We start from the raw sequence: 57,229 nt of genomic DNA, 5'->3' as shown, positions 1-57,229 counted from the left end.
GTGGATGAGGAACCGAAGCAGGCGGTCGTTCTGGTCTCAGCCCGTGGCAACCTGTCAGCCGCCGAGGCCCGCGACATCGTCATGGGTGTCGAGCGGGAAGTGCTGCAGACTGCAGGCGTGATGAACGTTATCACATCAGCCTTCCCACCTGGTGGCAGCGGCGGCGGTCCCAAGATGGACGGTGTGCAGGACAAGCCCGCCGACGTGATCGGCGAATTGCAGCTGGAGTTCGAGGACTATTGCTGCCGCCGCAAGGCCGTTGAGATCTTCCAGGAAATCCGCGAGCGCACGGCCCCTCTGCCCGGCATCAAGGTGGAAACCCGCAAGATCGAGGGCGGCCCGCCAACGGGCAAGGATATCCAGCTTGAAGTGAAATCCACCGACTACAAGACGCTGGTGGAAACGGTTGCCCGCGTCCGCGCGCATGTGGACACCATGCCCGACCTGATCGATCAGGAGGATGACCGGCCTCTGCCCGGCATCGAGTGGCAGATCTCAATCGACCGGGAACAGGCCGGCCGCTATCAGGCGGCAATTGTCCCGGTGGGCAGTATGGTGCAGCTTGTCACCAACGGTGTGCTGATCGGCAAGTACCGTCCGGGCGACAGCGAGGACGAGGTAGACATCCGCGTGCGCCTGCCGCGCGATGAGCGCACGCTCGACCGGTTTGACGAGTTGCGCCTGCAGACACCGCTTGGTCTTGTGCCGCTGGCCAACTTCATTGAGCGGGAGGCAGCACCAAAGGTTTCCTCCATCACCCGCCGGGACGGCCTTTATTCGATGATGGTGAAGGCAACGGTAGATCCTGCTTCCGGTTTCACGCCGGACGACAAGGTGAAGGAGTTGAATACCTGGCTGTCCACCCAAACCTGGCCTTCCAATGTGATCCTGAAGTTCCGCGGTGCGGACGAGGACCAGAAGGAGTCCGGCGAATTCCTGATGAAGGCAATGATCGCATCACTCTTCCTGATGTTCCTGATCCTGCTGACCCAGTACAACTCCTTCTATCAAACCTTCCTGACCCTCACGACCGTGGTTCTGTCAGTGTTCGGCGTGCTGCTGGGCATGTGGGTGACGGGGCAGAAATTCTCGATCATCATGACAGGTACCGGCATTGTCGCGCTGGCAGGCATCGTGGTGAACAACGCCATCATCCTGCTGGACACGTTCAACCGCTTCCGCGAAGACGGTATGCCGGCCCTGGATGCCATCCTGAAAACCTCGGCCCAGCGCCTCAGGCCGATCATGCTGACCACCATCACCACGATTGCAGGCCTCATCCCGATGGCCACGCAGATCAATCTGGATTTCCTGAACCGGGAAATCGCTCTTGGCGGTGTCACATCCGGCTGGTGGGTGCAGCTGTCCACCTCCGTCATCTTTGGCCTCGGCTTCTCAACCCTGCTCACGCTGGTGCTGATCCCGGTGATGATTGCGATGCCCGGCGTCTGGGCGCGCTTTGCGGTGAAGCTCTGGCAGCGGATGACAGGCAGCAGACCGGGCTCCGGACAGGATTCAGATAAGGATATGGGTCAGCAGGCCGCCAACAGCCCTGGCGTCCCGATGACCAGCGCCGCCGAATAGGCCCAAGGCCCTGAAAAACAAAGCCCCCGTCCAACGAACGGGGGCTTTGTGCATTTCCTGACCTGCAAGATGCCTTCAGGGCGTATCGTCGCTTCCCTTTTCGCCCAGATGATCGAGATCCGTCTCGCTATCGTCTCCGTCACCGTCCTCCTTGGGCATGGTCTTGTCCGAGCGCACGTAGGACCGGTAGCTGCGCAGGGCAAAGGGAATCGACGCGAGATAGGCAAGTGTCCCCACTGTCAGCATCTCGAACGGATAACTGACGGTCAGCGCCACCACCAGCACCGCCAGAACAAACATCGGCAGCACCAGATCACGCCGGACGCGCAGGCCCACCTTCTTGCCGGAGAAGGTCGGCAAGCGGCTGATCATCAGGAACCCGATGCAGACCGTATAAAGCGCGACAAGCGGGGCAAACTCGGGCCAGTGCGGCAGCACGCCCAGAAATTCCAGATAGATGGGCAGCAGCACAGTCAGCGCACCAGCAGGAGCCGGGACGCCGGTGAAGAAATTCACCGACCAGACAGGCTTGTCCGGATCATCCAGCGCCGCATTGAACCGAGCCAGACGAAGGGCCGCACAGATGGCAAAGGCGAGCGCGGCAATCCAGCCAAGCGACTTCACCTCGTTGAGCAGCCAGATGTAGAGCATCAGCGCCGGGGTGACGCCGAAATTGACGAAATCAGCCAGCGAGTCGAGTTCCGCCCCGAAGCGTGATGTTCCCTTCAGCAGCCGCGCCACGCGCCCATCCACCGCATCCAGCACTGCTGCAATCAGCACAGCGCCGACCGCATAGTCCCAGCGGCCCTCGAAGGCCATGCGGATACCGGTCAGACCAGAGCAAAGTGCAAGAAGCGTGACAAGATTGGGCAGGATGAGCCGCATGGGCACCTGCCGGAAACGCCCCGGCCGGCGCCGCTTACCGTCGTCGTGGCCTGGTTCATAACTGGCGAAGGGCGTCTCCAAAGGCGTTCTCCTCAGCTGACCCGGGTGATGTGCTGCACGGTTTCCGGCCCGGCACGCAGGTCGGCCAGCACGGTTTCGCCTGCAATCATCGTCTGACCCATGGCGACTTTCGGCACGGTGCCGATCGGCATGTAGATGTCGAGGCGCGAGCCGAAGCGGATCAGGCCGAAGCGCTCGCCCGCACCAATCGTCTCGCCCTCGCGCACGAAGCAGACGATGCGGCGGGCCACAAGTCCGGCGATCTGAACGACACCGATTTTCGTGCCTCCGTTCTCGATCACGAGGCCGTTGCGCTCGTTGAATTCGCTTGCCTTGTCCAGCTCGGCGTTGAGAAACTTGCCCGGCTTGTAGGCCACCCGCGCGATGCGGCCGCCAACAGGGGCGCGGTTCACGTGGCAATTGAACACATTCATGAACACGGAGATGCGCATCATCGGTTCAGTACCAAGCTCTGCCGCCAGTTCCGCAGGAGGCACACAGGGGCCGAGCTGGTTGACAACGCCGTCTGCCGGCGAAATCACCAGACCGTCACCCACCGGCGTGACGCGCACCGGATCACGGAAGAAGTAGCAGACCCAGCCTGTGAGAAAGAGCCCGATGTAGAACAGCGGAGCAAGGAACCAGCCAAGGATCAGCGTTGCCACAAGGGCGATGGCGACGAAGGGCCAGCCCTCCCGGTGGATGGGAACAAAGGCCTTGGTGATGGTATCGGCAAGCGACATGGGTTTTCCCGCTGATATTGGGTCCGGAGCCGGAGATTGAAACGAACTGCCTCTCTCTTAGTGCCTTTGCCGCCGCAACTGAACCCCGAAAGTTTCTCAGCCCTCCATTGCTCCAGCCTGCCGGTAGTCAGTTTCCCAATAGGCAGGATTGCCATATTTTCCGGTCAGGAAGTCAGCCAGCACGCGGGCCTTTGGCATCATCGCGCGCCCCGGCGGCGCGACGGCCCAGATGGCACCGGTTCTTGTCACCGGAAAATCTGTCATGACCGCCACCAGCCGGCCATCGCGCAGATCCTCCCACACATGGGCAAGCGACTTCACCGCCAGTCCCAGCCCCAGCAGAGCCGCGTCATAGGCAAAGTCACCATTGTCGCCGCTGATCGCGGCGTCGACGGGACAGGCGATCTCCCCCTGAGGACCCTCGAAATACCAGACCGGCATGGAGCGGAAACTCAGGCAGTCATGCCGGGCAAGGTCTGCGGGCGTCTCCGGCATGCCTTTGCGGGCGAGATAAGCAGGCGAAGCACAGAGGACGCGGGGGTTTCCGGCAAGCCGTCGTGCCCGAAGAGTGGAATCGGCAAGCGGGGCTCCCCGGATGGCAAGATCATAGCCCTCCGCCAGCAGGTCAACGATGCGGTCCGAGAAGTCCAGCTGGAGCCGGAGCTCCGGATAGAGGTCACGGAACTCGGCCAGATAGGGCAGCACATGCTTGCGGCCAAAGAACATATTGAGAGAGACACGCAGCGTGCCGCGCGGTCTGGCCGCCTCATCCTCCAGTTCGCGCAAGGTGCCGTCGAGCAGATCCAGCGCCTCGCCAGCCCGGCGCAGGAGCAGTTCCCCCGCGTCGGTCAGCTGAAGACGGCGTGTTGTTCGGCTGACCAGCTGCACACCGGCGTCACGCTCCAGCGACGCCAGACGGGAACTGGCGGCGGATGGTGACAGTCCGGTCTCGCGCCCCGCGGCGGAGAGGTTTCCGAGAGCTGCAGCCCGGACAAAAAAACGGAGGTCCTCTAGCCGCATTATCCGGATCCTTGGGAAGGTTTATTCGATATTGGCCAGATTATCAGAAATCAACGGAGATGCGAAGGTGGCTGCAAATCCACTCCAGCGGAGATACAGTCATGATGCACACAGGCGGCTACTACGAACACCGGGCCAGACAGGAACGCGCTTTGGCCTTGCGGCAAGCCTGGCACGGTTTGCGGCACTTGGTGAGCAGGCTCGTCCATCACCCGCGCCCGGCAAATCACCGGCGTGCCGAAACCGGGCGCCAGTTCAGCGCTGGATGCGCGTGGACAGGATGATGGATGAAAGCGTGCGCTCAACGCCGTCAAGTTCGCCAATCCGGTCGATCAGATGGTCCAGCTCCGCGACGGAAGCAGCCTCGACGATGGCGATGAGATCATGGCTGCCGCTGACCGAATGCAGCTGGCGCACTTCGCGGATGCCAGCCAGCTCCGCACTCACGAGCGCCAGCGCCTTGGGCACCAGCGTGATCAGCACATGCGCCTTCACCTGCGCCGCCTCATAAGCCTGCGACAGGCGCAGGCCATAGCCGGTGATCACCCCCGCCTGCTCCAGCCGCTCGATGCGCGCCTGCACCGTGGTGCGCGACAGGCCAAGGCGGCGCGCCAGTTCGGCCACCGGCATGCGGGCGTTTTCGGACAGAAGGCCGATCAGGGCCCGGTCAGCCTCAGTGATAGTCAAAGTGTTCATCAGCTTCGTCATTCTGATCAAATTGCAGCTTCATAATGCCATATCCGCAGCTGTGAATCGACACGTCTTTCGCTCATGCTGAACTACATAACGCCCGGAAAGGGCCAGAGGGGTTCGACACATGAAGACCATTGCCATCATTGGCGCCGGCAAGATCGGCGCAACCATTGCCCGGATGCTCACCGGCTCCGGCGACTACCGGGTCACTGTCATTGACCGTTCGCCCGCCGAGCTGGCAGCTCTTTCCGGTGAACCTGCCATCGAAACGCTGCCACTGGACATCAGCGACGGCGCAGCACTGACGGCAGCACTCACCGGCAAGTTTGCCGTCTTGAGCGCTGCCCCCTTCCACCTGACGATCGCCATCGCGGAAGCCGCTGCCAAGGCTGGCGTGCATTATCTAGACCTGACGGAAGATGTGGCCGCCACCCGGCGGGTGAAGGAGATCGCCGCCACAGCGGGCACTGCCTTCATCCCTCAATGCGGCCTGGCCCCGGGCTTCATCTCCATCGTGGCCAATGATCTGGCGCGCCGTTTCGACAGCCTCGACACTTTGCGCATGCGCGTCGGCGCGCTGCCGCAGTACCCGTCCAACGCGCTCAACTACAATCTGACCTGGAGCACGGACGGGGTGATCAACGAATATATCGAGCCCTGCGAGGCCATTGTGGACGGCCATATGGCCGAAGTGCCGGCCTTGGAAGAGCGCGAGGAATTCGCCCTTGATGGCGTCACTTACGAGGCCTTCAACACCTCCGGCGGGCTCGGCACCCTGTGCGAAACGCTGAAGGGCAAGGTGCGGACGCTCAACTACAAGACCATCCGCTATCCCGGCCACGCAGCCATCATGAAGGCGCTGCTGAACGACCTTGGACTACGCCACCGGCGCGAGGTGCTGAAGGACATTCTGGAAAACGCCCTGCCCGCCACCCTGCAGGACGTGGTGATCATCTTCGTCACCGCCAGCGGACGCCAGAACGGCCGCCTTCTGCAGGAGACCTATGCCAGCAAGGTCTACAGCGGCGTCATCGGCGGGCGGCTCTACAGTGCCATCCAGATCACCACAGCCAGCGGCATCGCCGCCGTGCTGGACATGCTCGCCACCGGCCAGCTGCCGCAGCAGGGCTTCCTCCGCCAGGAAGACATCCCCCTCCCCGCCTTCCTCGCCAACCGCTTCGGCCACGCCTATGCCCAGGACGCAGGGCACCGCATGGCGGGGTGAGACGCGCTTTTTTTTTCACGCAAGCTCACCGCAGACACCGGCCCGCGCTTATGCAAAGCTGCGGGCCGTTTCATATGCTGCTGCTCGCGAAGCGTGCTTGTATCGCCACCTTGAATTCCCAAGCGGTTGGGTTTATCTTTCGGGGAAGTTCGGTTGCCGACAGTGCTCAGTTTTGACGGCCTGCGAGTGGTGATCTATCCGAACGATCACAGGCCCGCCCATGTGCATGTGATCGGCAGGGGCAAGGAAGCGGTGCTCCTGTTGAACTGTCCAGATGGCCCGGCTGATGTTCGGGAGAATTTTGGTTTCTCCGGCCGGGAGCTGCAGCATATCGTGACAGGGCTTGCCGCCAGCATTACCGCCCTCTGTCAGAAGTGGAGTGAAGTCCATGGATCTTACTGAAAAGGCGCTTGCAGATGCCAAGAGCCGGGGCGGAGAGGCACGCAGCGGCGGGTATGCCGTGAGTGCCAGCTATGATGCGGCACAAAGCCGTCTTGTGGTTGAACTCGACAGCGGCGTGATCTTACTGGTCCCGGTACACTTGGTGGAAGGGATCGCAGGGGCAAATCCGGAAACTCTGCAGGATATTGAGCTCAGCCCCTCCGGGCTTGGCCTGCACTGGCCAAAGCTGGACGCCGATGTCTATGTGCCCGCACTTCTGCAAGGCATCTTCGGCACAAGGCGCTGGATGGCCGCACAGCTTGGCGCCTCGGGAGGCAAGGCTTCCAGCCCTGCTAAAGCCTCCGCCGCCCGCAGCAACGGCGCCAAAGGCGGCCGGCCTCGCAAGCAGGCGTGAGCGGGACATTGGATGACGCAGATACGTCCCTGAAGGGTTACGGCGTAGTGGGGATGCTTTGCCGGCATGGAGCGAAGGCATATCCTCCAGCCGTCATGCTGCCCCTGCCTCACCACTGCCACGGCGGTCACCCCGGATCTCCGCTTCGCTGCGTCCGGGGTGACTCTGAAGCAAGGTGACAGGTCTTCCGAGCCTTCACATCCCTTCCAGTTCCCCCGCCTTATGTCCACGCACAACGACGCCGAGTTCGTCCGCTTCCCTTGCAGCACGCAGGCGCTCTTCGGCTTCGTCGGCCTCGCGTTGGCGGCTCCACATGGAGGCATAGAGGCCACCCTTGGCGAGCAGCTCCGCATGGGTGCCGCGCTCGGCGATGACACCGGCCTGCAGCACGAGGATCTGGTCCGCATTGACCACGGTGGACAGGCGGTGGGCGATGACCACAGTCGTCCGGTTGCGGGAAACCTGATCCAGCGCCGACTGAATCTCACGCTCCGTATGGGTATCTAGGGCCGAAGTCGCCTCGTCCAGAATGAGGATGGGCGGAGCCTTCAGGATGGTACGGGCGATGGCAACGCGCTGCTTCTCGCCGCCGGAGAGCTTCAGTCCGCGCTCGCCCACCTCGCTGGCATAGCCCTTGGGCAATGTCTCGATGAAGCTGTCGATCTGTGCCATCCGGGCAGCGGCGCGCACATCTTCATCCGCGGCATCCGGACGGCCATAGCGGATGTTGTAGGCGATGGTATCGTTGAACAGCACCGTATCCTGCGGCACCATGCCGATGGCCTGACGCAGGCTTTCCTGCGTCACATCACGCACATCCTGCCCGTCAATGGTCACCCGTCCGCCGGTGACATCATAAAAGCGGAACAGCAGCCGGGAGATGGTGGACTTGCCCGCCCCCGAGGGCCCGACGATGGCGACCGTGTTTCCGGCTGGAACCTCGAAGCTGATGCCCTTGAGGATCGGACGGTCCGGATCATAGTGGAACACCACATCTTCAAAGCGGATAGCGCCGGAGCCGATGGCGAGCGCCGGGGCGCCCGGCTTGTCCTCGATTTCGGCAGGGACGGCGAGGACGGCGAACATCGCCTCGATATCGGCAAGCCCCTGCCGGATCTCGCGGTAGATAAAGCCCACGAAATTGAGCGGAATGGCGATCTGCAGCAGCAGCGCATTGATCAGCACGAAATCGCCGATGGTCTGTTCTCCCGCCATCACCGAGCGGGCGGAGAGGATCATGCAGGCCGCCGTGCCGATGCCCAGAATGAAGGACTGGCCGAAGTTGAGCCAGGCAAGCGAGGTCCAGGTGCGGGTTGCTGCGCGCTCGTAAACCGCCATGGAGGCATCAAAGCGGGCGGCCTCCATCTTCTCGTTGCCGAAATATTTCACCGTTTCGAAGTTGAGCAGGCTGTCGATGGCCTTGGAATTGGCTTCCGTATCGCTCTCGTTCATCTCGCGGCGGATGGAAATGCGCCAGTTGGACGTTTGCACCGTGAACCAGACATAAGCGGCGATCATCAGCGCCACGATGATCACATAGGCAAAGCCGAACTGGTACCAGATGATGCCCGCCATGATGGCGAATTCCAGGAGGGTCGGGATGCCGTTGAGGATGGTGAAGCGGACAATCGCCTCGATGCCCTTCACGCCGCGCTCGATCACCCGGCTGAGCCCGCCCGTGCGGCGGGACAGGTGAAAGCGCAGCGACAGGCGGTGCAGATGCGAGAAGGTGATGAAGGCGAGCTGGCGCACCGCGTGCTGGCCGACACGGGCAAACAGCGCATCGCGGAACTGGTTGAAGGCCACGGCCAGAACGCGGGCGGCATTATACGCCACCACGAGCATCATCGGCGCCACCAGAAAGCCCGGCAGGCCCATGGTTTCACCGGTCAGCGCATCAGAGGCCCAAGCGAAGAAATAGGGTGAAGCGACCGTGACGAGCTTGGCCACCACCAGCGCCAGCACCGCCCAGATCACGCGCAGCTTCAGATCTGCCCGCCCTTCCGGCCAGATATAGGGCCACAGGTTGGCGAGCGTGGTCATGGTCGAGCCATCGTCCGCACTTACCTTTGCCGGGCCAGAGCCAAAGCTAGAGCCATGGGGATTTGCACGTCTTGTCATTCTTGTCTCTCCCGCGCCTGTAAGCTGGTCCGTGCGGCGGTCATGATTTGCGAAAAAAAGCTTTCAGCTTCAGCCAGAAGGCGCGAGCCGGCAGCGTCATCGCCTGCCAGAAAGGCCTCGTTGATCCGGTAGGAGCAGGTGCGCCCGCGAATTTCGCAGGTCAGAAGCCCCGATTCCTTCAGCACCTGCAGATGCTGGGACACGGTGGACTGGGCAAGCGGCAGGCAGCCGACAATCTCGCCGCAGCAGGCCTCCTGACGGGCGATGATTTCCTTCAGGATGCCGATACGTACCGGATGGCCAAGGGCCCGGAACAGATCGGCCAATGCCACAGACTCTGCGTTCCGGCAGAGATTTTCTTTCGGGGCACAGCAACCGCTCACGCCGGTGCCGAGATCCGGCCGCTCAGCGTCATGACTGGACATGATCTCTCCCTCTGCCTGCCAGCGCCACCAAGGCCCGCAGGTCCATTCATCGTCTAGATACGATGAATACTCTGCCCCGCCAAGCCGGAAAGGAATTTTATGCGGGAGAAGCCTCCGTTACCGGCGCCCGCCTGCCCGGCATCCCGGATGAGGACAGCATCAAGCCGGCCTCAGGGTTTTCGCTTGATTGCCTTTTCCCCCGCGTTTGTTAGAACTCCTTGCGGATTTCCGGTTGCGGCAGGCGCCCGGAAATTGCGCACAACTGTATACGTGTCTATGGTGGCGCTCTCCGGAGTTGCCCCGGCACCTCCGCCTGACCGTTTCAAACTGTGGGAATGATTGAACATGGCCGATACCGGACGTCCCGACATCATCTACACCAAGGTCGACGAAGCGCCTGAACTGGCGAGCGCGTCCTTCCTGCCGATCATCAAGGCTTTTGCCAAGCCGGCCGGGATCTCCATCGGCACCAAGGACATTTCGCTGGCAGGCCGCATCCTCGCAGCCTTCCCGCAGTATCTGACGGATGCGCAGAAGCAGTCCGACGATCTGGCCGAGCTTGGCCGTCTGGTGATCGAGCCGGATGCAAACGTCATCAAGCTGCCGAACATCTCCGCCTCGCAGCCGCAGCTCAATGCTGCGATCAAGGAACTGCAGGCACAGGGCTATGCCATCCCCTCCTATCCGGACAATCCGGCAACGGACGAGGACAAGGCCGTGAAGACCGCCTATGACGCGATCAAGGGGTCGGCCGTGAACCCGGTTCTGCGCGAAGGCAATTCTGACCGCCGTGCCCCGAATGCGGTGAAGGAATACGCCAAGAAGAACCCGCATTCGATGGGCGCCTGGCTGCCCACCTCCAAGACCCATGTCGCCACCATGGGCAAGGACGACTTTGCCGCCAACGAAAAGTCCGTGACGGTTGCCGCCGCTTCAGCAGGCACCGCACGCATCGAGTTCGTGGCCAAGGAAGGCGCGGTCACCGTGCTGAAGAATAACCTGAAGCTCACCGAAGGCGATGTGCTGGACGCCACCTTCATGAGCGCCAAGGCCCTGACCGCTTTCCTCGAGAAGGAAATTCAGGATGCCAAGGACAAGGGCGTGCTCTTCTCCGTGCACCTCAAGGCCACGATGATGAAGGTCTCCGACCCGATCATCTTCGGCCATGTGGTCAAGACCTTCCTGAAGGACCTCTTCGCCAAGCACGCCGCCACCTTCGCTGAAATCGGCGTCAACCCGGACCTCGGCATCGGCGATCTGGAAGCCAAGATTGCCACCCTGCCTGCTGACAAGGCGGCTGAGATCAAGGCCGACCTCAAGGCTGCGCTCGACAATGGCCCGGCCATGTACATGGTGAACTCCGACAAGGGCATCACCAACCTGCATGTCTCGTCCGACGTCATTATCGACGCCTCCATGCCTGCCCTCATCCGCGCTGGCGGCAAGGGCTGGGGCCCGGATGGCAAGGAACATGACGCCAAGTGCGTGATCCCGGACTCGTCCTATGCCGGCGTCTATGACGCGGTGATCGAATTCTGCAAGAAGAACGGCGCGCTTGACCCGTCCAAGATGGGCACCGTGCCGAACGTCGGCCTGATGGCCCAGAAGGCCGAGGAATACGGCTCGCACCCGCAGACCTTCAAGGCCCAGGCCGATGGCTCCATCCGCATCGTTGATGCGGCCGGCACCACGCTGCTGGAGCATGCGGTTGAAGGCGGCGACATCTGGCGCGCCTGCCTCACCAAGGACGCCCCGATCCGTGACTGGGTGAAGCTCGGCGTCAGCCGCGCCCGCCTCTCCGGCATGCCGGGCGTATTCTGGCTGGACAAGAACCGCGCCCATGATGCCGAGCTGATCAAGAAGGTGGAAGCCTATCTGCCGGAGCATGACACCAGCGGGCTGGACCTGCAGATCATGTCCCCGAGCGATGCAGCCCGCTACTCCACGGAGCGGATTGCCAAGGGCCTCGACACCATCTCCATCACCGGCAACGTGCTGCGCGACTACCTGACGGACCTCTATCCGATCCTGGAAGTCGGCACCTCGGCCAAGATGCTGTCCATCGTGCCGCTGATGAACGGTGGCGGTCTGTTTGAAACGGGCGCCGGCGGCTCTGCCCCCAAGCACGTGCAGCAGCTGGTGGAAGAGAACTACCTGCGCTGGGACTCCCTCGGCGAATTCTGCGCCCTCGGCGCCTCGCTGGAGCATCTGGCCCAGGTCAAGTCCAACGCCAAGGCCCAGGTTCTGGCCGACGCACTGGACAAGGCCATCGAGAAGCTGCTGGACAACGACAAGTCCCCGCAGCGCAAGGTCGGCCAGCTCGACAACCGCGGCAGCCACTTCTATATCGCGCTCTATTGGGCACAGGGCCTTGCCGCACAGGACAAGGATGCCGAACTGAAGGCGTATTTCGCCCCGGTCGCAGAGGCCCTGACGGCCAATGAAGCGAAGATCGTGGCGGAACTGAACGGTGTGCAGGGCAAGGCTGCCGACCTCGGCGGCTATTACCACGCCCCGGCGGACAAGGTCGCTGCCGTCATGCGCCCGAGCGCCACGCTGAACGCCATCATCGGCTGAGGCTGGTCAGCACTTTGAATGCAGAAGGGGCGGTCCACCGGGCCGCCCTTTTTTAAGTATCAAAGCCGCTTTTCGAAGAAGAAATCCGGATAGGGATCATCGTTGAAGCGGCCGATTTCGGTCCAGCCTTCCTTGCGATAGAAATTGACCGCCTCGGGCAAAGCCTTGTTCGTATCTAGGCGCAGCAGGCTGATGCCCAACTCCCTTGCGGCCTCTTCGGTCTTCGCCATCAGCTTGCGGGCAAGGCCAAGGCCACGGGCGGCAGGCGAGACCCACAGGCGCTTGATCTCCGCATAGCCTTTGTTGGTGCCCTTGAGCCCGGCGCAGCCCAAAGGCATGCCGTCCGAGAGAGTGACAAAGAACGCGCCCTTGGGCCGCATCATACTTTGCGCGTCCGGATCTGCAGACAGCGACACCTGAAAGCCGCCCTCGAACCGCCGGTCCAGCTCGGCATAGTATTGCTCAAGGCAGTAGCGTGCGGTTTCAGAGCGCGGGTCCACTTCCTCGAAGCTCCAGCGCTCACGCCCCAGCGCCGAGGCAATCAGATCCATGGCCTCCAGCAGGGCCTGAGGATGGGCATGGCTTTGCAGCAGCCGTTCGGCACGCTCGTCGGACAGGTTCTCGTAGATCTCGAACTCTGCCTGCCCGGCGGCAGTCAGCTGCGCCCGGCGTTTGCGGGCATCATCCGGGTCCGGCAAGACCTCGATCATCCCCTCCTCCTCCAGGGAGCGGAGAAGACGGCTCATCAGCCCGGAGTCGAGCCCGAGATAGGACCGCACGTCCGCCACATCCGTGCGGCCATGCCCGATGGCGTTGAGAACACGGGCCGCACCCAGCGGGCGGCCACGGCCAAGAAATGACGTGTCCAGCGCGCCCACCTCGGAAGTGACGGCACGGCTGAAACGGCGGAAACGGGAGATATCGTTCAACATGATTTACCTGACTTAAGTCAGATAAAAAGAGTTGTCAAAGGAATCTACCTGAATAAATGTCATCTCATTCGGCATCACTCCCGAACCGGCACCTGCTCGCGTACCCACTCCATATAGGCCGGGCTGCCTTTCACCACCTCGAAGGCATAGACCGCAGGCAGGTCGTAGGAATGGAGGCGCTGAATGAGGGCTTCGAGAGCGGGATAGGCCTCCGCTGCCGTCTTCATCGTCAGGCGCACCTCCCCGCCCTCATTGACCTTGCCGTCCCACATATAGAGGCTGGTGATCTCCTCCATGTGCACACAGGCCGCCAGCCCGGCCTCCACGGCGGCACGGGCGATCGTCCGCGCTTCCTCTTTCGCCTCCGTTGTCGTGCAAACAGCAAGAAGCATGGCTATGGTTCCTTCAGATATGTGCCGGCAAGTGGCAGGATCAGCGGGAAATCGCCGCTTGCCTGACCGGCATCAAAATCGTATACACGCGAACACAATCCAGTTTCCGCAACCCAGACGAGGCCCAGAACCCATGGCAAAGATCAAGGTAGCGAACCCGGTCGTCGATATCGATGGCGACGAGATGACCCGCATCATCTGGCAGTTCATCAAGGACAAGCTCATCTTCCCCTATCTGGATATCGATCTCGACTATTACGACCTGTCGATCCAGAAGCGCGACGAAACCGGTGACCAGATCACCATCGATGCGGCCAATGCCATCAAGAAGCACGGCGTTGGCGTCAAATGTGCGACGATCACCCCCGATGAAGCCCGCGTCGAGGAATTCAGCCTGAAGAAGATGTGGAAGTCGCCGAACGGCACCATCCGCAACATTCTGGGCGGCGTCATCTTCCGCGAGCCGATCATCATCCGCAATGTGCCGCGTCTGGTGCCCGGCTGGACCCAGCCGATCATCGTTGGCCGCCATGCCTTCGGCGACCAGTACCGCGCCACAGACTTCCGCTTCCCCGGCAAGGGCAAGCTGACGATCACCTTCAAGGGCGAGGACGGCAGCGTCATCGAGCACGAGGTCTATGATGCCCCGTCCGCCGGCGTCGCCATGGCCATGTACAATCTCGATGACAGCATCATCGATTTTGCCCGCGCCTCCTTCAACTACGCCCTGCAGCGCGGCGTGCCCTGCTATCTCTCCACCAAGAACACGATCCTGAAGGCCTATGACGGCCGCTTCAAGGACCTGTTCCAGGAGGTCTTCGACAAGGAGTTCAAGGACGCCTATGCAGAAAAGAAGATCTGGTACGAACACCGCCTGATCGACGACATGGTCGCGTCGGCCCTGAAGTGGTCGGGCGGCTATGTCTGGGCCTGCAAGAACTATGACGGCGACGTGCAGTCGGACATCGTAGCGCAGGGCTTCGGCTCGCTGGGCCTGATGACATCCGTGCTGATGACGCCGGATGGCAAGACGGTGGAAGCGGAAGCCGCCCACGGCACCGTCACCCGCCACTTCCGCCAGCACCAGCGCGGCGAGCAGACCTCCACCAACCCGATCGCCTCGATCTTCGCCTGGACTCGCGGCCTTGCCCACCGGGCCAAGCTGGACGGCAATGCGGAACTGGCAAACTTCGCCCAGACGCTGGAAAAGGTCTGCATCGAAACGGTGGAAGCCGGCTTCATGACCAAGGACCTCGCCCTGCTCGTCGGTCCGGACCAGAACTGGCTGACCACCACCGGCTTCCTCGACAAGATCGAGAGCAACCTGCAGAAGGCCATGGCGGCCTGAGCCTTTCCGGTAGCAAGACAAGATATTGAACGGCCCGGGCCTCCCCCGGGCCGTTTGTGTTCCCCCCCTGCGGTCAGGTGCGAACGCAGTATGCTGCCCCCAGGAACACTGGAAATTTCCATGCCGATCGGGCACGGATAATGCGGGCTCTGCCAGAGTGACAGGGTCATGTACTCCGTTTGCAGAGAGTTCTTTTTCGATGCGATCCTTTCAGAGCCCCGGCGCGAAGCTGCGGCACCTTCTGGCAGCCACCCTGTTTCAGGCTGTCCTGCCCCTTTCCCTCGCCACCGGCACCATTCTTCCCACAATGATGACGGCTCCCGCGATGGCCGAAAAGGCCTATGAGCCCGAACGCGGCAGCGATGAGCGCAAGGCCATTCTCGATTCTGCCCGCCCGATCATGGAAGTGCGCGTTGGCGCACCGGTCGAGTTCTCCGTCCGTCATATGCGTGTTGCCGATGGCTGGGCTTTCGCCATCCTCGACCCTCAGCGCCCCGGCGGGAAGGAGATCGACCTCAGCAAGACACTGATTGCCGGGGAAATGGAATACGCCGACGGCCCCGGGCTTTTCGTCCTGCAGCGGGAAGTGGACGGCGACTGGTACGTGGTCGACTTCGCCATCGGGCCGACGGATGTCTACTGGCTGGGACAGCCGCTCTACGACCAGCTGCCGAACGGACTCCTGCCCGTCATCAACTGAGGGGCGGCGCAAAACGCCGGAACCTCTTCCTGCCGGAGCACATGAGGCTCCGGCAGGAAGAGTAAAATCCGGTGCGAGCTGGCCCTTACAGAATATTCCAGCTCCATGTAACTTCTATCAGTTGCAGCTCTGGCCAGTCTTAATACGCGGCCTCCAAAGAGAGCCATAAATCACCGGATACAGACTGGCAGACACCGGCCCAGAACAAGCCGGCAAACAGACACATCGATATGGCTTTACTCGGCCTGGCTTCAGGCAATCAAAGTAAGTAGCTCATTTTTCTGACCTTTCATGAAATAGCAATTCATCCGTTTAACGAAACGTTTTCAAAGCGCACGCATGCTGATCCCGGCACCTCACAAAGGCGGCACGAGAGCAAGACATGCAGGTGATGGATCCCGGTACAGCAGATATAGACCTCTGCCAGCTTCTTGAAGGCTTGCCGTACGGCGCGTGGATCCTGAATGCCAAGGGGGCATATGTCTTCCAGAACAGCGTAGATATTGCCACTTATGGCGATCTGACCGGCAAGCAGGCCGTGGAAACCTGGGTACCTGAAGATCAGGCAGACGATTGGCGCCAGTATCATGAGCGCGCCCTCAAGGGAGAGCGCATCCGCTACAGCCGCTACGTAACGACGCGGGATGGAAAGCAGTATATCGAGACCGTTCTCGTTCCACTGCTGAAAGAGGGAAAGGTGACCGGGGCAGTCGGGCTTGCGGTCAACAACACCCCCTGGATGACAGCCCAGAACGAAGCCGACCAGGCCCGGGCGCTGCTTGATGACGTGCTGGAAGCTATTCCTGATGCGCTTGCCGCCTATAACAGCGAAGACCGCCTCATCCTCTTCAACGCAGCCTACAAGGACCTTTACAGCCATTCGGCACCAGCTATCAGGCTTGGAGAGAAATTCGAGGCCATCCTGCGCTACGGGCTGGAGGCCGGACAATATCTGGATGCCGGGACGACGCCTGAAGAGAAGGAAAAGTGGCTGCGCACACGCCTTGCCAATCACCGCAACCCGCCCGGCAAGGCCCTGATCCAGAAGCTGCCGAACGGGCGCTGGCTGCACGTGCGCGAACGCAAGTCTGCCTCCGGCAACATTGTCGGCGTCAGGACCGATGTCACCGCCCTGAAGGCCGCAGAAGTGGCTGTACGCCAGACTGCCGAGACGGATTCCCTCACAGGCATTGCCAATCGCAGCGTCCTCATCGCCGCCCTTCAGCGGACGCTCAAGGGCTTCCGGTCGTCAGACCGGATGGGCGCTCTGATTCTGATTGACGTTGACCACTTCAAGTCCATCAACGACACGCTTGGCCATGATGCCGGAGATCAGGTGCTCAAGACGGTTGCCAAGCGCCTGCGCCAGACCCTTCGCACTGAGGATACCGTTGCCCGGCTTGGCGGAGACGAATTCGCGGTACTCGTCACCGGCTTCGAGCGCGAAGAGGCTTGCGAGGTGGTCGCCAACGCGCTGCACAAGGCTCTGACAAAGGAGATGCCAGCCGGAAACCGGATACTCCGGCCCGGTATCTCGATGGGCATTGCGCTTTTCCCGCGTGATGGCACCACCGTTGACGAGCTGTTCAAGAACGCCGACAGCGCCCTCTACAAGACAAAGGAGAACGGACGCAACGGCTGGACCTTGTTCGATGAGCAACTCGGGCGCAGGCTGCACCGTGTCGCCGAGGTCAAGACTGCCCTTGCCGAGGCTCTTCTGGCCGGGAACATCTCCGTCGCCCTGCAGCCCATCGTCAACATTTCCACCGGCCGGCACCACGGCTTTGAAAGCCTTGCCCGCTGGAACTGGCAAGGGGAAGACATGCCGCCCTTCGAGTTTGTCGCCATTGCGGAAGACGCCGGAATGGGGCTGGCACTCGGGCAGGAGCTTTTTGAGAAGAGCTGCCAGAGCTTTGCTGCCCTCGAACACGGCGGTCTTTGCGCCGGCACGCTGTCAGTCAACCTGGGTCTCGCCCAACTGAAATGCGACAACCTGCCCGCCATGCTGCACGAGAGCCTTGTCCGCCACGGCCTGACCCCGGACAGGCTTGTGCTCGAGATCACTGAAACCGTGCTGATCGACCGCTCCGCATACCAGATCGGCAAAACCCTTGAGAGCCTGCATGACCTGGGATTTCAGCTGTCGCTCGATGACTTCGGCACCGGCTTTGCCTCACTGACACATCTGCGCCAGTTTCCGGTCACCGGCGTAAAGATCGACCGGTCTTTCATCACACGCGTCACGACCTCTCATCAGGATGCCGTGATTGTGGAAACCATGATCAATCTGGCAAAAGGCCTCGGGATCAGCATTGTCGCGGAAGGTGTCGAGGATGAGCGGCAGCTGGCCTTCCTGAAAGGCGCGGGCTGCACTTATGCGCAGGGCTATTTCCTGGCTCCGCCCCTGCGGGACGCCGCCAGCCAGCGCGCCTGGCTCGGAGGCTGGCCGGCAAAAGTGAAAGCTGCTCAGGATTGACCAGCGCCCCCGCCTAAACAGGACGCCTTGAGTTCAGGCGAGATGGCGTTCTCCGGTGCCATTCTCTGCGCTTTCCCCCGCACTGGTTTCATGCACCAGACGGATCTGAGGGAGACGGCGGAAGCAATTCCGGCCCGACCGTTTGGCAAGATAAAGCGCCCGGTCAGCCTCGGCAAACAGCTGTTCATAAGAAGCATTGGAGCCAGAGGTATCGGCCACACCGGTGCTGATCGTCACCGGAATGACCTTTCCGGCATGTTCCATCTGCAACACGGCAGCGGCACGGCAAAGCTGGGCTGCCAGCAGATCCAGATGCGGCCCTGTCAGACCGGGCAGGAAAACACCGAATTCTTCTCCACCGATGCGGGCAGCGAACAGCCGCTCTCCGGCAAGCTGCTCCAGCATGGCCGCGAAACTCTTCAGCACAGCATCGCCGCACTGGTGGCCATGGCGGTCATTGATCTGCTTGAAATGATCGATGTCAGCAATGAGCAGCGTGCCGCCTGCCCCCGTTGCCAGCGATTGCTCGACCTGCCGCAGGAAGGCTCGCCGGTTTGGCAGTCCCGTCAGCTCATCCGTATCCGCGAGATGACGCATGGCCTTGGCCATGCGCTCGTTCGACAGGACGATACCCAAGAACACAGCTGCGACAGTGTGCATCAACGACAGAAAAACAAGCACGAACAGCCAGTCGGATCTGGGAATGAAGCCATCGAACCGGACAGGGAAGAGAAAAGGCAGCGGCAAGGCCCCAAGATGAACGATGGAGAGGCTGGTATAGACCGCGGCAGCCGCGCGCGCCGAAGGCAGACCCTCTTCACGAATACTCCGCCGCAGTTCTGACGCCGTCAGGAGATAAAAGAGACCGGCGATTGCCAGAGCGTAGACCATGCGCCAGAGCGCGGCCAGATCCTGACTTTCATCAAGGAAATGGCTGAGCGGAACAACACCGAGGGCAGCCATGACAGGCAGCAGATAAGGCACGTGCCGGCCGAAAAAGGCCCGCATGCCGAGCCAGACAAAACCCAGTGCAACGACGATGAGGCCAAAGCCAACGTTATCGCTTACGCCCAAAGGCACTGCCCCCCGCAAGGCGATGCAGGTACTGCCAGCCGATGCCAGCAGGAAAACAGCAAACCAGAGGCGCAGATATGTGGTGCCAGGATAGCGCACGACAGCTGCAGCCAGCGTCAGCATGAACACCGCATAGACGCCGGAAAGACCAAGCAGTATCGCAGGCACTGAAAAAAGCAGCTCCAAGGGCACCTCCAGAAACGCGACCCGGCACTTCCAACTCGCAATGAACTGATCTCATAAGGCGTTGGCCAAGCCCGGGCGGCGCCTGAACAAACTCAAGGCGTGATGCGTCAGCATCTGGAGCCTTATAAAAGCCCAGCCACGCTACAGGTAAAAAATCAATTATTTCAAAACAAATGGCACCGACAGTCCGGCATCGGCCTCTCAGGAGGCACTTTGCCGCACTGCCGGATTCCAAATCACCCCGGCACTGTAACTGGCCGGACGTCAGCCTGCGATGGCAGCCTCGATTGCCGCCAGAGCGTCGGCAGCCTTGCTTCCGTCCGGGCCACCCGCCTGCGCCATGTCCGGACGGCCGCCACCGCCCTTGCCGCCAAGGGCTTCGGAGGCGATGCGCACCAGATCCACCGCACTGAACCGCGAGGTCAGGTCTTCGCTGACACCAACCACTGCGCTGCCCTTGCCGTCTTCGGAAACCGAGATCAGCGCAACGATGCCGGAGCCGAGTGCGGTGCGGCTTTCGTCGACCATGCCTTTCAGGTCCTTGGCCGGAATGCCATCCAGCGCACGGCCGAGGAACTTGACGCCGTTGATCTCGCGCGGCTGGTCTGCACCACCGGAGGCGCCCCCGCCCATGGCGAGCTTCTTGCGCGCTTCGGAGAGTTCCTTTTCCATGCGCTTGCGCTCGTCCAGCAGCTGGGCAACGCGGGCCGTGATCTCGCCCGCGCCCACCTTCAGGATGGACGCGATCTCGCGGACGCGGGTGTCCTGCTCGTCGAGATAGGCACGGGCAGCTTCGCCGGTCAGCGCTTCCAGACGGCGCACGCCGGCGGCAACTGCACCTTCCGAGACGAGGCGCACGAGGCCGATGTCGCCGGTGCGCTTCACATGCGTGCCGCCGCAAAGCTCAACCGAATAGGTCTTGCCAGCCTTCTGCCCATGCAGCGCCGTGCCCATGGAAACCACACGCACTTCTTCGCCATATTTTTCGCCAAAGAGCGCCGTTGCACCGCTTTCGATCGCCTCGTCCACCGCCATCAGGCGCGTGTCGACCGGCGCATTCTGCAGGATGATCTCATTGGCGATTGCCTCGACCTGCTTCAGCTCCGCATCGTCAATCGGCTTGGGATGGGAGAAGTCGAAGCGCAGGCGGTCTGGCGTGACCAGAGAGCCCTTCTGCGCCACATGCGAGCCCAGCACTTCACGCAGGGCTTCATGCAGGAGGTGAGTGGCCGAGTGGTTGGAGCGGATATTGCTGCGGCGGGCATGATCCACCATCAGCTCAACACCAAGACCAACAGTCACCGTGCCCTCTTCCACCGTCACCGCATGAATGAAGAGCCCATCGGCCTTCTTCTGGGTCTCGGTAACCTTCAGACGCACGCCAGCAGCCTTCATGACGCCCGTGTCGCCCACCTGACCGCCGGACTCGCCATAGAACGGTGTCTGGTTGAGGATGACGAAACCCGTCTGGCCGGCCGTCAGCTTGTCCGTTTCCTTGCCATCGGCAACCAGCGCCAGAACGGCGCCTTCCGCCTGCTCGGTCTCGTAGCCGAGGAATTCAGTGGCGCCGCACTTTTCCTTGAGCGCGAACCAGACCGTATCCGTGGCGCTTTCGCCGGAGCCGGCCCATGCCGCGCGGGCCTCAGCCTTCTGGCGCTCCATGGCGGCGGAGAAACCGTCCGTATCCACGGTGATGCCACGGGCGCGCAGGGCGTCCTGCGTCAGGTCCAGCGGGAAGCCATAGGTGTCGTAGAGCTTGAAGGCAGTCTCGCCGTCCAGCTCGCCGCCCTTGCTGAGGTCAGCGGTTGCCGTGTCGAGAAGGCCAAGGCCGCGCTCCAACGTCTTGCGGAAACGGGTTTCCTCAAGACGGAGTGTTTCGGTGATGAGAGCCTCGGCACGCACCAGCTCCGGATAGGCGCGGCCCATCTCGCGGATCAGCGCAGGCACCAGCTTCCACATCAGCGGCTCGCGCGCGCCAAGCAGATGCGCATGGCGCATGCCGCGGCGCATGATGCGGCGCAGGACATAGCCACGCCCTTCGTTCGACGGCAGAACGCCATCGGCAATCAGGAAGCAGGAGGAACGCAGGTGGTCGGCGATGACGCGATGGCTCGAACGGGCTGCCCCATCCGCCTCAACGCCCGTCGCATTGACGGAAGCCGAAATCAGGGCTCGGAACAGGTCGATGTCATAGTTGTCATGCACGCCCTGCAGCACGGCAGCCACACGCTCCAGCCCCATGCCGGTGTCGATCGACGGACGCGGCAGGTTGAAGCGGCCTTCCGGAGTCTGCTCGTATTGCATGAACACGAGATTCCAGATCTCGATGAAGCGGTCGCCGTCTTCTTCGGCAGAACCCGGAGGGCCGCCCCAGATATGGTCGCCGTGATCGTAGAAGATTTCCGAGCAGGGACCGCAAGGACCGGTGTCGCCCATGGTCCAGAAGTTGTCGGAGGTCGGGATGCGGATGATCTTGCTGTCGGAAAGACCGGCAACCTTCTTCCAAAGCCCGTGAGCCTCGTCATCTTCCGAATAAACGGTGACGATGAGGCGCTCCTTCGGCAGGCCGTATTCCTTGGTGATCAGGTTCCAGGCCAGCTCGATGGCCCGCTCCTTGAAATAGTCACCGAAGGAGAAGTTGCCCAGCATCTCGAAAAAGGTGTGATGGCGGGCGGTATAGCCCACATTGTCGAGATCATTATGCTTGCCGCCAGCACGCACCACCTTCTGAGCCGTTACGGCGCGGTCGTAATCGCGCTTCTCCAGGCCGGTGAACACGTTCTTGAACTGGTTCATGCCCGCGTTGGTGAACATGAGCGTCGGGTCGTTGCGCGGCACCAGGGGGCTCGATTCCACGACCTGGTGGCCATTCTTGGCAAAATATTCCAGAAACGCTGATCTGATCTCGTTTACGCCGCTCATCTAGGTCTCGCTCTCGATCCATCGGCAGCGCGGGATATCTCCGGCGGGGACACTCTCCTGCACCCTTGACCCGGCCTTTTCCGCGCAAGCAATTCAATGCCTTTTATCTTTCACCCTTCGGCCTGTCCAGAAGCGAGGCTGCTGCTGCGTCTGCATTTGGCACTTGCCGGCAGAAGCAGAAAGCCGGCACGGGCGGACAGCATCCCTCCAGACAGCAGAAGACCCGCGAAATGCGGGTCTTCAAAGCCTTCCGGCACAAGGTATATTTTATCCGCCGCCTGTGGCGGCAAAAGAATATCAGTCCTCGGCGTCTTCGTCGCCGCTTTCACCGGTTGTGATGGCTTCAGCCAGCAGACCGGCGTTCTGGCGGATGGCCAGTTCGATCTCGTCGGCAATGGCCGGATTGTCGCGCAGGAACTGCTTGGCGTTCTCACGCCCCTGGCCGAGGCGCTGGCTGTTGTAGGAGAACCAGGCACCGGACTTCTCGACGATGTTCGCCTTGACACCCAGGTCCACCAGCTCACCAGACTTGGACACGCCTTCACCGTAGATGATGTCGAATTCGACCTGACGGAACGGAGGCGCCAGCTTGTTCTTCACCACCTTGACGCGGGTCTGGTTGCCGACAACCTCTTCCCTGTCCTTGATGGAGCCGATGCGGCGGATGTCGAGGCGGATGGAGGCATAGAACTTCAGCGCGTTGCCGCCCGTCGTGGTTTCAGGCGAGCCGAACATGACGCCGATCTTCATGCGGATCTGGTTGATGAAGATCACCATGCAGTTCGACTTGGAGATGGAGGCCGTGAGCTTGCGCAGCGCCTGGCTCATCAGGCGCGCCTGCATGCCCGGCAGGCTGTCGCCCATCTCGCCTTCCAGTTCCGCCTTCGGCGTCAGGGCAGCAACGGAGTCCACCACCAGAATGTCGATGGCACCGGAGCGCACCAGCGTGTCGGCAATCTCCAGCGCCTGTTCACCGGCATCGGGCTGCGAGATCAGCAGGTCGTCCAGATTGACGCCCAGCTTGCGGGCATAGATCGGATCCAGCGCATGTTCCGCATCCACGAAGGCGCAGATGCCGCCGGACTTCTGAGCCTCGGCAATGGTATGCAGCGCGAGCGTCGTCTTGCCCGAGGATTCCGGGCCGTAGATCTCAACGATACGGCCCTTCGGCAATCCGCCGATGCCCAGCGCAATATCAAGGCCGAGGGAGCCGGTAGAGACCGTCTGGACCTCAACCACCTGCCCTTGCCCCATGCGCATGATGGAGCCCTTACCGAAGGCCCGTTCGATCTGTGAGAGCGCTGCATCCAGCGCTTTGGTCTTGTCCATCTGGCTGCTCTCTACAAGGCGAAGTGAACTCTGAGACATCTGCGAGGCTCCTTATTCCACGATGGACCCGCCGTTTCAAACTGAGCTTTTGTACCCTCTTTGTTCCAATTTGCCAAGATCTTTTACAATATTGTTTTTTATCGTTTTTCGTCAATGAGTTCCGTGTATGTTCACGCCTTTCTCAGCCTTCCGCAAGCCGTTCTTTTCACGTAGCTTCGCAAGCAGGCTGGCAGGTTTGCAGAATCGCTGGCATATGGTTTCCGCCCTGCACAGCAGCAGCGGCAGCCCTGTGGAACGGCCGGGCGGACGCCGGCACCGCCTCATTCCACCGGAGCGGGCCTTACAAGGAGATACGGCAATGAACGGAACAGTCCAGAAAGCGGCCCCGGCGGCCTGCTTCGGCGCCATTCATCTTGACCTGATCGCCCATGCGAAAGAGCCCATCCAGCGCGAAACCTCCACCCCGTCCACCATGCGGGGCATGCCCGGCGGCGTTGCCACCAACGTGGCGCGCGGCCTTGCGAAGCTCGGCGTGCCGGTGGCACTGAACGGCGCCTTGGGCGATGACGGTGACGGCGCGGCGCTGCGCAGCATTCTGGGGCGCGAGGGCCTCAACCTCTTTGGCGTGCGAACCCTGCCTTTGCCAACCGGCCGTTACGTGGCCCTGCATGATCCGGATGGCTCACTGGCTGCAGCCGTGGTTGACACGGATATCACCGACAGCCTTAATGCCACGCTCGCACGTGATCTCTCGCCTGCAGCACGCGCGGCTGGCCTCTGGTTCATCGAGGCAAACCTGCCCCAGGCCGTGCTCGAAGCGTTGGCTCAAGCCTCTGGTGACAGACTGCTGGTGGCCGATGCGGTGTCGAATGCCAAGGCGGCACGGCTTCGCCCCGTCCTGCCCCGGCTCGATATTCTCTTCGTCAACCGTGGCGAGGCCGCACGCCTCACGGGCCTTGATCCTGACGCCCCGCAGGAAGAACTCGGCTCCGCCCTGCATGCCTTTGGCAGCAAGTCCGTGGTGATCACTGCAGGTGCAAAGCCGCTCTTCTGGTCAAAAGGCGGGACAAGAGGCTTCCTAACGCCGCCTCCAGCCATGGTCCATGACGTGACCGGCGCGGGCGACGCACTGATGGCCGGAACGCTCGCGGGCATCGCCCGCGGCCTGCCGCTACCCGAAAGCCTCGAGAAGGGCCTTGCAGCAGCCGCCATGACGCTTGCCGTCACCGGCGCAGTGGCGGCAGGGCTGAGCTGGGCGGCGCTTGACGCACAGCCGTCAGCCTCTGCCCCACGTTGAACCTCCGGCACCCGCAGGTCTATAAGAACACCAACCGGTACGCACGCCCCTTGGGCGTGATCGAAGCCACCCCCTTTCAGCGCCGAGCCGCCCTCCAATGGTCCGGCACCGGCCGCAAGCCTTGAGGAAAGAACATGCCGACCTCCACCCCGCTGCCCGCAAGCCTTGCGGATCTTCTCGTCTATTCCGCCGAGGTTCAGGCCGCCCGCGCTGCCGGCAAGCCCATTGTGGCGCTGGAATCGACCATCATCACCCACGGCATGCCCTTCCCGCAGAATGTGGAGACGGCACGTCAGGTGGAAGCCGACATCCGTGCGGCGGGTGCCGTTCCGGCAACGATTGCCGTGCTCGACGGGCGCATCCGCATCGGCCTTGATGCCGCAGACCTTGACCGGCTGGGGCAGGAAAAGAACGTGATGAAGTGCTCGCGCGCCGATCTGGCCATTGCGGTGGCGACAGGCCGTCCGGGTTCCACCACGGTGGCGGCAACCATGATGGCGGCGGAAGCTGCCGGAATCAGCGTCTTTGCCACGGGCGGCATCGGCGGCGTGCACAAGGGGGCTGAAACCAGCTTCGATATCTCTGCCGATCTGGACGAGCTTTCCCGCACGCCGGTCTGCGTTGTCTGCGCCGGGGCCAAGGCCCTGCTCGATATCCCGAAGACGCTGGAAGTGCTGGAAACGCGCGGCGTGCCGGTTGTCGCTTATGGTACGGACGAAGTGCCCGCCTTCTGGTCGCGCGAGAGCGGCCTGCCAGCGCCCTACCGGATGGATAGCGCGGAGGATATCGCCCGTCTGATCAAGGCGCGTCAGCTGTTCGGCGGCCACGGCGGCGTACTCATCGCCAATCCGGTACCGGCAGACAGCGAGATCAGCCGCGGCGAGATGGGCCAGTATATTGACGCGGCCATTGCCGAGGCTGCCCGGCGCGACGTGCGGGGCAAGGCCGTCACACCCTTCGTGCTGGGCCATATCTTCGAACTGACAAAGGGCCGCAGCCTCGTCACCAATATCGCGCTGGTGCGCAACAATGCCCGCCTTGCAGCCGCCATTGCCGTGGCTCTCGCGGCTGCAAAGTAACTATACGTAACATGACCCCTGCCCGCCCTGTCGCCTTCATGTGACAGGGCGGGCGGATTATCATGACCCCGCAGGTCTTTGCGTTGACTTGCTGTCATCAGCCTGACCTATTTGGTTGCAACAAGCAGAAGGCCTGCCGGATCCTCCGGCGGGGCACAGATGCAGGAGGAAGACGATGACCGAGGCACAGAGCAAGAGCCCGCTGCAGTATCTCGACCGGGCCGTCGGCGCCCTCAGGGATCTGGGCCTTATGCCCGAAACGCAGGCCGATGCGCCGATCAACGCCCTGCTGGAGCAGATTTCCGATCTGTCTCCGGACAAGATTGCCGTCATCACCCGCACGCTCGGCCAGGCGTCCACCTTCAACGAAATCGTCCGTACCCAGATTGCTGCCATGACCATTGGTGAGCGCTATGAAGCGGTCACGGACGCCTTCAATTCGATCCGCGACGACGCCAAGGCCATGGTGGACCAGCTGGCCGATGGCAAGATTTCCTTCATGGAAGGTCTGTCCAACCGGTGGCGCGACATGCGCCGCGGCACCATTTCCGACCGCTTCGACGATATCCGCAAGACGTATCTGGAGGTCGCGAAGGACACGAAGGAGCAGATCCAGCGCGAACAGACCATCCTCAATGCCTACCGCGACTATCGCGGCGCGCTGAAGCAGGCAGAGGTTCTTGCACTGGAAGTGCTCAACACCGCCACCGCAAAGCTGAATGCCGCCAAGGCGTCGCTTGAGGCTGCATCGGCGGAAGTCACGGCCTTCAGCGGCGAGGACCTCGCTGCGAAGGCAAGGCTGGAGCTCACCCGCGACGAGCGCATGCGCGAGATGCAGGACGAGGAAAAGCGCTATCAGGTCGCCAAGGATCTCTCTGACAATCTGACTATCGGCTACAACACGTCCGAAGTGATCATGGCGCGTCTGATGCAGACGACCAACGCCAAGGAACGGGTCTATGCCCAGTCGGTCAGCTTCTTCTCCACCAATGAGTCAGTTCTGACGGCCCTCAACGCGTCGTTCACCGGCCTGCAGGGCCTGCATGAATCGACCGAAACGCTGAATGCCATGAAGGACGGCGTCAACAAGAGCCTCGAGACGCTGGCCGAAATCGGCGATGCCGTGCAGGAGGCTGCGCTGAAGGCCGGTTACGGTCCCACGGTACAGGCAGCGTCGGTCAAGAAGCTGGTGGACAGCGTGGTCAACTTCCAGGTCAATTCGCGCGCGATCATCAACGAGATGCGCGAGATGTCGACGAAAAACTCCGAAGAAATCCGCCTCGCCGTTGAAGATGGCAAGCGCCGCCTGGCAAAGCTTGCTGCCGGTGAGGCCCTGATCAAGGGCTGAGCCCATCCGGCCGGCTTGACACGCCGGCCGGCGCACACGACTTGATGAACCAGCCCCAGCGGGCCGGAGGATTGGAATGGCCGCAACGCAGAAGGCCGCAGGTCAGCCGCTCGACGAGCTGATGATGGCGATGGATGTGGTCGACACATTGCGCCATGACGAGGCGCTTGTTCAGCGCGAGCTGAGCGGAACTGACCGTGATGCGCAGCTGATCGCCCGCCTGCGGGACATTTATGCCTCGCAGGGCATTGATGTGCCCGATCACATTCTGAAGCAGGGTGTTGCGAGCCTCAAGGAAAACCGTTTCGTCTATGCCCCGCCAAAGGCCGGGCTGCAACGGTTTCTGGCCCTGCTCTACATCCGGCGCATGAGCTATGCCCGTGTGGCAGCGTTCGTTTTGACAGCACTCGTGGTTTCCCTGACCGCCTGGCATTTCCTCGTCACTGCCCCGCGTGAGAGAGCCGCTGAGGCTCTCCAGGCCGAGCTGGGTCAGACTTTACCGGAGGAGATCACACGGCTGACCGCTGCCATCAATGCAGCGGCTCTGGATGATGCGGTCAAGGTGCAGGCCGCTGGGCTTGCCGCAGATGGAGAGCGGGCTCTGGCACGCGGCGATGCCGCCGACGCACGGCGGGTGCGCGACCAGCTGGCCGCACTGGACAGCGAGCTGGCAACAGCATTCACCGTTCGCATTGTCTCGCGCCCTGATGTCCCGACCGGCGTGACGCGCATTCCCGATGTGAACCAGTCGGCCGAGAACACCTATCTGGTGGTGGAGGCAATCGGCAGCGATGGCAAGCCGCTGCCCCGGCGTGTCGTCTCGGAGGAGGACGGCAAGGAAAAGACGGTGATGATCTGGGCGCAGCGCGTTCCTGTCAGCGTTTTCAATGCGGTACGCGACGACAAGGCGAAAGATGGCATCGTGCAGGATGCAGAATTGGGCGTAAAGCTGCGCGGCAAGCTCGGCATCGAGTGGAGCAAGCCGGTGGAACAGGGAGCCATCACTGAATGGTGACACCGGAACGGGGGCTTGAGCCATGCTGAGCGGACGCCAGACACTCTCTGCCATCGAACAGGCACTTGCGGATCTGCGCCGCGAGGAGACTGAACTCGCCCATCGTATAGAACGGGCAACGCGGTCCATCGCGGCCCTTTCGGAGAAAATGAGCGAAGGCTTCCGGGACCTTGCAAGGTTCCGCATGGCAACGGAGGACGCCGAGAACCTTGGTGCCGATCTCGAAGGAGCAGCACGCACAGCACGCCAGCTGCTGGAGCGCCGCAATGCCGATCTGGCACTCCTGGCCGAAGAGGTCCGCCTCAAGGAAAGCCAGCGGGCAGAACATATGCGCGAACGGGACAAGCTCTCAGGTGCCCGGGCTGCCATTCTTGAGCAGATCGATGCTCTGGAAGGCTCTCTTGTCCAAGCCCTTGCGGCAGATGAAACCCACAAGGCACTGAAGGCTGCGGCAGAACAGGCCGCCCGCACTGCCACCGCCGCGTCGGAAAAAGCCCTCCAGGCGGAAGCGGACCGGGAGGAAAAGGGTAAGGCCTACGAAAACGACCCGCTGTTCATGTATCTATGGCAGCGCGGCTTCGGCACCACGGGCTACAGCCACTCAGGCCTTGTGCGGTCGCTCGACCGCTGGGTGGCCAGCCTCGTCCGGTTTGATACGGCACGGCCGAACTATGCCATGCTGACCGAGATCCCGCCGCGCCTGACGGCTCATGCGGCCCGCTGCAATGAGCTGGCAGATGAAGCGGCGGACGCGGTTGCTGCGTCGGAACGCAAGACGCTCGCACGGCTCGCCGGCAGGGATCTCGAGGAGGAAGCCATCGGGTTGCAGGACGCTCTCTTGCAGCTGGACAGCCAGCTTGAGGCACAGGAGGCGGAACTGTCCGCCCTTCAGGCCAGGCTTCAGACATTTACCGACGGTGAGGACGAAGGCTATCAGGCCGCTGCCGCAGAACTTGCGAAGATCCTGCAGCGGGAGAACCTGCACACGCTTTTGCGCAAGGCGATCGATACCCCCTCTCGCGAAGATGATACCATCGTACGCGAGCTGCAGGATTGCGAGGCGCAGATCGAGGATCTGACCCGAGAGATCCGCCAGGACAAGGAATTGCAGCGCGACATTTCCCGCCGCCGTGAGGAACTGACCAAGGTGACCCAGCAGTTCCGCCAGAACGGCTATGACGATTACGGTTCCTCGTTCAAGGACGACAACCTGACCACAATCCTGCTGGGCGAGCTCGTCAAGGGCGCCATCAGCGGCGCAGATTACTGGACCCGCGCCCGCAAGTCACATGTGCGCCAGAATACCGGCAGCCGCAGCAGCAGCTCGTTTGGCGGCGGCTTTTCCGGTCAGGGGCTTGGCGGCGGCAGCTCGCGCGGAAGCGGCGGCTTCCGCACCGGCTCATCCGGAAGCGTCATGGGCAAGGGCGGCGGCTTCCGCACCGGGAAGACATTCTGATACCGCAGGCTCGGGGATAGGCGTGCGTTACACCTTGAAAGGCTCAGGCGCTGCGGGGCCCTGACCGGTTCCCGGCCCGCCGGGCCCGCCGGGCCCGCCGGGAGGCGGTCTGAGACAAAAAGACATCAAGCGGCAAATTTCCGCGTGGATTGTGACGTAGCCAGCTTTCAAAGCCTCCTTTCCGATCTATGAGTGACGGAACCAGATGTGTTCTGACTTTGTTAACCGGACTGGTGGCCTGTTTAAGGCTAGCCGGAGCCTGAACATGATTACCTTGAGGATCGCAGCCATGCGCCAGATGATCATCGTCCCTGCCCTCGCCGCAGCACTTGCGGCCTGCCAGTCGAGCGGCCCGCAGCCCATGCAGTCCAGCCTGCCACCGCAGCCGCAGCTCACTGTGCCTCAGGGTGCACAGTCCCTCTCTATTGCCGGCAGCCCGGAGCAGGTGCGCATGGCCCTGATCGCCAGCGCCACCGAGCGTGGCACGCCCGTTGTGCAGGATGAAGCCAACATGGTGGTGATCGAGCGCAAGATGACGGAAGCCAACCCGGCACTCGACGCCGAATTCGGCCCCTCCGACAACGGTGACCGCCTCATCCGCGTGCGCGTGCGCTTCACTGGCGAGGCTTGCCGCACACTGGCGGTTCAGGACATCGCCATCGTCAACAATGCCCGCACAGCACTTGCCCAGAGCTTCGTTCTGCCCGGCAACCCGAACACCATGCAGAGCCTTCAAGGCCTGAAGACCCGCGTCGAGCGGACCTCCGGCTGCCCTGCCCTGCCCGTCAGCTGAAGACGAACCACCGCAGCTCTCTGGCTTGCGGAGAGATCAAAGAAAAAAGCGCGCGGCTTCCGCATCGCGCTTTTTTTATGTGCCTTGCATGCTCAACCAGCCAGACGGGACCAGGATGAACCGCGTCTCCGCCAGACCATGGCCTCAGCTCGACAGCACGTCCTTCACGGTCGTAGCCAGCTGCTTGAGCGTGAAGGGTTTGGGCAGGAAGAAGAAGGTCTCGCCCTCAGGCAGGTTCTCCTCGAAGGCATCTTCCGCATAGCCCGAAACGAAGATGATCTTGAGATCGGGCCGTGTCTTGCGCAATTCGCGCAAGAGCGAGGGGCCATCCATTTCCGGCATGACCACATCCGACACCACCAGATCGATGCTGCCGCCGGTTTCCTCCATCACCTCCAGCGCTTCCGTGCCGGACCCTGCCTCATGGACGGTGTAACCGCGTGACGCCAGTGCGCGGGCAGCAAAGGCGCGAACGGCCTCCTCGTCTTCCACCAGCAGGATAGAGGCCGAGCCGGTGAGGTCCTTCACCTTGTCGCTGTCCTCGATGATCTTCTTCTCGATGACAGGCTGTTCCTTGGGGATGTGCCGCGGGAAGAAGATGCGGAAGACCGTTCCCACGCCCACTTCGGACGAGCAAAAGATGTAGCCGCCGGTCTGCTTGACGATACCATACACGGTGGAGAGGCCAAGGCCGGTTCCCTTGCCCACTTCCTTGGTGGAGAAGAAGGGCTCGAAGATCTTTTCCATGATCTCCGGCGTCATGCCGTGTCCGGTGTCTTCCACCTCGATCAGCGTATATTCGCCGGGGGGCATGCCGCGCGTGTTGTCGAAGCGTGTGGATTCCTGCTCGCCGACATTGGAGGTGCGGATGGTCAGGCGGCCGCCGTCGGACATGGCATCGCCCGCATTGACCGCAAGATTGACGATCACCTGCTCCAGCTGGTTCACGTCCGCCATCACCGGCCACAGGTCGCGGCCATGCACAACCTTCAGCTCGACCTTTTCACCAAGCAGGCGGTCTAGCAGGTTGGCAAGGTCGGCCAGCACATCATTGAGCGCCAGTTGCTGCGGGCGCAGGGTCTGGCGGCGCGAGAAGGCCAGCAGCTGGCGGACAAGGCCCGCGGCGCGGTTCGCGTTCTGCTTGATGTTCATGATGTCCTGGAAGGACGGATCAGTCGGCCTGTGGCTCGCCAGCAGCAGGTCGGAGAAGCCGATGATGGCGGTGAGCACGTTGTTGAAGTCATGGGCCACACCGCCCGCCAGCTGGCCGATGGCCTGCATCTTCTGGCTCTGGGCGAACTGGGCTTCCAGCGCCCGCTGCTGCGTTGTCTCCAGCGCGTAGACGATGGCCATCTCGCCGTCCCCTTCCCCGTCCTGCACGGCAGAGACGTAGAAGGTGGCAGAGCGCCCGTCAGAGGCATTGGCCAGCGGCAGGTCAACCGGCGCAATCTCGCCGATGCCCTTGGCAGCAGCGGAGAGCGCCCGCGACAGTTCTTCCCGGCCATGCTCGCCGACAAAATCCTGCATGCGGGTACCAGCGCCGGATATATCGACCGGACCAAAGAGCCGGAGGAAAGGCGCGTTGGTGCGCAGAACACGCCCCTCCGCATCCAGCGAGGCGATGGCAATCGGCGTGTTGTTGAAGAAGCGCGCAAAGCGCACTTCGGCCGCCCGCAACGCCTCGGCCACCTCTTCCCCGCGCGAGCGGTTGAGCACCAGCGTGCGGCTGTCACCGGCAACACCTTCCGCGCCAAAGGGAACCCGGTGCAGCAGACGCACCGGCAGGCCCCGGCCATTGCGGGTGACAAGGTCAAGGTCGAAGGTTTCGCTCTTCACCTCACCGGCCGAGCCGCGCACAGACCGCACAAGCTCTGCACCATCACCCCGGATGATGTCGGCCAGAAGCACTTCACCGGCCTGGAACTGAGCCAGATCATAGCCAAGCCAATCGGCCAGCGTGGCGTTGAGATAGACGATCCGTCCACGCGCGTCGCAGGAGAAGAAGCCTGCTGGGGCATGATCAAGGAAATTGATGACGCGCTGCAGCTCCTGGAAAGAGCTCTCCTGATCACTGCGGTCGCGGGTGATGTCTGCAAGCTGCCAGACCATCAGCGGACGGCCGGAACCGCCCTCCTTGCGCGGGATCTGCAGGGGCCGCACGGACACCCTGTACCAGCGGGCACCGCTGTCGTCGCCGTCCAGGGCCGTGGGAAGCCGCACCTCTTCCTGCGCCTTGCGCCCGTCGCGCATGGCCTGGGACAGTCGGAACATCACATCGGCCGCATCCGGATCGCTGGAGAACACCCGCTCGATAGTACGCACCTCAGCGGGAGTCTCTGCGCCCGTCAGCACGGCATAGGCCTGGTTCGCGTAGATCAGGCGGCCTTCAACGTCAGTGACGACCGCGCCTTCTTCCAATGTGTCGAGAAAGGCTCCACCCAGCGGGCTGGCGCGTCCGCGCGTCGAAAAGCGCAACAGGCCGATAGCTGCAGCAAACAGGGAAAAAACCCCGACAACAGCCAGAATGCCAAGCAGGGCCAGGACATAGGGCTCTGCAGCCTCGCGGCCCATGACCGCAAAGGCCGTGGCCGCCCCCAGAAGGGCCAAGGCCAGAAGCAGCAGCGCGGCAATGCTTCCCGACCGCTCCGCGCGGTCGACAACCGGCTCTGCCATGTGTGAGTCCCTGTCACTCATTACCACTCTTCTCCCTCCAGCCCGGCGGGATTCGGTCTTTCATGCAGCATTCTGCCCCGCGCAGCTAAATTCAACCGATCTGGTGTCAATTATCACGCCAGCTCCGGGTTTTCCGCATTCTGTAGACAAAGCCGATGACCTCGGCCGCTGCCTTGAAGTGTTCTTCGGGGATGAACTGATCGATTTCCGTCGCTGCGTAAAGTGCACGCGCCAGCGGCGGGTTCTCAACGATGGGCACCTTGTTCTCTTTCGCAATTTCCCGAATGCGCAAGGCGACCGCGTCAACACCCTTGGCGACGACCTGAGGAGCCCCCATCCCGTCCTCATATTTGAGTGCAACAGAGTAGTGCGTCGGGTTGGTGACAACGACCGTCGCCTGCGGCACCGCGCTCATCATGCGGCGGCGGCTGCGTTCCATACGCAGCTGGCGGATCTTGCCCTTGACCGCCGGATCACCTTCCGTCTGCTTGTATTCTTCCTTGATCTCCCGCAGGCTCATTTTCTGCTTCTGGAACCACTTGGTCTTCTGCCAGAGGAAATCGCCAGCGGCGACGATGGTCATGACGGCAAGAATGGCACCGATGAGCTTGAGGGAGAGAATCCGGGTCTCCTCCATCATCATCAGTTCGTCCATGAACATGACGGCTTCGGCCATGTCCCGCTCCGGCCAGAGCACAGCCACCATCAGCACCGAGACGATGGTGATCTTGATAAGACCCTTGACGAAGTTCATCAGGCTGTCGGCGGAAAACAGCCGCTTGAAGCCGGACACAGGCGAGACCTTGGAAAATTTCGGCTTCAGGGACTCTGCCGAAAAGACCAGCTGGTGCTGCACCATGTTTCCGATGACCGCCATGAGCAGCAGGGCCAGCATCGGCAACGCAACGGCCGCAGCAACTGCATAGCCGGTGCTGGTCCACAGATCGACCAGCCCTCCGCGGTCTGCCGGAATGGCGTCAGCATGCTCCACGTACCATTTCAGTTTGCCGCCGAGATCGCGGACAATTCCAGGAGACAGAAATGCAATGACCATCGCGGTTCCGGCAAGCGTGAACCACGTGCTGACTTCCTGAGATTTTGCGACATCCCCTCGCTCCAACGCTTCTCGCAAGCGTTTTTGCGTGGGGTCCTCGGTTTTCTCCGAATCGTCGGTCTCGTCAGACATTGTTTCCCCTGAAGCCTCCGCCCCGAGAAAAAGGAACGGGATGCCCGGATGTGTTGAATGTGATCAGCCCGCCGGCGGAAGCCACGTTACGGCGGCCTCCGGCAGGCTGGCCTACCCCCCTGTAAACTTGCCGATCGCCTCGGTGAAATGCGCAAGGTACTTGTTCATGATGGCGATCAGAAGCGCGTAAAGAAGCAGGATGCCGATGGCAATGCCAACCGGTGCCGAGATGAAGAAGATCTGCATCTGGGGCATCAGCTTGTTGAGAAGGCCAAGGCCAAAATAGAAGACCAGCCCCACCACGATGAAGGGCGCGCTCATGCGCATGGCGATGGAGAAAACCCCGGACACCGTCTCCTGCGCCATCCGGGCAAAGTCCCCCACCGGCAGCACGATGCCAGGCGGAAACAGACTGAAGCTGTCGTGCAGGGCCGCGATCATCAGATAATGGGTATCCGTGGTGAAAATCAGCGTGACGGCGAGAATGGACAGGTAGTTGCCGATCAAGGCGCCTTGCTGGCCGGAGTTGGTCACGTCAGACCCGAGCGCGAAAGCCAGACCTGTCTGGTTGGCGATGATGACGCCAGCCGTCGTCAGGGCCGAGGTGATCATGCGTCCGCACAGGCCAACAGCGAAGCCGATGATGAACTCTCCAGCAAGCATAACCCCGAAACGGTTGATGTTTTCGGTCAGGCCTGCCGGATACAGACGGGACGCCATGGGGTACAGCAGCAATGTGAGGGAAAGGGCCAGCGTCAGGCGCAAGCGCATCGGAATCGAGCGCTCGCTGAAAGACGGCAGCAGCATCATAAGCGTGCCGAGCCGGGCAAACATCAGCATGAAGATTGCCGCCATCTCAGGCAGAAAAGAGAGCTGGATGGTCACATCCCCCTCCCCTCTAGCCCGGACCGGTCATCAGGATCATTTCGGAAATTCGCATCATGAAGGCGTTCAGCACACTGCCCATGAAAGGAAAGGCGATGATCATCGTCACGAAGATCGCAAGGATTTTCGGGACGAATACCAGCGTCATTTCCTGGATCTGGGTCAGCGCCTGAAACAGCGCGACAACGACGCCGACGAAAAGGCCGACGACCATCACCGGAGCCGCGACCAGCACCAGAGTCCAGATGCCCTCCCGGGCAATATCCATGACCTCAGGTCCGGTCATCTGGCTGTCAGCCCCTTGTCCTGCCGCGCTCTGGCATCAGATCGACATGCGCATGATTTCCTCGTAGGCCGCAATCACGCGGTCACGCACGGAGACCATCGTTTCCAGCGCGACTTCCGTTTCCGCAATGGCGGTCACCACATCAACCACGTCAGCTTTGCCCTGGACAAGCCCAAGGGCCATGCCTTCGGACTTCTGCCCCGCATCGGCGACGGAACTGACGGCTTCGCGCACCATTCCGCCGAAATCCGGTGTCTGGGTAAGGGCACCGGCCGCCTCTTCGCCGCCGCCAAGCCCCTGACCCTGCTGTCCGAGGCGGGCCATCGTCTGATAGGCATTCGCAGCAACGGATGGAATAGCCATGATGGATTATCCTCTGGGTTCAAGTTCGAATGTGCCGGCCGGGTGATCAGCCGCGCAGGATGTCGATGGTCCGCTGCAGCATGCTGCGGGTCGTCTCGATGACGTTCAGGTTCGCTTCGTAAGAGCGCTGCGCCTCGCGCATGTCGACGCTTTCCACCAGGGAATTCACGTTGGGCATACGCACGTTGCCTTCCGCATCGGCGGCCGGATGGCCGGGCTCGTAGCGGGTGGGAAACTGCGACTGATCTTCCTGGATCCGGCCCAGAGCGACGACTTCCGCGTCCAGCGCCTTCTCAAAGCGGTTCGTGAACGTCGGGATCTTGCGGCGGTAAGGGTCTTCTTGTGGCGTGCGGCCCGTTGAGTCCGCATTGGCAATGTTCTCTGCGATCACGCGGATGCGGCCAGTCTGCGCCTTCAGCCCAGAAGCGGAAACGAACAGCGTTTTGGTCAGATCCATGGCACTCTCCTTTGCAAGTGTTCAAAGCCAGCCTTAGACAGACTTGCCGATGGCAGTCTTGAGAAGCTTCATGCTGCGGGTGTAGAGCGTCGCAGCAGCCTGAAACTCCATCTGGTTCTGCGTGACCTTCATCATCTGCTCTTCGAGAACCACATTGTTGCCATCCGGCGTCGTCTCGAAGGTGCTGGGTGATACCTGACCGCCTCCGGAGGAGGCACGCATCACACCCGACAGATGCCCTGCCTGTGTGCGCGCCGTCTCAAGCCCCGGCTTGGCAAGCTTCAGATCCTCGTCCACCTTGAAGGCCTTGAGCTCTCGCGCCCGGTATCCCGGCGTATCCGCATTGGCGACATTCTCGGCAAGCACGCCCTGCCGGGCCTGATGCCACTGCATTTTGGACTTGATCGCCCGGAACATCGGCAGGTCGGTCAGAGACATGCGAGTCACCATTCGTTAACACTTCGGCAAACACTGCCGCTTAAAGGGTTAACGGAAAGTTAATGCCGCGTTAATGGTTTTCACGGCAAGGGCGCGGTTTTCCGTGGAAATTCGTAAACAACCCGCTCAAACAAGGAGGCAGACTGCGAAACCACCCGGCATTTTTTGCCTGCCCCTGTTAACATTTGAAAGGTTCAGCCGATTCGATGGGCCGCCAAGGCGGGTCTATTGCATTTGTCCAGCCAGAATCATGCAAGGGGCAACGGGGCGGCACAAGCTTCCGCCGCTACAATCCCCAGCCATGGATACGGGGATGGCGAGCAGCAGGACGCGGGAGCATTGGTTCAAGACGCTGGTCAGAACCAGAGGCAGACGAGGTGGTGGTTATGCAGATCGCCGGCTCGCAAGTCTGGCGGGGTGCAAGTCAAGCGTTGCAACAGGCTCGCGGGTAACTGGGATGTATACCTCAGCGCCTGCAGATGCTATTTGCAGCACTGATCTATCACGCAGGCGGGGCAGAAGTCCGTTGCGCGGCTTGAATGCAAGGGAGATCTGGCGCCAGCCCCGGCAAGGAGGCCAGCGCCAGTCCGGCGCAGAGTAATGAGGTTGGTATGTACGAGTGGATCGCGGATACTTTCGGCGTCGGAGACGGCATCGCACGGGCAATGTCTTTCATCATTGCGCTGGCCATTGTTTTCGCATTGATCGGCCTGATGGTCTATTTCCTGCGGCAGTTCACCGGCAACCGCATCAACGCGGGCCGCAACCGCCAGCCGCGCATCGCGGTGATGGATGCCATGAACATCGACGCCCGCCGCCGCCTGCTGCTGGTGCGCCGCGACAATGTGGAGCACCTCATTCTCGTTGGCGGCCCGACTGATGTGGTCGTCGAACAGACCATCATTCGCGGCACACCGGTGGCCGCAAATTATCAGCGTCAGCTGGCAGGCTATGGGGCGCCGGACTATGACGCCGGTGACAGTCCGGTTCCTGCACCTGCTGCCCCTCCCGTTGCGGCCATGACAGCCTCGCCCGCCGCTGCCTCGCTCGCACCTGCACCTGCTGTCCCGCCGTTGCGTGTCCAGCCCTCTGCCCCTGACAAGCAGCAGGCCGCACCTTCCGGTCCGCAGCGCCTCGCCGCAAATCTGGCGGCGCGGGCAGCTGCGGCAGCCGGAAGCCTCGCAGCCAGCGCCCGCGCGCGCGGGCAGAACGAGCCGCAAGTTGGTTCAGGACCTGCAGCACAGGCCTCAGCTCCCTCGGCCCCACGCCCGCAGGCACAGGCACCGGCTCCTGAAGCGCCTGCGCTCAGGGCCCAAACACCCCAGCCCCTTCAGGCACCCCAGACTTCCGTATCTCACGCTCCCCAGACGCCCTCGGTCCCGCCAGCCAGCAGCGCAGGCCCAGAGCTCAAGCCGGTGTCATCACCGCTCGACACGATCAAGACCCTGCGCGCCCGCGCGGCAGAAGCCATGTCCGCCGGGACATCTGCAGCGGCGGCACCATCAGTATCAGCTCCGGCCGCTCCGGCAAGTCCTGCCCCTCGGGCATCAGAACCGGCCATGCGTGCGCCGGAGGTTTCCGCCCCCGCCATCAGAAGCACGGCCCAAGCGCCTGTCCAGGCGCCCGTCCAGCCGGCTCCCCCGCCTGTTCAGAGGGCTTCCGCCGCAGCAGCTGACACAGTCCAGTCGGCAGCCTCAGCCCTCACCCAGAAGGCCGGTGCTTCGGTTGCCGCAGCAGGCGCTGCCGTTGCGGGGCTTGCGCGCACCTTCGCCCGGCCAGGGGCTACAGATGGTCAGGCCACGGCTCCCGAGCCCGAGCTGCGCCGTCAGGTCACGCCTCCCTCTTCGGGCCCCGCGGCCCGCGCACGTACCGCTTTCCAGAACCCGCTGGCTGCTGGTCAAAATCCGGCGCAGGGTGATACCACGGCGGGAGACACTGTCCGGACGCAGCCTGCCGCTCAAAACGCCACGGGATCTGCCGGCGCATCGCCAGCCGCTCAGGCAGCGGCAACAGAAGTTCGCGGCCCGGCAGAACGCAGTGGCGAAGGCCTGGGTTCACTGGCCACCAATCCGTATCTGAGACTGGACCCAGCCCGCGCGGCCAGCTATCGCGGCGGCGCTGGTGCCTCCGGCAGCACGCAGGCTGCCCCCCCTGTGAACACGGCGGCGGCAGCGGCGGCGGCTGAAGCTTCCACTGATGCTGCAACCACCGGTGAAACACGCAGCGAAGCCGCAACAGATGCTCCGTCAGCTGCAGCAAAGAATGAAGGCCCCGCAGTTCCGCTGGAAGACACGGCGGCAGCGCCCCAGCAGGCTGAAAGCGATGCTGCTCCGGCCGAGGCAGAGCATAAGGATGGCAGCACGCAGGATACTGCAGCGGACGAGGAAGACCTGTTTGCCCCTCTCGTCCCGGCACATACGTCTGCAGAGACGGCGGACGCAACACAAACCGGTATGGCGGACGACCTGTTGGCCGATGCCTTGGCTGATGTTCTTGATGGTCATCTGCCTGGCAGATCCTCCAAGACGGCGGCTGCGCCTGCCCCTGCTGACCAGGCCGGAGAGAGCGCAGCCCCCGCTGCCGCAGAACCTGAGCTTGAAGCATCGCAGGATGACACGCCAGAGCAGCCAGGTGCTGCGCCGGAGATCAAGGTGCAGACAGCCCGTGACAACCCCGGCGTAACGGCCATTGAAGAAGAGATGGCACGCCTCCTGTCCGAAATCGGCACGCAAGAGCGCAAATGAACGGTCGCAAGGGCGCAACCAGATCCGCCAGATATTTGCGCCTGACAGCAATGGCTCTGGCCGGGGCAGCAGCAGTGCTGTTCGCTGCCCCGGCGCTGGCTCAGGACATCTCCATCGGCTTCGGCGAAGGCACGGGCGTGACACAGCGCGCCCTGCAGCTCGTGGCGCTGCTGACGGTTCTCAGCCTGGCCCCCTCGATCCTCGTCATGGTGACGAGCTTCACCCGCATTGTCGTGGTTCTGTCGCTGCTGCGTTCGGCCATCGGCCTGCAGACGGCACCGCCCAATACCGTGATGGTGTCGCTGGCCCTCTTCCTCACGGCCTTCATCATGGCCCCCACCCTGCAGACAGCCTATAACGAGGGCGTCCAGCCGCTGGTGGAGGGAACGATCGAGTTCGATCAGGCCTTTGAACGGGCTTCAGAGCCGTTTCATGCCTTCATGCTGACTCAGGTGCGGGAGAAGGACCTTGCCCTGTTTCAAGAGCTCTCCGGTCAGGCTCCGCCGGAGACACCGCAGGACCTTAGCTTTCAGGTCCTGATCCCGGCCTTCATGATCAGCGAGCTGCGCCGCGCCTTCGAGATCGGCTTCCTGCTGTATCTGCCCTTCCTGATCATAGACCTGGTGATTGCCTCCATCCTCATGTCCATGGGCATGATGATGCTGCCGCCAGTGGTCATCTCCCTGCCCTTCAAGCTGATCTTCTTCGTGCTTGTCGATGGCTGGTATCTTGTGGCCGGAAGTCTGGTCAGAAGCTTTGGCGCAGCCGGTTAGAGCCAGAAAAAACGCATACAAATCAGTACATTGCGGCATTTTCCGGAATCAAATCCGGCAGCACTTGAATCAATCTCTGCAAGAGCTGAATCAGTTTGTCCGGCAGTTTGAGCAGAAGTTCAAGCTCCGGCGGCTCCTATGCAGCCGGAGCCCCATTCCCTGACGCAGGACAGGGTATCAGCCGTTGGCCGGCATGGCATTGGCCAGCGAGCTGCTGCCACTGTCCGCAGCCGGCGACATGTACTGACGCCGGTATTCCTGCAGGAACGTGTCGAGTGTATCCGTGGCGGCGATGCCCTTGACCACATCGAGGAACTCGACCCCCTGAGCAGCAATGGGCCGGGTCACCACCTCGAATGAAGCAGACTGCGGACTGTCCGCCATCTTCTTCGCATATTTGGTCCGCAGCCGGTCGAGGCTGAGCTGATCTCCGGCAAGCGAGTAGCCGATTGCCGCCTTCAGGATGTCATCGCGCTCGATCTGCTCCAGCGGAATATTGTCTGACCAGCGCGAGCCATACATGGCTTCCAGCTGTTCACCGGCCTCACGCCAGCTCTGAGCCTTCCAGAACGTATCGGCGCGCAACCGGTCCACGTCCGCCCCACGCATGTTGCGTACCAGCTCCAGTGCCAGATCCGGACGCCCGCTCTCCGTCATGGCGCGTGCCTCGATGATATTGCGCTGACGCTCCAGCGATGACGGCAGGTTGGCCTGACGGGTGCGGTTGAGCACTGCCAGGGCCCGCTCCGGCTTGCGGTCCATCAGATAGATGGCTCCAAGGTCAGCTGCGATCTGCGCACGGGCGGCCCCCTTGAGGCGGTTGTCCACCTGATGCTGCAACAGGCCGGCGGCCTGATCCAGAAGATCCACCTCGACAAGACGCTTGGCGAGCTTGCGCACCATTTCGTCCCCCTGGCGCCCCACTGGCATCAGCTCACGGAAGTCGTAGAACAGCGCCAATGACTTGACCGCCGGCATTTCATCCGCCTTGCCATGAAGGAACAGGCTGGAGAAAAGCGCGGACATCTCTTCCTGCAGCAAGCGGGTGGTCTCCGCATCCGGCTGGGCCTGAAGCGCAGACTTCATCGCCTCGAACGCCTCGCGGTAATTGCCCTTTTCGGCCTGAAGCTGGGCGAGCAGCCGCAATGTCTTCAGTTCCGTCTCATCTCCGCGCCAGGAGGCCGCTAGGCCGCCAAGCTCGTTGATGGCATTGTCGATCCCGACCTCACCGTCACGGTAGCGGATACGCAGGGCCCGGTACTGGGCTTCGGCGGCACGCGGCCGGTCAAAGCTGCGGGCGACAAGATCAAAGGCGGTCAGCGCTTCAAGCGACCTGCCCGACGCATCGGCCACGCGGCCACGCAGAAGGTCGTAGCGGGTGGCCTGCTGCGGGGTGATGAGGGCTGGCTCGATCTCCGCAAGAATGACATTGGCCATACCGAAATCATTCAGCTCCACCATGGCCTGCGCTGCAGCCAGATTGAACTCGGCCTGAATATTGACAGGGTAATTGCCAATGACGGAACGGCCGCGTGTCAATGCAGCGCGGGCCGGAGCCCACTGGCCGAGGGCCACTTCAACGATGGTCTGCCACACGGCAGCGTCCGGATTGTTCTTAAGGTCATGACGGCTCAGAAAGGGCACCGCCTCCCTCGGACGTCCGGCAAGCGTCTGGGCTGCGCCCATCATGAGATTGAACATCGGATCCTGCGCCAGTGCAGGCTCTTCCTCGAGCGCCAGCTCCATCAACCCCAGAGATTCGTGGGGGAAGACATGCGCAAGGTAAAACCGGGCCAGGTCCAGCCTCGGTCCTTGCCGCCGTCCTTCCGGAGCAGCCGCGACGGCAGCTTCAAGCTCATTGCGGCGGCGGATGAACTCCGCCGGTTCCGAGGTTGTCAGGTTGGAGAACTCGATGGAAGCAACATTGTCCGCGGCGACGATGGAATTGAAGGAACCGGAGCCCTGCCGCAGATGGCTGCTCGACAGGATCAGGCCGTCGGTCTTTTCCAGGATGACATCATCGCCCACCAGCTGGACCCGGACGCCGTCCGACTTGGGTACGACTGCAACGCCATGCGCGGAGGACAGCGCATCCAAATCGACGAAACGCTGTGGCTTGAGCAAGCCGCGCGCCGGACCAAAACCGGTTACGGCATGGATTTCGTCTCCCACGTCCGGATCGGTGAACTTGCGGACATACCGCGGGTTCTGGAAGGATACCCGCAGCACCGATCCGCCGTCTATCCGCAGGGTACGCTCCATCAGCAGCGGGCGCGAGGGCTCAACGATCATATCGCCGATGACGAGATTCCAGGCATTTCCATCAGCACCAAGGGTCGCCAGCGTGGCAGAACTGACATTCACCCGGAGCACAGAGAAGTCACCGTAACTCTGGATATCGACCGCACTGGCGATATCTCCGAGAGCAGAACGCATCCCGCGCACGTCAATTGCCGAGCTGGTATCGAACACCATCCAGACGCTATCGTTCCGCCGGAACAGGGCGGTAGAAACCTGCTCCCGGAAGGGAAACACGACACGCACGGAATTGCCGATGCGCCGGGCTTCGGCAGCAACGAAATTACGGGTTGCTTCCGCCGCATCAGGCGGGAGGCTTTCGGGAGACCGGGCCGGACCGCCGAAGATGCTGGAGGGAATTGCCTGCGCCTGTTCGCCCGCAGCATCATTGCCGCCAGTCGCCCGCCAAGGTTCATTGGCCTGCGGCTGAGGCGCCCCCGTCAGATCAATGACCGGCGGCAAATCAGCAGGCACAGGCTCCTGAACAACAGGTACCGCTGAACGCTCCTCAGCCTGGGGCATCGGATCAAGCGGCACCACATCAATTAAACGGTCTCCGGCCTCCTGGGCAGGCCCAGCTGCGACAGGAGCCATTTGCGAAGCATCCTCTGCGGACTGCGCCGCCTCAGGTGCCGGCTCGCGAACAGGTGGAACGAAAGCAACCGAAGCCACCGTTTCCGGTTCTCCGCCCAGAGGCGGAATGATGATCGGCTGACTGGTCCGCGAACCGTCCGTCAGAGGCCCTTGCAAGGCCAGCTCCGTAAAGGCTGCCGGCTTTGCCCTAGGCAGCGGAAAAGATGCTTCCTCCGCACCGGGTTCAGCCAGAGCTACATCGGCCGGCCCTTCGCCGGCTTCAGGGTCAGGAGCCGTGCTATTCTGCGCAACAGGGGGTTCAGGCACGACACGCGGACCGATGGCCCCCGGCCTCGGACGGCTCACGCCGCCGCCCTCGACCCCGTCGAAAACCGGATCCTGATCAGCCTGCGGGGCGCCGGAGGCAGGTGCACCTTCAGGCTGGCGCGGCGTATAATCACGGTCCCCGGGCGCGACAATCATGCCGGAGGCTCCAGACGGCGAATCTGCACCCAAGGCATCGTTTATGGCCGCATTGGCCGGATCTGCCGGAACCTGGGCCTCTTGCGGACTGACATCGACCACATAGGTCTGCTCTTCACGGAAAGCACGGATATCGACGCCCGGCTCAAGGCGCATCAGAAACTTGAGCTTGCCCTCATCAATGAAGGCCGTCGCATCGACGACACCGCGCGGCAGACGGGCACGCAGATCCCCAACATCCAGCTGAGCGGGATGATTGAAGGTAATGCGGACGATATCGTCCTCTCGGACGAAGGCCGTATCAAACTGGATGGACCAGTCGAAGACGAGCCGTGTAAAGGTCGGATGATCCCCGACATGGAGCGTGACCTTCGGCCCTTCCTGCGCCTTCAACCGGGCCTGCTCCAGCGCACGGACCTGCCGCATGGCCTCTTCGGCACGCCGCGCCAGCTCGCGCACAACTTCATCCGGCAGCCCCGGTGGCAGGCCCTGCCAGTTGGACGGCAGAATATCGATGAAGAGCTTCTCACCTGCCTCAAGCGTGTTGATGCGGAACTTATCCTTGAGGGCAAAGCGGATGGCGCTGCCGTCCGGATCACGGCGCGCGATGGCGACGTAGTCACCGAGCAGCAGCGGAATATCGTCCACGCTGATCTGGACCGGCGTCTCAAAGGCAACACGCAGCACATTGTTTGTGACAGCAGCATCATAATGCGGCAGCAGAGTCCTGTCCTTGAAGGTCAGGATCATCCGGCCATAGCCCTCTTCGGCTCGCGCTTCCATCTCCACGGCTTCGGCCGTCTGGGCATGGACCTGAGCGAGGGGCATCAGCGGCAAGGACACGGCAAGCAAAACGGCAAGGCTGCGGCACAAGACATCCGCCCCCGGAATAGTCCGGGACGCTGCGTGGACCCTGGCTGAGGCCCACTGGCGTGCATGCCTCACAACATTCAACAAGGTCAGGGTTATCCTCTGGAACAAGCTCCGGTTTGAAACTAGGGGAGCGGCCTTAACACCCTGTTACACCACATCCCGAAACTTGCCGCTTTCCGTCAGTTTGAGCCAATTTTCGGCAGCGTAGCAGGTGCCTGAACAGACGCCCCCTGCGGCTGGTCCGGCTCCCCGCCGGCGATAGCGACCGTGAGCTTCTCCGCCGCTTCAGGAGACATGCGTGCAAGGATGTCGGCCATTTTCCTCGGCTTCATCTGCCGCACGACTTTGAGCAGCACGTCGAGTTCAAGACGGTCGAAGATACGCGCTGCATCCTTGGGTTTCATGTTCTCATACATGACCACAAGTGCCGCGATCTCGCCCTCCTCCTGCTTCTTCTTTTCCTCGACACCCTGCTGAATCTGCTGCTCGAGTGACTTCAGTTCATCAACCCGCTTCTGCAAGCGCTCTTCGGTCGCCTGCAGAAGCTTTTCCCGCAGGTCAAGCTGACCTTCCTGATCCTGCAAGGCCCTGCGGCGCTCACCCAGGCTCTCGAGCACGGCACGCTCGGCGCTTGAACCGCCGATCTCCAGCGAATCCGGAACTGGCGGCGCTGCGCCTTCAGCCTCCTGTGCAGGAGCCTCAGTCTCTGCGGAAGCCGCAGCCTCTGCAGGCGCCGGCTCTCCGGTCTGGCCGGAGGGCTGTGCCGCAGGTTCACCTGCGGCAGGCTGCTGGGCCTGTGCCCGCGCTTCCATGACCGGTCCCACGGCCGTGTGCCCACCGAGCACAAGGCCGAGCAGCTTCAGCGCAAGAAGGGCGCTGGCAGCAATACCGACAACAGGAAGCAGGCGCAGGTTCAAGCAGCAGCCTCCCCTGATTTCTTGCGGAAGCGCTCAAGCCGGGCCGTTGCTTCGGCAGCTGCGGCGCGGATGTCACGCGCGCTCACGGACGGAGCGGCAGCGGGCGCGGGAGCTGCAGGTGCATAGGCCGGGGCCGGCTGGCGGTATGGCGCAGCGTAGGAAGCAGGAGCCGCCGGGCGTGGCGCAGGCTGAGGAGCAGCATAACCATGCGGCGCTTGCTGATAAGCAGGGGCTGCGGACTGCTGCGCGGCCGCCAGACGGCGGGCTTCGGCCTCAGCCTGCGCCTGCGCACGCTGGCGCGCTTCCTCCTCGGACGCGCGGCGGGCATCCTCAGCCGCATGAGCGGTACGGGCAGCTTCGGCAATCTGGCTGATGCGCGTCAGAACGGCTTCGCCCTCACCCAACTGCCCGGCGAGAAGCTTGGACAGATGTTCTGCCTGAGTCAGCCGGGTTCCAAGCGTCTTGTCCGCGTCATTTGCGGTGGCTTTCAGCCCAAGGATGGCACGCTCGGCAATCTCGGTGGCCGTGATCAGTTCGGAGATCGTCGCACGCAGGGTCTCTTCATCGGCACGCAGACGCTGCAGACGGCGGTTCAGGATCCAGCAATAGCCGATGGTGACCAGCAGGAGGACAGCCACCAGAGCCTCGATCAACATTCCAAGCGGCAGGGACGTCATGACGTTTCCATTTCCTTCTGCATGGCCCGTTCAAATGCGGCCAGAGTCATTTTCGGCTTGCGCAATCCGCGTGTGACACGAATCGCAATCGAATCCTCGACCTTGCCGAGTGTACCCTCACTGAGCTCCACGTTGCCGCACTTGATTGTCACCGGATCATCAGGTTCCACGTCAAAAATGAGTGTCTGGCCCACATCGAGGCTCAGGACGCGGCTGAGAGGCAGGAAGGTCTCGTAGAGGACGGCATCCACCTCCACCATGGCCGCATGAATCTCACTTGCCAGATGCCCTTCCCAGATGGGATCGCGGCCGAACTTCTCACCCATGAACATCTGCAGCAGCAGATCACGGATCGGCTCCAGCGTGGCATAGGGCATCATGATCTCGATGGTGCCGCCACGGTCCTCCATGTCGATGCGCAGTTCGACAAGGATGGCCGCATTCGCCGGACGCGAGATCGCCGCGAAGCGCGGGTTGGTTTCCATACGCTCCAGGCTGAAATGCACGGGCGACAGAGGCGCAAAGGCCTGTTCTGCATCCGCCAGGATGATTTCCAGCATGCGCCGGACAAGGTTCGTTTCGATGGTGGTGTAGGGCCGCCCTTCGACGCGGATGCCCGTGGTGCCGCGGCCACCGCCCAGCAGCACATCGATGATCGAGTAGATGAGGCTCGATTCCACCGTCACGAGACCGAAGCCATCCCATTCCTCAGCCTTGAACACGCCAAGGATGGCAGGCAGCGGAATCGAGTTCAGGTAATCACCGAAACGAACGGAACTGATTGAATCGAGCGACACTTCAACGTTGTCGGACGTGAAGTTGCGCAAGGATGTCGTGGTCAGGCGCACCAGGCGGTCGAACACGATTTCCAGCATCGGCAGGCGTTCATAGGACACCATGGCCGAGTTGATCAGGGCGCGAATGCCGCTCTGGTCGCGCGAAATTGTGTCCTCGATGTTGAAGCCGAGGAGGTTGTCGATTTCTTCCTGATTGAGAACGCGGTCTGCGCCGCGCGAGGCGTTTTCGAGCTCCGGCTCGCTGTCATCGATCATTGCAGCCCATTGGGCTGCCATGTCGTCAGCGCTGCCTACACCCTGCTCTTCCAGCGCCGCACCCCAGGCAGCGGCCAGATCATCGTCGTCGTCGCCAGCCCCTTGCTCGGCTAGCGCGGCACCCCAGGCATCAGCCAGGTCGGCGTCACTCAGATCGTCGTCGTCAGCCATGTATCACCGTCACTGAATCAGGATTTCCTTGAACAGCACTCCATCAACCTTCGCGGGATGAACCGCCAGATTGATGCGCCGGAGCAGCTCTTCCTTGAGCCTGAACAAACCGGCCGACCCTTCGAGGTCAGCGGGACGCAACTCACGCAAGTAGATCTGGAACGCATCCAGAATACGCGGCAGATAGGGACTGATCCTGTCCACCATCGCCTGATCCGCCACCTCAAGCGCAATGCGCACCCTGAGATAGGTCGCCCGCCCTTCGGTGGACAGATTCACGGTCATTTCCGGAAGGTCATAGAAGACCACCGGCTTCTGCTCGACAACAGGCGGAGCATCCGGGTCAACTGGTTCCTCGCTTCCGGACAGAAAAAAGAACCAGACTGCACCGCCGATAGCGAGCAGCGCAACAAGCCCAGCGGCCCCGAAGATGATCAGCTTCTTTTTGCCGCCCTTCTTCGCGTCGCCTTCTTCGCCGTTCTCGGCGTCGGTATCCGTATCGGCCATTGCCGCCCCGCCAGCTTGCCGCACATGCCATGCGCGTGAATAGTTTCTAAAGGGTTAATCGTTAACGAGTGGTTACCAACTCCTTAACCCATCGCCCGGCAACTGTTGCCCACTGGTTCATTTTTTCCTCACCTATTTGCACCCCGTATCGCGCCAAAGTGAAAAATACTCAATGATTTCAACAAAATAAAAACTGGCACACTCCCTGCTTCAGGGATGCTGGCACGCTGGCCTGGGGAGGCTGGCGTGCCCTCGGGGAGCAAAAAGGAATCGTTAACATGGAGAATGCGCAGCTCATTAACCTGTCCCGGCAGGTTGCCTTGCGCAGGCAGCTGGATGTGACCGCCAACAACCTGGCGAACATGACAACGTCTGGCTACAAGGCCAAGCATATGAAATTCGAGGAATATCTGATGCCGGTGGCGCAGGCGACGGCCTTCCAGCGCGGCGACAGAACCCTCTCCTATGTTCAGGACGCAAGGACCTTCACGGACTTTCAGGCTGGCGGAATCATCATGACCGGCAATCCACTCGATCTTGCCGTCGATGGCGATGGCTGGTTCGCGGTGCAGATGGAAGATGGAAGCGAAGCCTACACGCGCAACGGATCGTTCCACCTCGACAGCGCCGGTCAGCTGGTCACGCCGGATGGCCGCCCGGTCCTGACAGAAGGCGGCCCGATCACCTTCAGCACGCAGGACGGACAGATCGACATTGCCGCTGACGGAACGATTTCTTCCGAGCTCGGCGTACGCGGCCGCGTACGTCTTGTGGCTTTCCAGGAGCCGCGCAACGCGGTGTCGATCGGCAACAACCTGATGACCTACACGGATCCGCAGCCTGTCACGCGCACACGGGTGATCCAGGGTGCCGTCGAGCAGTCCAACGTCCATGGCATCACGGCCGTAACAGAGTTGATTGAGATCACCCGCAAGTACGAGAGCGTGACCAAGCTGATGAAGGACACCTATGACCTGTCCCGCTCGGCCGTTGAGCGCCTCGGCAAGTCGCAGGCCTGAGACGGACAGGAGAGACCACCATGAAAGCACTCCATATCGCCGCCACAGGTATGAAGGCGCAGGAACTCAACGTTGAAGTCATTTCGAACAACGTTGCCAACATGCGCACCACCGGCTTCAAGCGCCAGCGGGCCGATTTCCAGGATCTGCTCTACCAGAACCTTCGCCGCATGGGCACGGACACATCGAACGCGGGCACCATCGTGCCGACCGGCGTGCAGATCGGTTCGGGTGTGAAGACCGCTTCCACCACACGCATCATGAGCCAGGGCAACCTGGAGCAGACCAACAAGGAAACCGACGTCGCCATCCGCGGCGAAGGCTTCTTCCAGATCCAGATGCCCGATGGCACCACGGCCTATTCACGGGACGGCTCATTCGAGCGCGATGCCAACGGCACGCTGGTCACCGTCGACGGCTTCACCATCCAGCCCGGCATTGTCATCCCCGAAAATGGCCGCGACCTGACGATCGCAGCCGACGGCACGGTGCAGGTGATTGTCGATGGAGCGGCGGTGAACCTTGGTCAGATCCAGCTCGCCCGCTTCGTCAACAAGGCCGGACTTGAAGCCATTGGCGACAACCTCTTCCTCCAGACCGATGCCAGCGGCGCGGCACAGGTTGGCAACCCCAGCGAGGACAGCTTCGGCAGCTTGCAGCAGAACTTCCTCGAGATGGCGAATGTTGATGCCGTGACGGAGATTGCAGATCTCATTTCCGCCCAGCGTGCCTACGAGATGAATTCCCGCATCATCAAGGCCGCTGATGACATGTACTCGACCACAACCAACCTGCGGTAAAAGGAGGCTGGCGATGAGACCCCTGTTTCTTGCGCTCCTTGGAGCTGCCCTCGCAGGCCTGATGCCCGGCAGCACCGCAAGTCTTGCGGCGGGCAGCAGCCAGCCAGTCTGGCAGCGCGGCAGCGAAGCGCCCGTTCTGCGGCCGGAGGTCGTGACCTCTTCGGATATCCTCACCGTTGGGGATTTCTATCGCAACGCAGGCGCTGCCGGTTTCGAACCGCTGTTCCGGTCCCCGGATCTGGGCACGTCGGGCAGAGTGAGCGCGGCACTTGTTGCCGAGCGCGCCCGCGCGGCTGGCCTCAAGTCTGCCGGCACGGACGGGCTTGCAGAAGTCACCGTCCGCCGGGACTCCATTTCCTTCGATGCCCAGCGCCTGGCCGGCATGATTGCCGAGCGGCTGGCACGCCAGGAAGGCCAGATTTCCGCAGACGACCTCGAAATCGTCTTCGCCCGCACGCCGCAGATCATCCATGCAGATCCGCGCTCCGCTGATCCCTTGCGGATCGAGCAGGCCCTCTGGTCGCGCGCAGACGGCCGTTTCGATATCGTCATGTCCTACGCAGGCGAAAACGGCTACCGCCGTGTCAGCCTCACTGGTATTGCGCGGGAGATGACGGCCATCGTCGCGCTGGCCAACCCGCTGGACAAGGGTGGGATCGTCCGCGAGCAGGACCTGATAACCATGCGCCTGCCGCGTGAGCGGGTGCAGGGGCGGGCCGTAACGGACCCTCAGGAGATCCTTGGACTTGCCGCCCGCATCCAGCAGCGTCCTGGCCGCCAGCTGAGCAAGGCGGACTTCGAGCGCCCGATGCTGATCCAGCGCGGCGACAAGGTCACACTCATCTATGAAATCTCGGGAATGAAGCTGACAACGCAGGGCCAGGCAGCTACCGCAGGCGCAGATGGCGATATGATCGACGTGATCAATCTGCAGTCCCGCCGCACCGTCAGGGGCATGGTGAGCGCCCGCGGAGAAGTCCGCCTCGGCGCCCCCTCCCGCACACTTGCCGCCAACACCAGCCTGCCAGCCCAGGAGAGCGCACAATGATCCGTCCGATTCACAAGGCAGTTGCCCTGACCCTTCTGGTCCTGCCGCTGGCCGCCTGCGGTTCTGCGGACCGCTTGGCACAGGTTGGCAAGGCGCCGGCGCTCAACGCCATTCAGGACCCAACCACCATGCCCGGCTACCGCCCGGTGCAGATGCCCATGCCGACGCCCCAGCCCGCGCATTACAATGCCAACTCGCTCTGGAAGTCCGGCAACCGCGCCTTCTTCGAAGACCAGCGCGCCAAGCAGGTCGGCGATCTGATGACCATTCTGGTGACAATCGCCGACCGTGCGCAGTTCGACAACGAAACTGAACGCTCCCGGGCAGGATCGGACTCTTCCGGCGTCAGCGGCGCCCTGGGCACAGCGGTCGAAAAATTCGTCCTGCCTGGCAACACCAGCGCCAATGCTCTGGCAACGGTGGACTCGGATTCCAGCTTCAAGGGCAAGGGGTCAGTGGACCGGAAGGAAACCCTCCGAACCTCCGTTGCGGCAGTCGTGACCCAGGTTCTGCCGAACGGCAATCTGGTGATCGAGGGCCGTCAGGAAGTAAGAGTGAATTTCGAGGTCCGCGAACTGATCATCGGCGGCATCGTGCGGCCGCAGGATATCCGGTCGGATAACACCATCCTGAGCGAAAAGATCGCAGAGGCCCGTATCGGTTATGGCGGGCGCGGGCAGATCACAGATGTGCAGCAGCCCCGCTATGGACAGCAGGTGCTGGATATCGTTCTGCCTTTCTGAGCTGGGCTGAAAGAATGCTGACCGGCGGCGATCCCCAGCCTCCGGTCAGACCGCCCTCCCGCACCTTTGTCCCGCCTTCCTTTCTGCAATCCGAATTGTTCCCCCTGCCAGTCCGGTGCTCCGGACGCCAGACTGGCTGAATGACGGGCACGGCGTCTCGCTCCCCGAGCGCCGTGCCCGTTCTCCGCTTCCCCCCTGACCTCCTGATCCCCGTGGAGAGGCAGGCACAAACAAAAGCCCCCGGCAGCGCGGCTGACGGGGGCTGAAATTTTAACGAGGAACGGGGATCTCAGTCGTCCCGGTACACCTTTTCGCGGCGCTCGTGCGCTTCCTGCGCCTCGATGGACAGGGTCGCAATCGGGCGGGCTTCCAGGCGCTTGACGGAGATCGGTTCGCCGGTCTCTTCGCAATAGCCATAGCTGCCGTCTTCAATACGCTCCAGCGCCGCATCGATCTTTGAGATCAGCTTGCGCTGCCGGTCACGTGCACGCAGTTCAATGGAACGGTCCGTTTCCGAAGAAGCTCTGTCAGCGAAGTCAGGGTGATTGGTGCTTTCTTCCTGCAGGTTCGCCAGCGTCTCGCGGCTTTCACGCAGGATGTCCTCTTTCCAGGCGAGCAGCTTGTTGCGGAAGTACTCGCGCTGCCGTTCATTCATGAACGGCTCGTCCTCGGAAGGTCGATAGTCAGACTCAAGTTCAACCGTCATCGGAAACTCCGGTTACCGTTAGGACGGGGCGAATATATAGTCACTGGAGGTCAGCCACAACGGGCAAACCCGAAAAAAATGTTAAGCTTTAGTCCTTCTGTTTCAATGAGTTATCCATAGCGCTCGAAGTTTGCGCAGCCCTGCAGCCAGCAAAAACGGATCAACTTGTAAACCGGCCTTGCTTAGCCAGCTCAACCCTCACGCGCAATTCGATCTCGTCGATAACCGATTCCAGCCCCGGATCACTGCTGACAGGGCGGTCCGAGAGAGCCGTCATCATATTCTCCAGACGGGATGGCTCGATCACCCCGGCAAGCAGATCTGCCTTCAGCTCATCCAGAAGATCCAGCATGGAATGCCCGCGCGCTGTCGCTGCATCCCGGTCATCCGGCTGCACCTGCATTTCCTGCAGGGATAGCAGGGCGTCGATCCCGGAAAGTGACGACGAAGACGACGTCGACACGGCTGCATGCGTCTCTCCGTCTCCCCCGATCAGGAAACCGCCGCCGCCACCGGCCTTCTTCTTGCTGCCCTTGCCCTGAACAGAGGAAACGGGCGTATTGTTGGTGATCCGCATTGTGGCCTCGCTTCCCGTTCCTCTTGAACCAGCCCTGCATCAGGACCGCTGGTTTGACCTTTACGGGCTCCCGGTCAGATTCTTCCTCTGACTAGGGTAGGGAAATCCGCCCCTCCCGGCAAGAATTGCCCGGCATCAGCAAGCCACAGCCCTGCAATGAGCTGCTCAAGGTGCATCAAACTGGCAAGATACTTGTTATTTTTCAATAAGATAATCTAAAATCACTAAAAGTGAATAATCTGGCACGAACTTCGCATTGAGTGGGCAAAAGCACTCATGATCCGGGTTTGTCCCATGCCGTTTGCCTCATTGTTTCGTCCGGGCCTCCTCCTGGCAGCGCTCGCCGCCATTCTGACGGTGTCTGTCCAGAACGCAGGCGCATCGTCGCGGATCAAGGACATCGCTGATTTCGAGGGCATTCGTGAAAACCAGCTGGTCGGCTATGGCCTCGTGGTCGGTCTGCAGGGAACGGGCGACGGCCTGCGCAACTCGCCCTTCACCCGGCAAAGTCTGCAGGCCATGCTGGAGCGCCTGGGCGTCAACACGGCAGCAGCGGACCTGAATACGAACAATGTGGCCGCAGTGATGGTGACGGCCAACCTGCCCCCTTTCGCGACACAGGGCACACGTATTGATGTCTCCGTCAGCGCCCTGGGGAATGCGGACAGCCTGCAGGGCGGGACACTGCTGGTCACGCCGCTGATGGGTGCGGACGGCGAGACTTATGCCATTGCACAAGGCGCCGTGGCTATTTCCGGTTTTGCGGCACAAGGCGATGCAGCCTCGGTTGTCCGCGGTGTGCCGACCTCCGGCCGCATTGCAAATGGTGCGCTGGTCGAACGGGAAGTCGGCTTCAAGCTGGCCAGCATGACCACGGTGCGCATCGCCTTGCGCAATCCGGACCTGACCACCTCGCGCCGCGTCGCCCTGGCTATCAACGAACTGATTGGCTTCCCCACGGCCGAGCCCCTGGATCCGGGCACAGTGCAGCTCACCATACCGCGTGACTACAATGGCAATGTGGTGGACCTGCTCACGGACGTTGAGCAATTGATCATCGAGCCGGACCAGTCTGCCCGCGTCGTCATTGACGAAAGCGCTGGCATCATCGTGATGGGCCAGAACGTCAAGGTATCGACCGTGGCAGTTGCTCAGGGGAACCTCACCGTCACCATCGCGGAGAATCCGCAGGTGAACCAACCTCTCCCATTTGCGAACGGTCAGACGGCAGTCACACCGCAGACCGATGTGACGGTCAATGAAAGCGGCAGCAAGCTGGCGATTGTCAGCGAGAGCGTGACCCTGCAGCAGCTGGTTGACGGGCTAAACACGCTCGGCATCGGCCCGCGCGACATGATTTCCATCCTTCAGGCCATCAAGGCAGCCGGTGCGCTGCAGGCCGAAATCGAGGCCATGTAAGCCATGACGCCATCAGATCTCAATCTCACCGGCACAACGGCCCTGCCCCGTCTGGGAGGCACCCGCATCATCGCTCCGGAGTCGATCCGCAAACAGGCGGAGAACTTTGAGGCCGTTTTCCTCAACACCATGATGCAGTCCATGTTCACCGGTCTTGAGGAAGGTGGCGCCTGGGGTGGCGGAGAGGGCTCCGACACCTGGCAGAAGATGCTCATCGACGAAATGTCCAAAACCATCGCTTCGGCCGGAGGAGTCGGCCTGGCTAACTCGATCGAGCGCGAATTGCTCGCCCTTCAGGAGGCAAACCAGTGAACGCCCACACCCCGGAAACAGCGGCCCTGCCCTTTTCCACCGCAAGGCCAACCAGCAGATCCGAGGCAGAGAGCTTTTGCCTTGCGGTCTGTCACACCATGGAAAAGCTTCTCGAACTGATCGAGAAGGAAACCGATATGGTGCGGGAAGGCCAGCTGCGAGCTGCAGGCGAGCTGCAGCCGGAAAAAGCCGTATTGGTGCATCACTACACACAGGGCGTTCTCTTCGCCAAGGAACACTCGGTTGCTCTAGGCAATCTCGCCCCGGCTGCGGTACAATCCTTGCGCCGGCAGCATGCGGAGTTCCAGCCCGTTCTGCGCATCAATCTGGCAGTGCTGTCAACGGCGCGGGAAGTTGCCTCGACTGTAGTGACGACGGTCGCACAGGCCGTTGGTGCCCGGCAGCGGACCACGACCTACGGACCGGGCGGCGCTTCACCGCACGCCCCCAGGATTGCTGAAGGGATCGCTGTCAACAGATCGCTTTGACGCAACGACGCGAATCACTTGCCAGCACCCGCGAAAAGTCTAACCTTTTCGTTAACGGAGGATTCATATCCCCGTTGTATTTTGTGGGTGATACCATCGGGTCAAGGAGTGTTACCCGAAGGAGGCAGGCATGGATACAGGAGCAATCCGGCCGTCACTGACCGCCTATGCGGCAGTAACCCCGGCTACGCGGGCTCCGGAACAGAACGAGCCCGCAGCTAGAACTGAATTACCAGGTCCCCAGACGGTGAAGCCGTCAGGGAATACTGAAGAACAGCGCCCGCTTGCCGAGAATGGCAACCGTCAGAGCGCAACGAACCAGCCTGCGCAACGGGAGATCGTGCGGAAGAACACGCTCGACCCTGAAAGCCAGTCATTCATCTACATCGCCATGGACCAGGAGACCGGCGAGGTCATCCAGCAGGTCCCGAGCGAGACCTTACGCAAGCTTCGCGCCTACGCCAAGGCAGGCGACGAACCAGCTTCACTTCAGACATCCGGCACGGTTCAGCGCACCGCCTGACCCTTCGCCAGACTTCAAGTTCAAATCAAAGCCCCACGCCCCAGGCAGTGGGGCTTTTTTTTCACCCCCCCGCACGCATCCGGAGCAGGCGCGCCCGCGCCTGACACCACGCACATTGCAAGCCCTTGATGCATAATTAAAATCAAATTAACCATAATGTAAAATTCACCATACGTTAAGGTTAAATTCCGATAACCATAAAGCTTAACTTGTCATTACAGAATAAAGCTGACTTTGCTGCTTGCGGGATCCAGAACGGATCCATGTATTGTGTTTTCCCAGGAAGGAAAAACCGAAATGGCAAGCAATATCAGCCTGTCGAGCGCAGTGCGCTCGAACCTCAATGCCCTTCAGTCGACTGCTCAGCTGATGAGTGGTGTCCAAGAGAAACTCTCCACCGGCAAGAAGGTCAACTCGGCTCTCGACAACCCGAACTCCTTCTTCACCGCAAAGGGCCTCGAGAACCGCGCCGGCGATCTTGGCTCCCTGCTCGACGACATGGGCCAGTCGGTCCAGACGCTGAAGGCAGCCGACAAGGGCATCAACTCCATCTCCGGTCTGGTTGACGCTGCGAAGGCAAAGGCCAACCAGGCTTCGCAGACCTCCAACCAGGTCGAACGTGCGAAGTATGCGAAGGAGTTCAATGAACTTCTCACGCAGATCGAAGACGTTGCCAAGGATTCCGGCTACAAGGGTAAGAACCTGCTCGCCGGTGACGGTAACGATCTGAAGGTGACCTTCAACGAGAGCGGCAAGTCGTCCCTGTCGATTACCGCCGTGGATTACACCGACGCTTCGAGCACGACAGGCCTCAATCTGTCGGACATCGCCTCGGGCACCACGGGCACTGCAACCGTATCGTTCCAGAACGGGACAGCTGGCGCAGCAGCACTCGGCTCTACAGGTCTGGTTGCAGCTGACAGCAACTTCAATGTTGGTGACGTCATTACACTGACCGACACCAACGGCTCGGAACTGGGCAAGCTGGAGATCAAGGCGGACACCACCGTCAAGGATTTCCAGAACTTCATTGATGAAACCGAAGGCGTTTCGACCAGCTTTGCGTCTGGTACGATCACGATCACATCGGACTTCAAGCTGAGCGTTAACTCCAAGTCGTCAGCCGCTGGCGCCTACACCGGGACGACCACGAATAACACGGCTGAAGGCGGGTTTGCCAAGGACACCGACATCGATGCGGTGATGAACAAGCTGAAGAAGGCCCAGGACTCTCTGCGGTCTCAGGCGTCCACCTTCGGTACCAACCTGTCGATCGTGCAGAACCGTCAGGACTTCACCACGGCGATGGTGAACACGCTGCAGGAAGGCGCCGGCAAGCTGACCCTCGCCGACACCAACCAGGAAGGCGCAAACCTTCTGGCTCTGCAGACCCAGCAGTCCCTCGCCTCCACTGCCCTGTCGCTGGCAGCTCAGGCGGATCAGAACGTGCTGCGTCTGTTCTAAGGCAAGACATACCCCCCGCGAAACAAGGCGGCAGGCTCCGGCCTGCCGCCTTTTCTTTGCGTCTCCAGCCGCATGCCCCAAGGAAAGAAAGCGTTAACCCTAAAAAAAGACGCGATTAACCAAGCATTAGGGTTACCAAATCATGATCAGGCCATCCCGCTCAGGACGAGCGGTCAAAATGCTGGACCCAGGAAAGGGACACATAGATGGCTGATATTACCCTGTCCGCCGCCGTACGGCAGAATCTGCTTACCCTGCAGCAGACTGCCGATTTCATGTCGGGCGTGCAGAACAAGCT

Annotated in this window: 50 protein-coding genes (1 of these 50 cut by a window edge); 25 read left to right on the top strand and 25 right to left on the bottom strand. The window is 61.8% G+C overall.

Annotated elements, in window-relative coordinates; translation table 11 throughout:
* A protein-coding gene (locus V6L75_RS19015) for an efflux RND transporter permease subunit (RefSeq protein WP_334253052.1) crosses the window boundary here: on the top strand, positions 1–1,584 show its end. Its footprint begins 1,893 nt before the window's first position; the window shows 1,584 of its 3,477 coding nt (coding positions 1,894–3,477); the start codon falls outside the window, past its left edge; it ends in the stop codon at positions 1,582–1,584.
* A 75-nt stretch (positions 1,585–1,659) separates the two neighbouring features.
* On the opposite strand, the gene V6L75_RS19010 is transcribed toward V6L75_RS19015, so the two are convergent.
* From V6L75_RS19010 to V6L75_RS18995, 4 genes are all read right to left on the bottom strand, one after another.
* On the bottom strand, positions 1,660–2,550 hold the full coding sequence (locus tag V6L75_RS19010; protein WP_425498808.1) for a CDP-alcohol phosphatidyltransferase family protein: 891 nt from the start codon (positions 2,548–2,550) through the stop codon (positions 1,660–1,662).
* 11 nt (positions 2,551–2,561) lie between these two features.
* A complete protein-coding gene (locus V6L75_RS19005) occupies positions 2,562–3,272 on the bottom strand; it encodes a phosphatidylserine decarboxylase (protein WP_334253051.1) in 711 nt (236 codons plus the stop codon).
* Between the two features lie 96 nt (positions 3,273–3,368).
* The gene (locus tag V6L75_RS19000) at positions 3,369–4,292 is read right to left on the bottom strand and encodes a LysR family transcriptional regulator (protein ID WP_334253050.1); all 924 of its coding nucleotides are present in this window, start codon (positions 4,290–4,292) and stop codon (positions 3,369–3,371) included.
* A gap of 255 nt (positions 4,293–4,547) precedes the next feature.
* Complete coding sequence (locus V6L75_RS18995; protein WP_425498809.1) at positions 4,548–4,988, bottom strand: Lrp/AsnC family transcriptional regulator; 441 nt, start codon at positions 4,986–4,988, stop codon at positions 4,548–4,550.
* A gap of 121 nt (positions 4,989–5,109) precedes the next feature.
* Between V6L75_RS18995 and V6L75_RS18990 the strand changes: the two genes are divergently transcribed.
* The 3 genes from V6L75_RS18990 (at position 5,110) to V6L75_RS18980 (ending at position 7,006) form a co-directional block, all read left to right on the top strand.
* A complete protein-coding gene (locus V6L75_RS18990) occupies positions 5,110–6,210 on the top strand; it encodes a saccharopine dehydrogenase family protein (RefSeq protein ID WP_334253049.1) in 1,101 nt (366 codons plus the stop codon).
* A gap of 162 nt (positions 6,211–6,372) precedes the next feature.
* Positions 6,373–6,612 (top strand): DUF4160 domain-containing protein, encoded by a 240-nt coding sequence (locus V6L75_RS18985; RefSeq protein ID WP_334253081.1) that lies wholly within the window; start codon positions 6,373–6,375, stop codon positions 6,610–6,612.
* Positions 6,599–7,006 (top strand): DUF2442 domain-containing protein, encoded by a 408-nt coding sequence (locus tag V6L75_RS18980; RefSeq protein WP_334253048.1) that lies wholly within the window; start codon positions 6,599–6,601, stop codon positions 7,004–7,006. The genes V6L75_RS18985 and V6L75_RS18980 overlap by 14 nt, the downstream gene beginning before the upstream one ends.
* 195 nt (positions 7,007–7,201) lie before the next feature.
* On the opposite strand, the gene V6L75_RS18975 is transcribed toward V6L75_RS18980, so the two are convergent.
* Both V6L75_RS18975 and V6L75_RS18970 read right to left on the bottom strand, forming a co-directional pair.
* Positions 7,202–9,127, bottom strand: a complete 1,926-nt coding sequence (locus V6L75_RS18975) for an ABCB family ABC transporter ATP-binding protein/permease (protein WP_334253047.1) — start codon at positions 9,125–9,127, stop codon at positions 7,202–7,204.
* Positions 9,124–9,552, bottom strand: coding sequence for an ArsR/SmtB family transcription factor (locus V6L75_RS18970; RefSeq protein ID WP_334253046.1), 429 nt, complete (start codon positions 9,550–9,552; stop codon positions 9,124–9,126). Before V6L75_RS18970 ends, V6L75_RS18975 begins: the two co-directional genes overlap by 4 nt.
* Before the next feature lie 345 nt (positions 9,553–9,897).
* Here V6L75_RS18970 and V6L75_RS18965 point away from each other — a divergent pair, with 345 nt between their 5' ends.
* Positions 9,898–12,129, top strand: coding sequence for an NADP-dependent isocitrate dehydrogenase (locus V6L75_RS18965; RefSeq protein ID WP_334253045.1), 2,232 nt, complete (start codon positions 9,898–9,900; stop codon positions 12,127–12,129).
* A gap of 59 nt (positions 12,130–12,188) precedes the next feature.
* On the opposite strand, the gene V6L75_RS18960 is transcribed toward V6L75_RS18965, so the two are convergent.
* Together V6L75_RS18960 and cutA are read right to left on the bottom strand one after the other, a co-directional pair.
* Positions 12,189–13,061, bottom strand: coding sequence for a bifunctional helix-turn-helix transcriptional regulator/GNAT family N-acetyltransferase (locus V6L75_RS18960; protein ID WP_334253044.1), 873 nt, complete (start codon positions 13,059–13,061; stop codon positions 12,189–12,191).
* Positions 13,062–13,135: 74 nt separating this feature from the next.
* Positions 13,136–13,453 carry a divalent-cation tolerance protein CutA gene (gene cutA / locus V6L75_RS18955; protein WP_334253043.1) on the bottom strand — a complete coding sequence of 106 codons (318 nt, stop codon included), beginning with the start codon at positions 13,451–13,453 and terminating at the stop codon, positions 13,136–13,138.
* A gap of 133 nt (positions 13,454–13,586) precedes the next feature.
* Here cutA and V6L75_RS18950 point away from each other — a divergent pair, with 133 nt between their 5' ends.
* The 3 genes from V6L75_RS18950 to V6L75_RS18940 all read left to right on the top strand — a co-directional run bounded on the left by V6L75_RS18950 (position 13,587) and on the right by V6L75_RS18940 (position 17,977).
* Positions 13,587–14,801 carry an NADP-dependent isocitrate dehydrogenase gene (locus V6L75_RS18950; protein WP_334253042.1) on the top strand — a complete coding sequence of 405 codons (1,215 nt, stop codon included), beginning with the start codon at positions 13,587–13,589 and terminating at the stop codon, positions 14,799–14,801.
* A 199-nt stretch (positions 14,802–15,000) separates the two neighbouring features.
* Entirely contained in the window at positions 15,001–15,501 is a 501-nt protein-coding gene (locus V6L75_RS18945) for a hypothetical protein (protein WP_334253041.1), read from the top strand.
* A 382-nt stretch (positions 15,502–15,883) separates the two neighbouring features.
* Complete coding sequence (locus V6L75_RS18940; protein WP_334253040.1) at positions 15,884–17,977, top strand: sensor domain-containing protein; 2,094 nt, start codon at positions 15,884–15,886, stop codon at positions 17,975–17,977.
* A 33-nt stretch (positions 17,978–18,010) separates the two neighbouring features.
* On the opposite strand, the gene V6L75_RS18935 is transcribed toward V6L75_RS18940, so the two are convergent.
* The 3 genes from V6L75_RS18935 to recA all read right to left on the bottom strand — a co-directional run bounded on the left by V6L75_RS18935 (position 18,011) and on the right by recA (position 23,527).
* Positions 18,011–19,219, bottom strand: coding sequence for a GGDEF domain-containing protein (locus tag V6L75_RS18935; RefSeq protein ID WP_334253039.1), 1,209 nt, complete (start codon positions 19,217–19,219; stop codon positions 18,011–18,013).
* Between the two features lie 282 nt (positions 19,220–19,501).
* Positions 19,502–22,159 carry an alanine--tRNA ligase gene (gene alaS / locus V6L75_RS18930; RefSeq protein WP_334253038.1) on the bottom strand — a complete coding sequence of 886 codons (2,658 nt, stop codon included), beginning with the start codon at positions 22,157–22,159 and terminating at the stop codon, positions 19,502–19,504.
* 297 nt (positions 22,160–22,456) lie between these two features.
* Complete coding sequence (gene recA / locus V6L75_RS18925) at positions 22,457–23,527, bottom strand: recombinase RecA (RefSeq protein WP_334253037.1); 1,071 nt, start codon at positions 23,525–23,527, stop codon at positions 22,457–22,459.
* A gap of 319 nt (positions 23,528–23,846) precedes the next feature.
* Between recA and V6L75_RS18920 the strand changes: the two genes are divergently transcribed.
* The 6 genes from V6L75_RS18920 (at position 23,847) to V6L75_RS18895 (ending at position 30,476) form a co-directional block, all read left to right on the top strand.
* On the top strand, positions 23,847–24,785 hold the full coding sequence (locus tag V6L75_RS18920) for a PfkB family carbohydrate kinase (protein ID WP_334253036.1): 939 nt from the start codon (positions 23,847–23,849) through the stop codon (positions 24,783–24,785).
* A gap of 134 nt (positions 24,786–24,919) precedes the next feature.
* On the top strand, positions 24,920–25,864 hold the full coding sequence (locus tag V6L75_RS18915) for a pseudouridine-5'-phosphate glycosidase (protein WP_334253035.1): 945 nt from the start codon (positions 24,920–24,922) through the stop codon (positions 25,862–25,864).
* Positions 25,865–26,039: 175 nt separating this feature from the next.
* Positions 26,040–27,212 (top strand): cell surface protein, encoded by a 1,173-nt coding sequence (locus V6L75_RS18910; protein ID WP_334253034.1) that lies wholly within the window; start codon positions 26,040–26,042, stop codon positions 27,210–27,212.
* Positions 27,213–27,288: 76 nt separating this feature from the next.
* Entirely contained in the window at positions 27,289–28,227 is a 939-nt protein-coding gene (locus tag V6L75_RS18905; RefSeq protein ID WP_334253033.1) for a DUF6384 family protein, read from the top strand.
* A 22-nt stretch (positions 28,228–28,249) separates the two neighbouring features.
* Positions 28,250–29,683, top strand: a complete 1,434-nt coding sequence (locus V6L75_RS18900; RefSeq protein ID WP_334253032.1) for a coiled-coil domain-containing protein — start codon at positions 28,250–28,252, stop codon at positions 29,681–29,683.
* A gap of 265 nt (positions 29,684–29,948) precedes the next feature.
* Positions 29,949–30,476: a hypothetical protein gene (locus V6L75_RS18895; protein WP_334253031.1), complete on the top strand. Its 528-nt coding sequence runs from the start codon at positions 29,949–29,951 to the stop codon at positions 30,474–30,476.
* Positions 30,477–30,620: 144 nt separating this feature from the next.
* Here V6L75_RS18895 and cckA read toward each other — a convergent pair whose 3' ends face one another.
* The 7 genes from cckA to flgB form a co-directional block, all read right to left on the bottom strand.
* Entirely contained in the window at positions 30,621–33,170 is a 2,550-nt protein-coding gene (cckA, locus tag V6L75_RS18890) for a cell cycle histidine kinase CckA (protein WP_334253030.1), read from the bottom strand.
* 85 nt (positions 33,171–33,255) lie between these two features.
* Positions 33,256–34,335 carry a flagellar biosynthesis protein FlhB gene (flhB, locus tag V6L75_RS18885; RefSeq protein WP_334253029.1) on the bottom strand — a complete coding sequence of 360 codons (1,080 nt, stop codon included), beginning with the start codon at positions 34,333–34,335 and terminating at the stop codon, positions 33,256–33,258.
* A gap of 111 nt (positions 34,336–34,446) precedes the next feature.
* Positions 34,447–35,220 carry a flagellar biosynthetic protein FliR gene (fliR, locus tag V6L75_RS18880; protein ID WP_334253028.1) on the bottom strand — a complete coding sequence of 258 codons (774 nt, stop codon included), beginning with the start codon at positions 35,218–35,220 and terminating at the stop codon, positions 34,447–34,449.
* Between the two features lie 13 nt (positions 35,221–35,233).
* Complete coding sequence (gene fliQ / locus V6L75_RS18875; protein WP_334253027.1) at positions 35,234–35,506, bottom strand: flagellar biosynthesis protein FliQ; 273 nt, start codon at positions 35,504–35,506, stop codon at positions 35,234–35,236.
* Positions 35,507–35,542: 36 nt separating this feature from the next.
* The gene (fliE, locus tag V6L75_RS18870; protein ID WP_334253026.1) at positions 35,543–35,869 is read right to left on the bottom strand and encodes a flagellar hook-basal body complex protein FliE; all 327 of its coding nucleotides are present in this window, start codon (positions 35,867–35,869) and stop codon (positions 35,543–35,545) included.
* 46 nt (positions 35,870–35,915) lie between these two features.
* Complete coding sequence (gene flgC / locus V6L75_RS18865; RefSeq protein WP_019964569.1) at positions 35,916–36,326, bottom strand: flagellar basal body rod protein FlgC; 411 nt, start codon at positions 36,324–36,326, stop codon at positions 35,916–35,918.
* 33 nt (positions 36,327–36,359) lie between these two features.
* Positions 36,360–36,764 carry a flagellar basal body rod protein FlgB gene (gene flgB, locus V6L75_RS18860; RefSeq protein WP_334253025.1) on the bottom strand — a complete coding sequence of 135 codons (405 nt, stop codon included), beginning with the start codon at positions 36,762–36,764 and terminating at the stop codon, positions 36,360–36,362.
* A gap of 611 nt (positions 36,765–37,375) precedes the next feature.
* Between flgB and V6L75_RS18855 the strand changes: the two genes are divergently transcribed.
* Positions 37,376–39,508 (top strand): hypothetical protein, encoded by a 2,133-nt coding sequence (locus V6L75_RS18855; protein WP_334253024.1) that lies wholly within the window; start codon positions 37,376–37,378, stop codon positions 39,506–39,508.
* 50 nt (positions 39,509–39,558) lie between these two features.
* The gene (fliP, locus tag V6L75_RS18850) at positions 39,559–40,281 is read left to right on the top strand and encodes a flagellar type III secretion system pore protein FliP (RefSeq protein WP_334253080.1); all 723 of its coding nucleotides are present in this window, start codon (positions 39,559–39,561) and stop codon (positions 40,279–40,281) included.
* A gap of 177 nt (positions 40,282–40,458) precedes the next feature.
* Here fliP and V6L75_RS18845 read toward each other — a convergent pair whose 3' ends face one another.
* The 5 genes from V6L75_RS18845 to V6L75_RS18825 form a co-directional block, all read right to left on the bottom strand.
* A complete protein-coding gene (locus V6L75_RS18845) occupies positions 40,459–44,508 on the bottom strand; it encodes a tetratricopeptide repeat protein (RefSeq protein ID WP_334253023.1) in 4,050 nt (1,349 codons plus the stop codon).
* Positions 44,509–44,687: 179 nt separating this feature from the next.
* Complete coding sequence (locus V6L75_RS18840; RefSeq protein ID WP_334253022.1) at positions 44,688–45,425, bottom strand: MotE family protein; 738 nt, start codon at positions 45,423–45,425, stop codon at positions 44,688–44,690.
* A complete protein-coding gene (locus tag V6L75_RS18835) occupies positions 45,422–46,102 on the bottom strand; it encodes a DUF6468 domain-containing protein (protein ID WP_334253021.1) in 681 nt (226 codons plus the stop codon). Before V6L75_RS18835 ends, V6L75_RS18840 begins: the two co-directional genes overlap by 4 nt.
* Positions 46,099–47,325, bottom strand: a complete 1,227-nt coding sequence (fliM, locus tag V6L75_RS18830) for a flagellar motor switch protein FliM (RefSeq protein WP_334253020.1) — start codon at positions 47,323–47,325, stop codon at positions 46,099–46,101. Before fliM ends, V6L75_RS18835 begins: the two co-directional genes overlap by 4 nt.
* A gap of 9 nt (positions 47,326–47,334) precedes the next feature.
* Positions 47,335–47,832, bottom strand: coding sequence for a flagellar basal body-associated FliL family protein (locus tag V6L75_RS18825; protein ID WP_334253019.1), 498 nt, complete (start codon positions 47,830–47,832; stop codon positions 47,335–47,337).
* Positions 47,833–48,110: 278 nt separating this feature from the next.
* Between V6L75_RS18825 and flgF the strand changes: the two genes are divergently transcribed.
* From flgF to flgH, 4 genes are read left to right on the top strand one after another with little or no spacing between them, the layout of a single operon-like run.
* Positions 48,111–48,851: a flagellar basal-body rod protein FlgF gene (gene flgF / locus V6L75_RS18820; protein WP_334253018.1), complete on the top strand. Its 741-nt coding sequence runs from the start codon at positions 48,111–48,113 to the stop codon at positions 48,849–48,851.
* A 20-nt stretch (positions 48,852–48,871) separates the two neighbouring features.
* Complete coding sequence (flgG, locus tag V6L75_RS18815) at positions 48,872–49,651, top strand: flagellar basal-body rod protein FlgG (RefSeq protein WP_334253017.1); 780 nt, start codon at positions 48,872–48,874, stop codon at positions 49,649–49,651.
* A gap of 13 nt (positions 49,652–49,664) precedes the next feature.
* Positions 49,665–50,699, top strand: a complete 1,035-nt coding sequence (flgA, locus tag V6L75_RS18810; protein WP_334253016.1) for a flagellar basal body P-ring formation chaperone FlgA — start codon at positions 49,665–49,667, stop codon at positions 50,697–50,699.
* Complete coding sequence (gene flgH / locus V6L75_RS18805) at positions 50,696–51,442, top strand: flagellar basal body L-ring protein FlgH (RefSeq protein ID WP_334253015.1); 747 nt, start codon at positions 50,696–50,698, stop codon at positions 51,440–51,442. The genes flgA and flgH overlap by 4 nt, the downstream gene beginning before the upstream one ends.
* Before the next feature lie 289 nt (positions 51,443–51,731).
* Here flgH and dksA read toward each other — a convergent pair whose 3' ends face one another.
* Both dksA and V6L75_RS18795 read right to left on the bottom strand, forming a co-directional pair.
* Entirely contained in the window at positions 51,732–52,148 is a 417-nt protein-coding gene (gene dksA / locus V6L75_RS18800) for an RNA polymerase-binding protein DksA (RefSeq protein ID WP_026355707.1), read from the bottom strand.
* Positions 52,149–52,308: 160 nt separating this feature from the next.
* Positions 52,309–52,725, bottom strand: coding sequence for a flagellar assembly protein FliX (locus tag V6L75_RS18795; RefSeq protein WP_334253014.1), 417 nt, complete (start codon positions 52,723–52,725; stop codon positions 52,309–52,311).
* A gap of 294 nt (positions 52,726–53,019) precedes the next feature.
* Here V6L75_RS18795 and V6L75_RS18790 point away from each other — a divergent pair, with 294 nt between their 5' ends.
* The 5 genes from V6L75_RS18790 (at position 53,020) to V6L75_RS18770 (ending at position 56,931) form a co-directional block, all read left to right on the top strand.
* Positions 53,020–54,144, top strand: coding sequence for a flagellar basal body P-ring protein FlgI (locus V6L75_RS18790; protein ID WP_334253013.1), 1,125 nt, complete (start codon positions 53,020–53,022; stop codon positions 54,142–54,144).
* Between the two features lie 3 nt (positions 54,145–54,147).
* Complete coding sequence (locus tag V6L75_RS18785) at positions 54,148–54,456, top strand: rod-binding protein (RefSeq protein WP_334253012.1); 309 nt, start codon at positions 54,148–54,150, stop codon at positions 54,454–54,456.
* The gene (locus V6L75_RS18780; RefSeq protein ID WP_334253011.1) at positions 54,453–54,944 is read left to right on the top strand and encodes a flagellar protein FlgN; all 492 of its coding nucleotides are present in this window, start codon (positions 54,453–54,455) and stop codon (positions 54,942–54,944) included. The genes V6L75_RS18785 and V6L75_RS18780 overlap by 4 nt, the downstream gene beginning before the upstream one ends.
* 130 nt (positions 54,945–55,074) lie before the next feature.
* Entirely contained in the window at positions 55,075–55,467 is a 393-nt protein-coding gene (locus V6L75_RS18775) for a hypothetical protein (RefSeq protein WP_334253010.1), read from the top strand.
* A gap of 297 nt (positions 55,468–55,764) precedes the next feature.
* Positions 55,765–56,931, top strand: a complete 1,167-nt coding sequence (locus V6L75_RS18770; protein WP_334253009.1) for a flagellin N-terminal helical domain-containing protein — start codon at positions 55,765–55,767, stop codon at positions 56,929–56,931.
* The last annotated feature ends 298 nt before the right edge of the window (positions 56,932–57,229 follow it).

Origin of the sequence: Pannonibacter anstelovis (assembly GCF_036881715.1) — a bacterium.
In the GTDB taxonomy this organism is placed as follows: domain Bacteria; phylum Pseudomonadota; class Alphaproteobacteria; order Rhizobiales; family Stappiaceae; genus Pannonibacter; species Pannonibacter anstelovis.
The sequence above is the reverse complement of the archived record's forward strand: the minus strand, read 5'-3'. Positions and strand labels throughout refer to the sequence as shown.

What these genes read in the sequence shown, in the direction of transcription:
- cutA (WP_334253043.1), bottom strand. Translation starts at nt 13,453, where the DNA reads ATGCTTCTTGCTGTTTGCACGACAACGGAGGCGAAAGAGGAAGCGCGG.
- V6L75_RS18910 (WP_334253034.1), top strand. Translation starts at nt 26,040, where the DNA reads ATGACCGAGGCACAGAGCAAGAGCCCGCTGCAGTATCTCGACCGGGCC.
- V6L75_RS18825 (WP_334253019.1), bottom strand. Translation starts at nt 47,832, where the DNA reads ATGGCCGATACGGATACCGACGCCGAGAACGGCGAAGAAGGCGACGCG.
- V6L75_RS18835 (WP_334253021.1), bottom strand. Translation starts at nt 46,102, where the DNA reads ATGACGTCCCTGCCGCTTGGAATGTTGATCGAGGCTCTGGTGGCTGTC.
- dksA (WP_026355707.1), bottom strand. Translation starts at nt 52,148, where the DNA reads ATGACGGTTGAACTTGAGTCTGACTATCGACCTTCCGAGGACGAGCCG.
- V6L75_RS18770 (WP_334253009.1), top strand. Translation starts at nt 55,765, where the DNA reads ATGGCAAGCAATATCAGCCTGTCGAGCGCAGTGCGCTCGAACCTCAAT.
- V6L75_RS18915 (WP_334253035.1), top strand. Translation starts at nt 24,920, where the DNA reads ATGCCGACCTCCACCCCGCTGCCCGCAAGCCTTGCGGATCTTCTCGTC.
- V6L75_RS18775 (WP_334253010.1), top strand. Translation starts at nt 55,075, where the DNA reads ATGGATACAGGAGCAATCCGGCCGTCACTGACCGCCTATGCGGCAGTA.
- flgC (WP_019964569.1), bottom strand. Translation starts at nt 36,326, where the DNA reads ATGGATCTGACCAAAACGCTGTTCGTTTCCGCTTCTGGGCTGAAGGCG.
- alaS (WP_334253038.1), bottom strand. Translation starts at nt 22,159, where the DNA reads ATGAGCGGCGTAAACGAGATCAGATCAGCGTTTCTGGAATATTTTGCC.
- V6L75_RS18940 (WP_334253040.1), top strand. Translation starts at nt 15,884, where the DNA reads ATGCAGGTGATGGATCCCGGTACAGCAGATATAGACCTCTGCCAGCTT.
- V6L75_RS18965 (WP_334253045.1), top strand. Translation starts at nt 9,898, where the DNA reads ATGGCCGATACCGGACGTCCCGACATCATCTACACCAAGGTCGACGAA.
- fliP (WP_334253080.1), top strand. Translation starts at nt 39,559, where the DNA reads ATGGCTCTGGCCGGGGCAGCAGCAGTGCTGTTCGCTGCCCCGGCGCTG.
- flgH (WP_334253015.1), top strand. Translation starts at nt 50,696, where the DNA reads ATGATCCGTCCGATTCACAAGGCAGTTGCCCTGACCCTTCTGGTCCTG.
- V6L75_RS18980 (WP_334253048.1), top strand. Translation starts at nt 6,599, where the DNA reads ATGGATCTTACTGAAAAGGCGCTTGCAGATGCCAAGAGCCGGGGCGGA.
- recA (WP_334253037.1), bottom strand. Translation starts at nt 23,527, where the DNA reads ATGTCTCAGAGTTCACTTCGCCTTGTAGAGAGCAGCCAGATGGACAAG.
- flgF (WP_334253018.1), top strand. Translation starts at nt 48,111, where the DNA reads ATGGAGAATGCGCAGCTCATTAACCTGTCCCGGCAGGTTGCCTTGCGC.
- V6L75_RS18855 (WP_334253024.1), top strand. Translation starts at nt 37,376, where the DNA reads ATGTACGAGTGGATCGCGGATACTTTCGGCGTCGGAGACGGCATCGCA.
- V6L75_RS18945 (WP_334253041.1), top strand. Translation starts at nt 15,001, where the DNA reads ATGCGATCCTTTCAGAGCCCCGGCGCGAAGCTGCGGCACCTTCTGGCA.
- fliE (WP_334253026.1), bottom strand. Translation starts at nt 35,869, where the DNA reads ATGGCTATTCCATCCGTTGCTGCGAATGCCTATCAGACGATGGCCCGC.
- V6L75_RS18995 (WP_425498809.1), bottom strand. Translation starts at nt 4,988, where the DNA reads ATGAACACTTTGACTATCACTGAGGCTGACCGGGCCCTGATCGGCCTT.
- flgB (WP_334253025.1), bottom strand. Translation starts at nt 36,764, where the DNA reads ATGTCTCTGACCGACCTGCCGATGTTCCGGGCGATCAAGTCCAAAATG.
- V6L75_RS18900 (WP_334253032.1), top strand. Translation starts at nt 28,250, where the DNA reads ATGCTGAGCGGACGCCAGACACTCTCTGCCATCGAACAGGCACTTGCG.
- fliM (WP_334253020.1), bottom strand. Translation starts at nt 47,325, where the DNA reads ATGGCTGACGACGACGATCTGAGTGACGCCGACCTGGCTGATGCCTGG.
- V6L75_RS18950 (WP_334253042.1), top strand. Translation starts at nt 13,587, where the DNA reads ATGGCAAAGATCAAGGTAGCGAACCCGGTCGTCGATATCGATGGCGAC.
- V6L75_RS18895 (WP_334253031.1), top strand. Translation starts at nt 29,949, where the DNA reads ATGATTACCTTGAGGATCGCAGCCATGCGCCAGATGATCATCGTCCCT.
- cckA (WP_334253030.1), bottom strand. Translation starts at nt 33,170, where the DNA reads ATGAGTGACAGGGACTCACACATGGCAGAGCCGGTTGTCGACCGCGCG.
- V6L75_RS18960 (WP_334253044.1), bottom strand. Translation starts at nt 13,061, where the DNA reads ATGTTGAACGATATCTCCCGTTTCCGCCGTTTCAGCCGTGCCGTCACT.
- V6L75_RS18905 (WP_334253033.1), top strand. Translation starts at nt 27,289, where the DNA reads ATGGCCGCAACGCAGAAGGCCGCAGGTCAGCCGCTCGACGAGCTGATG.
- flhB (WP_334253029.1), bottom strand. Translation starts at nt 34,335, where the DNA reads ATGTCTGACGAGACCGACGATTCGGAGAAAACCGAGGACCCCACGCAA.
- V6L75_RS18975 (WP_334253047.1), bottom strand. Translation starts at nt 9,127, where the DNA reads ATGACAAGACGTGCAAATCCCCATGGCTCTAGCTTTGGCTCTGGCCCG.
- V6L75_RS18970 (WP_334253046.1), bottom strand. Translation starts at nt 9,552, where the DNA reads ATGTCCAGTCATGACGCTGAGCGGCCGGATCTCGGCACCGGCGTGAGC.
- fliQ (WP_334253027.1), bottom strand. Translation starts at nt 35,506, where the DNA reads ATGACCGGACCTGAGGTCATGGATATTGCCCGGGAGGGCATCTGGACT.
- V6L75_RS19005 (WP_334253051.1), bottom strand. Translation starts at nt 3,272, where the DNA reads ATGTCGCTTGCCGATACCATCACCAAGGCCTTTGTTCCCATCCACCGG.
- V6L75_RS18920 (WP_334253036.1), top strand. Translation starts at nt 23,847, where the DNA reads ATGAACGGAACAGTCCAGAAAGCGGCCCCGGCGGCCTGCTTCGGCGCC.
- V6L75_RS18785 (WP_334253012.1), top strand. Translation starts at nt 54,148, where the DNA reads ATGACGCCATCAGATCTCAATCTCACCGGCACAACGGCCCTGCCCCGT.
- V6L75_RS19000 (WP_334253050.1), bottom strand. Translation starts at nt 4,292, where the DNA reads ATGCGGCTAGAGGACCTCCGTTTTTTTGTCCGGGCTGCAGCTCTCGGA.
- V6L75_RS18990 (WP_334253049.1), top strand. Translation starts at nt 5,110, where the DNA reads ATGAAGACCATTGCCATCATTGGCGCCGGCAAGATCGGCGCAACCATT.
- flgA (WP_334253016.1), top strand. Translation starts at nt 49,665, where the DNA reads ATGAGACCCCTGTTTCTTGCGCTCCTTGGAGCTGCCCTCGCAGGCCTG.
- V6L75_RS18790 (WP_334253013.1), top strand. Translation starts at nt 53,020, where the DNA reads ATGCCGTTTGCCTCATTGTTTCGTCCGGGCCTCCTCCTGGCAGCGCTC.
- V6L75_RS18795 (WP_334253014.1), bottom strand. Translation starts at nt 52,725, where the DNA reads ATGCGGATCACCAACAATACGCCCGTTTCCTCTGTTCAGGGCAAGGGC.
- flgG (WP_334253017.1), top strand. Translation starts at nt 48,872, where the DNA reads ATGAAAGCACTCCATATCGCCGCCACAGGTATGAAGGCGCAGGAACTC.